The sequence below is a fragment of the Pseudomonas sp. PA-6-3C genome (assembly GCF_021605825.1).
Lineage (GTDB): Bacteria > Pseudomonadota > Gammaproteobacteria > Pseudomonadales > Pseudomonadaceae > Aquipseudomonas > Aquipseudomonas edaphica.
Genome location: NZ_WKDV01000009.1, coordinates 1 through 57,671, shown reverse-complemented (window position 1 = coordinate 57,671; position 57,671 = coordinate 1). Strand labels below are relative to the sequence as shown.

Genomic DNA, 57,671 nt, shown 5'->3' with positions numbered 1-57,671 from the left:
TGAGGGAGACTGATTCTTTACCAGTGAAGCTGTCTCAATCCTGTACGTAACGCTGCAAACCTTGCACCAGCGCGTCGAATGTCACCCGGCAGCGCGGGCTGTTGCGCAGGTCTTCGTGCATGGTCACCCAGGTGTCCAATTTGAGCGCAAAGTCATCGGGCAGTACCCGGCGCAAACGCGGGTCGCGCTTGGCCAGTTGCACCTGGCAGCCGCCGATACCGGCACCGGCGCGGATCAGCGCCAATTGCGCCAGGTCGCTGTCGCTGCTGATGGCGAAGGCGCTGCGTTCAAAGCCCTTGATCGCCAGGCTGCGGATAAACGCGTTTTCCTGGTCGAAGCCGATCACTGAATGGCCAGCCAGGTCTTGCATCTGCAAAGGGACGCCCTGCAGTTGCAGGTAATCGTCGCGGGCGTGCAGTCCCACTTCGATCAGGCCGACGCGCTGCGCCAGCAGTTGCTCCTGGCTGGGGCGGACCATCCGCACGGCGATGTCGGCCTCCAATTGCAGCAGGTCGCTGAGGCGGTTGGTCAGCACCAGTTCAACCCGCAAGTGCGGGTGCTCGCGGCGCAATTGGGTGATGATCGGCGGCAGTACTTCCACGCCGACCACCTCGCTGGCCGACACCCGCACCACCCCGCGCACTTCATCGCCGTGGGCAGACGCGGCGCGCTCCAGGGCGGCGGCGGTGCGTTCCATGGTTTCGGCATGGGCGCGCAAGGTGTGGGCCACCGCCGTCGGCAACAGCCCGGCAGGCGAACGGGTAAACAGCACCACGCCCAGTTCGGCTTCGAGCGCAGCAATGTGCCGGCCCACCGTAGGCTGTGTGATACCGAGCTGCCGCGCGGCACCCGATAACGATCCCTCCTTGAGTACGCCAAGGAACGACCGGTAAAGCTCCCATCCAATAGTCGATGCCATGCATAAATGTATAGCGGCAGGATGCTCTTCGGCAATTTATCTATAGCAAGGCTGCACACACAATGGCCTCACCAACGAATGTAGGAGAAGGTCATGAGCAAGGTTCTGGTGCTGGGGGCAACCGGCGGGATCGGCGGTGAAGTGGCGCGGCAACTGCACGCGGCAGGCTGGGAGGTGTGTGCACTGACGCGGGATGTGGGCAAGGCGCGCCGCGCGAATGCCGACTTTTCCTGGATCGAGGGCGATGCGCTCAACCGTGATGAGGTACGCGCCGCGGCCCGTGGTTGTGCGGTGATCGTACATGCCGTCAACCCACCGGGTTATCGCAATTGGGCTGAGCTGGTCATGCCGATGATCGACAACAGCATTGCGGCGGCCATCGCCGAGGGCGCGACGATTGTGTTGCCGGGCACGGTCTACAACTTCGGGCCGGATGTGTTTCCGGTGCTGTATGAAGATTCGCCGCAGCACCCGCAAACGCGCAAGGGGGCTATCCGCGTACAACTCGAGCAGCGTCTGGAACAGGCGTCCCGCCGTGGCGCCCGTGTGTTGATTGTGCGCGCCGGGGATTTTTTCGGCGCTCGGGTGGCCAACAACTGGTTTGCCCAAGGCTTGATCAAACCCGGTAAACCGGTACACGCCATCAGTTATCCGGGCGCACCGGGTGTGGCGCATCAATGGGCTTATTTGCCGGATGTGGCGCGCACCATGGTCGAGTTGCTTGAACGCCGGTCAACCCTGGAGGCTTTTGCGCGCTTTCATATGGCCGGGCATATGGACACGGATGGCACGCAGATGACCCAGGCGATCCAGCAGGTGGTGTTGCGCAGGACGGGCCAGCAACCACGCGTAGGTCGTTTCCCATGGTGGTTGCTGAAAGTGGCCGCGCCCTTTGTCGTCACCCTTCGCGAAATGCAGGAGATGCGTTACCTGTGGCAAACCCCATTGCGTCTGGATAACACGCGCTTGGTCGCGGCTTTGGGGCGCGAGCCGCACACGCCGCTGGAGCAGGCGGTGGAAGCTACGTTACTCGGTCTGGGGTGTTTGCCTGACGCTGTCTGATCAAGCGTACATACACTGCACTGTTGATCAGCAACACCACGGCGCCCAGCCCCAGTTGAATCTGTGGGGTCAGCCCGGCCGGGTAGATCAGCGTAAGAATGTAATGCTCGATAAAACCGCCGCCATAACCGTCCTGCCCGGCGAGGTGGCGCAGCAGGTTCTCCCAGCGGGTCAGCGGGCAGGGCAGGTGGAACACTTCCACTGCCACGCCCCAGGCCGCGGCGGGCAGGTGCAGCCACATCACCGGCCGCCACTTGAGGGCCAGCAACCCGCCAAACAGCACGAACAGGATAAAACACAGGTGGAACAGCACCAGGCTGTCGGCGGCAATGCGATAGAGCATGAAGAGGTTCGCTTTTATCAGGGCTGGCGTTGAGTTTGCAGGTAGTCGATAAACACGCGCAGCTTTTTCGGTGTGTTGCTGCGGTTGAAGTCATACAAGTACAGCGCATTGTGGGCACCTTGAATAGCGCCGCAGGGTGGAGGGCCGCCAAGGTTGCTTACCCACGCTGTAGGCCGCTATTGTGCTGAAACCTTTTAGTCCTTCCCCAAGGTGCTGTTGCGATGAATGTACCGCGTACTCCAGTCGGTCCGATCAAGGCCGTGATTTTCGATATGGACGGGTTGTTGCTGGACACTGAAGGTATCTACACCGAAGTTACACAGATTATCGCCGAACGCTACGGCCGCACCTACGACTGGGGCATCAAGCAGCACATCATCGGCCGGGGCGCTCAGGACCTGGCTGAATATGTGGTGAAGGCGCTGGACTTGCCGATCACCCCGGCAGAGTTTCTGCTGATTCGCGAACCGCTGATGAGCGAGCGTTTCCCCAAGGCCTTGGGCATGCCGGGTGCCGAAGCGCTGGTGCGACATTTGAAGGCGCACAACATCCCGATTGCCGTGGGCACCAGTTCGTCGCGCAATTCGTTTGGCCACAAGACCACCTTGCACCGTGAGTGGTTTGGCTTGTTCGGCACCATCGTCACGGCGGATGACCCAGAAGTGGGGGCCGCCAAACCCGCGCCGGATATCTTCCTCACCGCCGCCCGCCGCTTGGGTGTCGCGCCCGAGGATTGCCTGGTGTTCGAAGACTCGCCGTTTGGCGTGACCGCCGCCAAGGCCGCTAACATGACTGCCATCGCCGTGCCCGATGAAGCCATGGCCGACAGCAAGTACCAGCATGCCGACCAGATCATCCGCAAGCTGGCGGACTTCGACCTGGCGGCCTACGGCTTGCCACCAATGTCCTGACCCAACACGGTCAAAAAAATGTGGGAGCTGGCTTGCCTGCGATGGCGTCCTCAAGATCGCCATCGCAGGCAAGCCAGCTCCCACATTTGGTTATGCGCTGAAACCACCATCAATGGTCAAGCTCGCGCCCGTGATGTAACCCGCCTCCGGGCCAGCCAGATACGCCACGAAGCTGGCAATCTCCTCCACCTGCCCATACCGCCCAACCGCCATCAACCCCATCAAACTCGCTGCAAACTCACTGTCTGCCGGGTTCATATCGGTATCCACCGGCCCAGGCTGCACATTGTTAATGGTGATGCCACGCGGTCCCAGATCCCGTGCCAGGCCCTTGGTCAGCCCCACCAGCGCCGCCTTGCTCATCGCATACGGCCCGCCACCGCCAAAGGGCATGCGCTCGGCATTGGTGCTGCCGATATTGATCACGCGGCCGCCTTCACCCATGTGTTTGGCCGCTTCCTGAGTGGCGATAAATACACTGCGCACATTGATCGTCAGGGTCTGGTCGAAGTCTTCCAGCTTGAAATCTTCCAGTGGCGCGATGGCCAGCACACCGGCGTTGTTCACCAGGATATCCAGGCGCCCAAAGGCTTCGACGGTGGCGTTGACGGCGTTGCGAATCGCCGTGGCATCGGCACTGTCGGCCTGAATGGCCAAGGCTTTGCCGCCTGCGCTGATCACGCTGTTTTGCAGTGCCTCGGCCTTGGCGGCAGAGCTGACGTAGGTAAAAGCAACGGCTGCACCTTGCGCTGCCAGACGTTTGACGATGGCGGCGCCGATACCGCGGGAACCGCCCTGGATCAATGCAACTTTGCCGCTGAGATTGTGTGTGGTCATGTCGTTCTCCAAGTAGTTGATGGACCGAGTATCGGCCTCACCCACCCAAGCCGGTAGACCGTGATTGCTATAGTCTGTGTAAACCAAAAGTTTAGAGTGGTCGATATGGAGAGCTTTGGCAGTATCGAATGTTTTGTGCGCAGCGCCGAAGGTGGCAGCTTTGCCGAAGCCGCCCGGCATCTGAATTTGACCCCGGCGGCGGTCGGTAAAAGCGTCGCCAAGCTGGAAGCACGCCTGGGTGTTCGGCTGTTTCAGCGTAGCACCCGGCGGCTGACGCTGACGGAAGCCGGCAAGCTGTTCCTCGAAGAAGTCAGCGCCAGCCTCACCACTATCCAGAATGCGGTGGCTAACTTGGCCAGCGCCGAAGGGCGGCCGGTGGGCACCTTGAAAGTGAGCATGGGCACGGTGGTGGGGTGTTTGTACATCGTGCCGTTGCTGGGCGAGTTTCTGAAGCGCTTCCCGGGTATCAGCCCCGACTGGCATTTTGATAACCGTCAGGTCGATCTGATTGGGCAGGGTTTTGACGCCGCACTGGGCGGTGGGTTTGAGCTGCCTCAGGGGGTGGTCGCACGCAAGCTCGCGCCGGCGCATCGAGTGCTGGTGGCCTCGCCCGATTACCTGACGGCACATGCGGAGGTTGTGCAGCCGGCAGACCTTGAGCACTGCGATGGCATCCTGATTCGTTCGCCACAAACCGGCCGTGTGCGTTCCTGGCAACTGACCGGTCGCCACGGCGAGCACGGCCCGTTGAACCTCAAGGCGCGCATGACCATGAGCGATTCCCAGGCGGCCTGCGTCGCGGCAGACCAGGGGTTGGGCATTGCGCTGGTGAGCATGCCGTTTGCCGTGCCTTGGTTGTCGAGCGGTAAATTGGTACGCGTACTGCCCGATTGGTATGTCGACGACGGCAACATCTCTATCTATTACGCCGAACACAAACTGCTGCCCGGCAAGACCCGAGCATTTGTGGATTTCATCATCGAGCAGTTTACCGAGCAGAAGCTGGGGCAAGTGTTCAGCGCGATTTGATCACTACCATCTACCGAGTCGCGGCCATCGTCTGTAGTAAGGCGCCCGTTGTGGCGAGCAGGCTTGCCCTGCGTTGGGCTGCGAAGCAGCCCCAAATCCAGGCGCTGAGTACTTTCAGAAGGAACTTCAGTGTGTTTACTGGGGCCGCTGCGCAGCCCAACGCAGGGCAAGCCTGCTCGCCACAGGAGAATATGGATGCCTTCAGCGGTGGCCTGGCCAGCCGATCACCTTCTTCGGCCGTGGTGTTGCGTAAGTCCTGATCTTCGACGTCGACAACCCCAGGCGCACCAGCGATTCGGCAATGGTGACCGCCGCCGTGACGCCATCCACCACCGGCACGCCGGTACGCTGGCGAATCTGCTCATCCAGCCCGGCCATGCCGCCGCAGCCCAGGCAGATCACTTCGGCCTTGTCGTCGCGAATGGCCAGCTCCGCCTCGCGCACGATGGCTTCCATGGCGGCCAGCGGGTCTTCTTCCAGCTCCAGCACCGCCATGCCGCTGGCGCGCACCGAGGCGCAGCGTTGATAGAGACCTGCGAGTTTCAGGCGGTCTTCGATCAACGGCACGGTGCGGTCCAGGGTGGTGACCACCGAATAGGCATGGCCCAGAAACATCGCCGTGCTGGCCGCCGCTTCGGTGATGTCCACCACCGGCACGTTGAGCAACTCCTGCAAGCCTTCACGGCCGTGTTCGCCGTAGCCGGCCTGGATCACCGCATCAAACGGTTGGTCGTAGGCCATCACCCGGTCCATCACGGCGATGGCGGCCAGGTAGCTTTCAAAGTTGCCTTCCACCGATTCGGCGCCAAAGTACGGGGTGAGCCCGACAATTTCGGTGCCCGGTGAAGCCACAGCCCGCGCCTGTTGGGCGATGGTGTCGGTGATTGACGCGGTGGTGTTGACGTTGACCACGAGGATGCGCATGGAATGTCCTTGATTAATGACTGGCGTTATCGACTGCAATGCTTTCGCCGCTGACATCGGCGTAGAACGTTTGGCGCTTGGCGATCAGCAAGTACAACAGCCCTGCAATACCGGCGCCAAACAGCCAGGAAAACGGTGCGACGCTGGCAAAACCGGGCAACAGTGCCAGCAGAATGGCGATGATTGCCGCAGGAATAAACGCCGCGACCGCGCGTAAATTGACCCCACGGCTGTAGTAATAAACGCCATTCGGGTCTTCGCTATACAGCTGCAGTACATCCACCTGGCTTTTACGGATCAGCCAATAATCGACCATGATCACCCCATACAACGGCCCCAGCAGCGCACCCAGCCCGGAGAGGAAATACACGATCACCAGCGGGCTGTTGTAGAGGTTCCACGGCAGGATCAGCACCGCCACGGTGGCGCTGATCAGCCCGGCCCGCCGGAAGTTCAGGTACTTGGGCGCCAGGTTGCTGAGCACAAAGGCTGGCGCGACAAAGTTGGCCATGATGTTCACCGCCACGGTAACGATCAGGAACGCCAGGCAGCCGAGCACGAGGAAGAAGGTATTGGGGATGGCCGCAATGATTTCGGTCGGGCTTTCGATCACCCGGCCATTGAGCTGGAATTGCCCGCCGCAGAGCAACACGGTGATCGCGGCAAACACCAGGATATTTACCGGCAAACCCCAGAAGTTACCGACCAGGATGGTCTTGCGGCACGGCGAGGAGCGCGCGAAATCGCAAAAATTGAGGATCAGCGTGCCATAGATGCTCAGCCACAGCGCGCCACCGGCAAAGATGTTGCGCCACATCTCACCACCGCTCAAAGGCTCGCGGATCGACCAGGCAATATTGCCGCCGACCTGGAAGTACATCCAACCGGCCAGCGAAGCCACGGTCACCAGAATCACCGGCCCGGCGAAGGCTTCATAGCGGCGCACCATTTCCATGCCGTACGCCAGGATCGCCAGTTGCACAAACCAGATCGTGATGAAACACGCCCAACCCAAGGTCGACAGGCCGAGAATGGAGTTGTGGTCATAGTCGGCAAATCCTGGATGAATTGCCGACAGCAACACACGGAAAACCACCGAGGCCAGGTAGGTCTGGATACCAAACCAGGCGATCGCAATCACCGCACGGATCAGCGCCGGGATCTGCGCACCATGTATGCCGAAACTGATACGGCTGATCACCGGAAACGGCACGCCGGTTTTCTGGCCCATAAACCCCGACAAGTTCATGAAGAAATACACCAGCGCTGCGCCGATCCCCAGGGACAGCAGAATCTGCCAGCCGCCGAGGCCCAGCGCATACAAGCCGATGGCAAACGAATAGTTGGCGATGTTGTGCACGTCGTTGGTCCACAACGCGAAGATGCTGTAGCGCCCCCAGCGTCGGCCTTCGGCTTTGGTGGGAGCCAGGTCCTTGTTATGCAGGCGCGGGCTGAGCACCAATGGGCCGGGGCTTGCGGCCTCGAGATTCAGGGCGGAGGAGGGCAGATCCAGTGCGATGTCATTCGAGAGGCTTGTACGCATTCCGGCAGGCTCCGGCGCATCTGCAGGAACGCTGCAGATGGCAAAGTGTATGTATGTTTTGTATTTATTGTATACAAAGAGCAATTCACCTTAAGCCACATGCGTGCCAGTTTTGGGTCTATGAAAATCAGGGTTAATTTCGTTTTTATAGGTCTGTTGAATAAATTGCTGAATTAAAAGCAATATAAATTGACCGATTGAACAGGTATTTATTTTTTGTGGGGAGGCGCTTTATTTAAGAGGGAAGCAGCGTTAGGAAATGAGTGTTACGTTTTGGTGCGGGAGAATACGGATTGCACACATAAATGGCACTTATGGTTACATTAGTGTGTACATTTTTATGGGCTGCCCAAAACAAAATGTGGGAGCGGGCTTGCCCGCGAAGGCGGCTTCTCAGCCGACTTATAAGTGACTGATCCACCGCAATCGCGGGCAAGCCCGCTCCCACATTTTACCGCGTCAGCCCTCAAGCCTTGCTGATGATATTCCCGGCATGCAGCCCGCATTCCTTCTGCGTGGCTTCTTCCCACCACCAGCGGCCTTCGCGCTCATGCTGGTTAGGCAATACCGGGCGGGTGCAGGGCTCGCAGCCGATGCTGATAAAACCGCGCTCATGCAGGCTGTTGTAGGGCAGCTCCAGCATGCGGATATAGCCCCAGACTTCCTCGCTGGTCATCTGCGCCAGCGGGTTGAATTTGTACAGGGTGCGCTCCGGGGTGGAGAACGCTGTATCGATCTCCAGCGCCGCCACCTGGCTGCGGGTGCCGGGGCTCTGGTCGCGCCGTTGGCCGGTGGCCCAGGCGTTTACGCCGGACAGTTTGCGCCGCAGCGGTTCGATCTTGCGCACGCCGCAGCATTCACCATGGCCGTCTTTATAGAAGCTGAAAAGGCCCTTTTCCTTGACGAAGGGTTCCAGCTTGCTCTGGTCCGGCGAGATCAGCTCGATGTCGATTTTGTAGAAGTCGCGCACCTGCTCGATAAACCGGTAGGTCTCCGGGTGCAGACGGCCGGTGTCGAGGCTGAACACCTTGACGTTCTTGCTCAGCTTCCAAGCCATATCGACCAGCACCACATCCTCGGCACCGCTGAAGGAAATCCACAGGTCATCACCAAACTGGCTGAATGCCAGCTTGAGAATGTCCTGAGCGGATTTGTTGGCATAAGTCGCGGCGAGTTCAGCGACGTCGAAGGCTTGGTTCATCAGGACGGTTCCTACAGGTCAGTGGCGCTGAGCGCTCTATAGGGGAGTGATGGTATCAAAATCCGCTCTGCGTTGCGGCGCCGCGCTTGAATCGCTAGAGTTCGGCAGTCCTTTTGCTCGCTCAACTAACAACATCCAATAGGAGTGTCTTGTGGAAATTGCCTGTCTCGACCTGGAAGGGGTGCTGGTTCCGGAAATCTGGATCGCCTTCGCCGAAAAAACCGGTATTGAATCCCTGCGGGCCACCACCCGTGACATTCCCGACTACGACGTGTTGATGAAGCAGCGTCTGCGCATTCTTGACGAGCATGGCCTCAAACTCGCCGATATCCAGGAAGTAATCGCGACCCTCGAGCCGCTGGACGGCGCCATCGAGTTCGTCAACTGGTTGCGCGAACGCTTCCAGGTGGTGATTCTGTCGGACACCTTCTACGAATTCTCCCAGCCGTTGATGCGCCAGCTGGGTTTCCCGACCTTGTTGTGCCACCGCCTGATCACTGATGAAAATGATCGAGTGGTGAGCTATCAACTGCGTCAGAAAGACCCTAAGCGCCAATCCGTACTGGCGTTCAAGACCCTTTACTACCGCGTGATCGCCGCTGGCGATTCCTACAACGACACCACGATGCTGGGTGAAGCTGACCGTGGGATTCTGTTCCATGCGCCAGAAAACGTGATTCGCGAGTTCCCGCAGTTCCCGGCGGTGCATACCTTTGAGGACTTGAAGAAAGCGTTCATCAAGGCGTCGAATCGGCAGTTGAGCCTGTAAGTGACTCAGTGCTGTTGATGGCCCCATCGCAGGCAAGCCAGCTCCCACACTGAATGCGGTCAACCTGTGGGAGTTGGCTTGCCTGCGATGAGGCCCGTGCGGCCACTGCCTAAACCCCGGCCAGTAACCGCTCATATGGAATGCTCAAGCCTTCATGCAGCCGCTTGATCATCGACAGGCTCAGCTTGCGCTTGTGGTTCAGCACCTCTGACACCCGCCCACTGGTGCCGATAAAGGGCTCCAGATCACGGGCAGTCATGCCTAATTGCTCCATGCGAAATCTGATCGCCTCCACTGGGTCCGAAGGCGGCATGGGAAAGTGTTCCGCCTCGTATTTCTCAATAAGCACGGCAAGAATTTCCAGCTCGTCACCCTCTGGCGAGCCAATGTCCGCGCCCCAAAGCTGCTCCACACGCGCAAGCGCAGCGGTCAGGTCTTCCTGGGAATGAATAGGTTTGATGTTCATCACACGGTCTCCGCGTTGATCTGGTCGTACTGCATATGGGTTCCCACGAAACGCACGAACCCCAGCTGTCGTTGATAGTCGATCGCCATGATCACTCGATACTTGTTGCCGCCCACGTTGAAAACAACTCTGCCGCCCTTGAGAATGCTCGCCGTTCCAAGCTCTGCCTTGAGCGCCTGTGGCGTTGTGTAAGTGGTCCTCTCCATATGGCGATACAGTTCGACCAGCGGTGTCTTGGCATCGGTATAAGCGCGATGGCTTTCCCAGAATGTCCTTAAGGTAGAGAGGGCGATTATCCGCATCGCTGCTCCCTCCCAATTTGGGAGATGTTAGGTGGGGTTCGTGTGAGATGCAATCCCGGAAATAATTTCTGACGAGTAGGCATTCGCTTCATGTGATCCTTCACAGGTGGCGGGTGGACGGTCTGAGCCGGACGCTATCCGCCCGCTCATACTGCGTCCACAGCCGTTCTGATTCAGGTTTTTTCTGTCACTGGGCGCCGCGTACGAGCGCCAGGAAAGGCGGGGTGCTACAGGTTTTCCAAAGTGTGTAACAAGACCCGCACCTTGGTCAGTGACTCTTGATACTCCGCCTCCCACTCCGAATCCGCCACGATCCCGCCACCGCCCCAGCAGTTCACGTGCCCATCCTTGACCAGCAAACTGCGGATGGCGATGGAGCTGTCCATCTCGCCGCGTACATCCAGATACACCAGCGAGCCGCAGTACAACCCGCGTCGGGTCGGCTCCAGCTCATCGATGATCTGCATCGCGCGAATCTTTGGCGCGCCGGTGATGGAGCCGCCAGGGAAGCTGCCGGCGATCAGGTCGAGGGCGTCTTTGTCGTCGGCCAGCACCCCCGTCACGCTGCTCACCAAATGGTGCACATTGGGATAACTTTCCAGGCTGAACAACTCCGGCACTTTCACCGAGCCGGTGCGGCAAGTGCGGCCGAGATCGTTGCGCAGCAGGTCGACGATCATCAGGTTTTCGGCGCGATCCTTGGCGCTGGCCAGAAGTTCGGCGGCGTTGGCGGCGTCTTCTTCAGGCGTCAAACCCCGCGGGCGGGTGCCTTTGATTGGGCGGGTTTCGACCTGGCGTTTGCTGATCTGCACGAAGCGTTCCGGCGACAGACTGAGTACCGCGCCGTCATCGGGCAGGCTCTGAAACCCGGAAAACGGGGTAGGGCAGGCCTCGCGCAACGCGCAATACGCCACCCAGGGATCGCCGCTGCAGGGCGCGCGAAAACGTTGCGCAAAGTTGACCTGGTAGCAGTCGCCCGCCTGGATGTAGTCCTGAATACGCGCGATGGCCTCTCGGTAGGCCTCGGGCGTGAGCTCCGGTGCCATGGGACCGTTGAGCTTGAAGGTGTCAGATGATTCAGCTGCAGGTTGCCCGAACAGGTTGACCAACCGCAGCCGTTCGCTGTCGGCCAGCGTGGGGTGAAAGACCAACTGGCTGGTCTGTGCCTGGTGATCGCTGATCAGCGCCCAGGCATACAGCCCGAAGCGCGCATCCGGCAGGTGCAGGTCATCCACAGCCCAATCAGGCATTTGCTCCAAGTGCCGGCCAAAGTCATAACTCAAGTAGCCAATCAGGCCGCCAGCAAACGGCAGCGCATAACCTGCAGGCAGATCCGCTTCGCCCAACTGCGTCAGGTTGGTCCGCAAGCGTTGCAGGAAATCACCGCCACTTTCGTCAGGCGCAACCGTCAATGTCGCTCGCGGCCAGGCGCTGAGCAAGTCATAACGCCCGCGTTCGGCAGCCGGGCGGCCACTGTCGAGCAGCACTGCGCCGGGGGCATGACGAATCGCCGCAAAGTAGTCGGCGGGGTTGGCCCGGTAGGGCAGCGGGTGTACGGAGCAGGTCGACATTGCAGGGTGGATCAGCTGTTGGCGTGGGGGTGGCGATTGTAGTCCCCTGAAGGGTTTGGTCCTAGAGGGGATGTCGGTGATAGCTGGATAGAGGTGTTGCTTGTCAGAAAGCTATCGCAGGCAAGCCAGCGCCCACTGGTTGATCGCGTTCTCATGTGGGAGCTGGCTTGCCTGCGATGAGGCCATCAGCCTTCTACCGCAGGAATATGCCCAAACATTTCCTGCACAAACTTCACGCGTTCTTCCGCAGTTTCGGTCACGCCAGCCGCTTTGAGTTCGTCCAGTCGCGCTTCAACCGCATGGGTACGCAACGTCAAACCGCAGTCGTTAGCGATCTGGATATTCAGCCCCGGTCGCGCATTCAGCTCCAGGATCAACGGACCTTTTTCCTGGTCCAGCACCATGTCCACGCCGATATAGCCCAGCCCGCACAGCTCATAGCAGCCGGCCGCGAGCTTCATGAACCCGTCCCAGTTGGGCAGTTGCACGCCATCCACCGCGTTGGTGGTGTCGGGGTGTTTGGTGATGATGTTGTTCAGCCAGGTGCCGCGCAGTGTCAGGCCGGTGGCGAGGTCCACACCCACGCCAATCGCGCCCTGGTGCAGGTTGGCCTTGCCGCCGGACTGGCGGGTCGGCAGACGCAGCATGGCCATCACCGGGTAGCCCATCAGCACGATAATGCGGATATCCGGCACGCCTTCGTAGCTGATGCTCTTGAAGATCTGGTCGGGCACCACGCGGTATTCGATCAGTGCGCGGTCGCGGTGGCCGCCCAGGGAGTACAAACCGGTGAGGATGCTGGAGATCTGGTGCTCGATTTCTTCATGGCTGATGATCTTGCCGGACACCGTGCGGTAGCGCCCTTCAAACCGGTCGGCTACCACCAGGATGCCATCACCGCCGGCGCCCTGGGCCGGTTTGATCACGAAGTCGCTGCGCCCGCCGATGATCTCGTCGAGCTTGTCGATTTCCTTCTCGGTGGAAATGATCCCGTACATCTCGGGCACATGGATGCCCGCCGCAATCGCCCGTTCCTTGGTGATGATCTTGTCATCCACGATCGGGTACAGGCTGCGCTTGTTGTACTTGAGCACGTAGTCGGCGTTACGCCGGTTGATGCCCATGATCCCTCGCGCTTCGAGGGCCTTCCAGGTTTTCCAGAAGCCGAACATTACGAATCAGCCTTGAGGAAGGCCTTGAAACGCACCAGCTCGGTCAGGCGATAGCCGCGATAGCGACCCATGGCCAGCATGAAACCCACCAGGATCAACAGGATGGCCGGGAAGGTGAACACAAAGTAGACCAGCTCCGGCACGCTCATGATGATGTGCGCCAGGGCGGCGGCGAACAGTGTGCCCACGGCCACTTTCAACGCATGGTTGGCGCCACGTTCTTCCCAGGTGATCGACAGGCGCTCGATGGTCATGGTCAGAATCACCATCGGGAACAGTGCTACCGACAACCCGCGTTCCAGGCCCAGCTTGTGGCTGAACAGGCTGATGGCCGCAATCAGCACCACCACAAAGGTCAGCACCACCGAGAGCCTCGGCAGCATCTGCAGCTTCAAGTGTTCCAGGTACGATCTGAGCGACAGGCCCAGCGCGGTGATGATAGTAAACAGCGCAATGCCGAAGCCCAATTGCGTCTCGCGAAACGCCAGGGCGATCAGTACCGGGGTGAAGGTGCCCAGGGTTTGCAGGCCGATCAGATTGCGCAGGATCAGAATCACCAGCACGCCGATGGGGATCATTACCATGATCATGAAGGTTTGCTGGGTTTGCAGCGGCAGGCCGTACAACGAGTATTCGAGAAAATTGGCGTCGGTGTTTTCGTCCGTCAGCTTGGCCAGGCGAATCGCGTTCATCTCGCTGTTGTTGAGGCTGAAGGTCACTGCGGCCTTCTTGCCGCCATCCACCGTGATCAGGTTTTCATCGCCAGTCCACCACAGCAGCCGGTCGGACGGCAGGCCTTGCTCGCCGGTTTCCGGGTTGAAGTACAGCCAGTCATTGCCGTTGAAGCTGCGCAGCCACAGTTCCGGAGTTTGCGGCTGGTCGGCGACTAGCCGAATGGTGTGGACTTTTTCCACCGGCACATGGGCGATGGACAGCAACAGTTCGACGATCTTGGCTTTGTGTGGCGTGGACGGGTCGCCCGCCAGCAATAGCTTTACATTGTCGTCGTTGAGGTTGTTGGTGCGCTTGATCGCCTCGGTGATAAAGGTCTCGACGTCGGCCGAATGCTGGCGGATCGGCGCCAGCAGGGCTTCGGCGGCGATTTTTTCCGGGCCTTCGACGGCGATGCTGTCACGGAAGGTCGGGCCTTTGACCTTGACCTTTTCACCGCTGTAGCGCTTGGTCAGCACCAGGCGGTAATACAGGGTCTGCTTGCCTTTGGCCCGGCGCGCCGACCAGGTGACCTTGCGGTTGCCGTCGGTGCGGTTGACGCTCACGCCGTAGTTATTGGAAATAAAGCTTTCATTGAGACTGACGAAGTCGCGGCTCAGGGGCGGCACGAACATCGAGATCTTCACCGGGTCCTTGGGGTTGGCGACGAACTCGACCTTGGCGTCGATGTTCCACAGGTCGTCGGTGGCGTCTTCGGTGACGGGAATTCCCAGCACGAAAATCTGATAGGCGGTGACCGAAATACCCAACACCACCAGGATGGTGATCAGGATTCTCAGGTGCAGGGTCAGAGAGCGCATTCGGTTTACTCGGCGGTATGAGCGTCGGCGGCGCAGGCGGGTTTGCCCGCTGCGTATTTAAGACTGGGGTCGACCAGCGCATCAAAGCGTTTCAACGCTTCGGAGCCGATCAGCAGCGGGTATTGGAAGGCGCTGCGGTCAGTCAAGTTCACTTCGATGCTGCGTAAAGCGGTGCCCATGCAGATATCCAGGGAGATCACTGGGCGGGCGGTGTAGTTCTTGTCCTCATCGGGGTCGTAGTCACCGGCGCGGCGCTTGATCTTGCTGACGCGGGCCAGGGGGCGTTCGATGGGGTGGGAATGGGCGGTGTCGATGGCGAGATAAAAGCGTACCCAGGATTCGCCGTCGCGCTTGAAACGCTTGATATCGCGGGCGCTCAACGAGGCAGTCTTGGCGCCGGTGTCGAGTTTGGCGGCGACTTCCAGGTCGATGCCGGCCAATTTGGCGTATTCATTCAGGCCATACACGGTCTTCTCGGCGGCAACGCCAAGGCCAGGTATGCACAGTAGGCAAATAAGAAGGAAGGGCTTGAGTCTCATAGATCCTGACGCGGTGCAGTGCGATGTTTAATTCAAGGCGACTGGCATTGCTGCGCAAACTCCCTCGTGCGCCGTTTCATCAAGTGATGTCAGGCAAAAGCGGCGGGCATTCTAACATGATGCTTTTCTGGCGCCAGCGCTGGCAGGCGGCCATGCCCAGCGAAGGTGCGGCAAGGGTTATTAGATGATTGTCGACAATATGGATTTATTCTTTGACTAATAAGGCTTGATTGGCTAGTTTTTGCGACATTGCTTTTAAAGGTGTCGACAATATGCTGGATCAGCTGGAAACTCCGGTGGTGTCGCAAGACGATTCCCAGACCATGTCAGAGAACGTCTTCCGGCGTATCCAGGCCGCCATCGTCAAGGGTGAAATCGCTCCCGGCAGCAAGATCTCCGAACCGGAACTGGCGCGCACCTACGGCATCAGCCGTGGCCCGTTGCGTGAGGCTATCCACCGCCTCGAAGGTCAGCGCCTGCTGGTGCGTGTGCCTCATGTGGGCGCAAGAGTGGTGTCCTTGAGCCATGCCGAGCTGATCGAACTGTATGAAATCCGCGAGTCCCTGGAAGGCATGGCCTGCCGCCTGGCCGCCGAGCGCATGACCGACGCCGAAATCGAAGAGCTGCGCCAGGTGTTGCACACCCATGAGCGCGACGAAGCGTTTCAGGCGGGCCTGGGCTACTACCAGCAGGAGGGCGACTTCGATTTTCATTACCGGATAATTCAAGGCGCCGGTAACCGCACCCTTACCCAAATGCTCTGCGGCGAGCTGTACCAATTGGTGCGTATGTACCGCATCCAGTTCTCCGCCACCCCGAATCGTCCACGCCAGGCTTTTGCCGAGCATCACCGCATTCTTGACGCGATTGCCGATCGCGACGGTGAACTGGCCGAGTTGTTGATGCGCCGCCATATCGGCGCTTCCAAACGCAATATTGCCCGTCATTTCCCGGACGGCGCTCCTTCATCACGAGGTGAGTCATGAGTTCCAACAATAAAACCACTCCAGGCCAGCGTTTTCGTGACGCCGTTGCCAGCGAACAGCCCTTGCAGGTGGTTGGCGCAATCAATGCCAACCACGCGCTGCTGGCCAAGCGTGCCGGTTTCAAGGCGATTTATCTGTCAGGCGGCGGCGTAGCTGCCGGTTCCCTGGGCGTGCCGGACTTGGGCATCACCGGCCTGGACGACGTACTCACCGACGTACGCCGCATCACCGACGTGTGCGACCTGCCGCTGCTGGTCGACGTCGACACCGGTTTTGGCTCCTCGGCCTTTAACGTGGCGCGCACCGTCAAGTCGATGATCAAGTTCGGCGCCGCCGCCATCCATATCGAAGACCAGGTCGGCGCCAAGCGTTGCGGGCATCGCCCGAACAAAGAAATCGTGTCCCAGCAGGAAATGGTCGACCGCATCAAGGCCGCCGTAGACGCGCGCACCGATGACAGCTTCGTGATCATGGCGCGCACCGACGCGCTGGCGGTTGAAGGTTTGGAGTCGGCGCTGGAGCGTGCCGCCGCCTGCATCGAAGCCGGTGCCGACATGGTGTTCCCGGAAGCCATCACTGAGCTGGAGATGTACAAGCTCTTCGCCTCAAAGGTAAAGGCCCCGATCCTGGCCAACATCACCGAGTTCGGTGCAACCCCTCTCTACACAGTCGATCAACTGAAATCTGCCGATGTTTCCATCGTGCTGTACCCGCTCTCGGCTTTCCGCGCCATGAACAAGGCTGCCGAGAACGTCTACACCGCGATTCGTCGCGACGGTACGCAACAGAACGTCATCGACACCATGCAAACCCGCATGGAGCTTTACGATCGCATCGACTACCACACCTTCGAGCAGAAGCTCGACGCGCTGTTCGCCGCGAAAAAGTAACGAACGCGCCTCCCTGAATAACTACAAAATTGGAGAAGAACCATGGCTGAAGCAAAAGTACTGAGTGGTGCCGGTCTGCGTGGCCAGGTGGCCGGGCAGACTGCACTGTCCACCGTCGGCCAGGCCGGTGCCGGCTTGACCTATCGCGGTTATGACGTGCGTGAACTGGCCGCCGATGCGCAATTTGAAGAGGTCGCCTACCTGCTGCTCTACGGCGAGTTGCCGAGCAAAACCGAATTGGCTGCCTACAGCGCCAAACTCAGCAAACTGCGCGACCTGCCGCAAGCGCTTAAAGAAGTGCTGGAACGCATTCCTGCCGACGCCCACCCGATGGACGTGATGCGCACCGGTTGCTCGTTCCTGGGCAATATCGAACCCGAGAAAGACTTCAGCGCGCAGCACGATGTCACCGACCGCCTGCTCGCCGCTTTCCCGGCAATCATGTGCTACTGGTATCGCTTCAGCCACGACGGCAAGAAGATTGACTGCGTGACCGACGAGCCAAGCATCGGCGGCCACTTCCTGCACCTGCTGCATGGCAAGAAGCCCAGCGCGTTGCATGAAAAAGTCATGAACGTGTCGCTGATCCTCTACGCCGAGCACGAATTCAACGCCTCGACCTTCACCGCCCGCGTGTGTGCTTCAACCCTGTCCGACCTGTATTCCTGCGTGACTGCCGCCATCGGCTCGCTGCGCGGTCCGTTGCATGGCGGCGCCAACGAAGCCGCGATGGAGATGATCGAGCGTTTCGGTTCGGCCGAAGAAGCCGTCGAAGGCACCCTCGGCATGCTGGCGCGCAAAGACAAGATCATGGGCTTTGGCCACGCGATCTACAAAGACAGCGACCCGCGTAATGAAGTGATCAAGGGCTGGGCGAAAAAACTCGCGGATGAGGTCGGCGATAAAGTGTTGTTCCCGGTCTCCGAAGCCATCGACAAGACCATGTGGGAACAGAAAAAGCTGTTCCCCAATGCTGACTTCTACCATGCCTCGGCGTACCACTTCATGGGCATCCCGACCAAGCTGTTCACGCCGATCTTCGTGTGCTCGCGGCTGACCGGCTGGGCTGCGCATGTGTTCGAGCAGCGCGCCAACAACCGCATCATCCGTCCAAGTGCCGAGTACATCGGCGTTGAGCAGCGCAAGTTCGTGCCAATCGAACGTCGCTGAGTGGCATGAACCAGGCACATTGGCCTATGTGCTTTTCTGTGGGAGCTGGCTTGCCTGCGATCGCATCACCCTGGTGTACCTGTCACACCGCAGTGATGCCATCGCAGGCAAGCCAGCTCCCACAGAGAGCCAGGCCAGTGTCGACAGTTCGCCTTGTGAACCTACCGTGACCGAGTCCTGACGATGAACACTGAATTTCGCAAACCGCTGCCCGGCAGCCGCCTGGATTTCTTCGACGCCCGCGCGGCTGTCGAGGCAATCACGCCCGGCGCCTATGCCACCTTGCCGTACACCTCGCGCGTGCTCGCCGAAAACCTGGTACGCCGCTGCGACCCGGCCACCCTCAACGCTTCCCTGAGCCAACTGATCGAACGCAAACGCGACCTCGACTTCCCTTGGTTCCCGGCACGTGTGGTGTGCCATGACATCCTCGGCCAGACCGCGTTGGTGGATCTTGCTGGCCTGCGCGATGCGATCGCCCTGCAAGGCGGTGACCCGGCGCAGGTCAACCCGGTGGTGCCGACCCAACTGATCGTCGACCACTCCCTGGCCGTGGAAGCCGGTGGTTTTGACCCGGACGCATTCGAGAAAAACCGCGCCATCGAAGACCGTCGCAACGAAGACCGTTTTCACTTTATCGAGTGGACCAAAAAGGCCTTCAAGAACGTCGACGTGATCCCGCCGGGCAACGGCATCATGCACCAGATCAACCTGGAGAAAATGTCCCCGGTGATTCAGGTGCGTGACGGTGTGGCCTTCCCCGATACCTGCGTCGGCACCGACAGCCACACCCCGCACGTGGATGCCCTGGGCGTGATCGCCATCGGCGTCGGTGGCCTTGAAGCCGAGAGCGTGATGCTCGGCCGCGCCTCGTGGATGCGCCTGCCGGAAAGTGTCGGCGTGGAGCTGACGGGCAAGCTGCAACCGGGTATCACCGCCACCGACATGGTGCTGGCGCTGACCGAGTTCCTGCGTAAACAGAAAGTCGTGGGTGCGTGGCTGGAGTTCTTCGGCGAGGGTGCTTCGGCACTCACACTGGGCGACCGCGCGACCATCTCCAACATGGCCCCGGAATACGGCGCTACCGCCGCGATGTTCTACATCGACCAGCAAACCATCGCCTACCTGAAACTCACTGGCCGCGAAGACGAACAAGTCACGTTGGTCGAGCAATACGCCCGCCACACCGGCCTGTGGGCCGATGACCTCAAGGGCGCGCAATACGAGCGCGGCTTGACCTTCGACCTGTCCAGCGTCGTGCGTAACATGGCCGGCCCGAGCAACCCGCATGCGCGTGTTGCCACCAGCGATCTGGCGTCCCAAGGCATCTCCGGTCAGTGGGATGATGTGCCGGGGCAAATGCCCGACGGCGCGGTGATCATCGCCGCCATTACCAGTTGCACCAACACCAGCAACCCGCGCAACGTGATTGCCGCAGGCTTGCTGGCACGTAACGCCAACCAGCTGGGGCTGACGCGCAAACCGTGGGTCAAATCCTCGCTGGCGCCGGGCTCGAAAACCGTGGCCATGTACCTGGAAGAAGCCGGCCTTGGCCATGAGCTGGAAAAACTCGGCTTCGGCGTGGTGGCCTTTGCCTGCACCACTTGCAATGGCATGTCCGGCGCACTCGACCCGGTGATCCAGCAAGAAATCATCGACCGCGACCTGTACGCCACTGCCGTGCTGTCGGGTAACCGCAACTTCGACGGACGTATTCACCCGTATGCCAAGCAAGCGTTCCTGGCTTCGCCGCCGTTGGTGGTGGCCTATGCGATTGCCGGTACCATCCGCTTCGACATCGAAAAGGATGTGCTGGGCCTGGATGCCGACGGCAAGGAAATCCGCCTGAAAGACATCTGGCCAAGCGACGAAGAAATCGACGCTGTGGTCAAGGCGTCGGTCAAACCGGAGCAGTTCCGCGCCGTCTACATCCCGATGTTCGCGATCCACGAAGACACTGGCCCCAAAGTCGCGCCGCTGTACGACTGGCGCCCGCAGAGTACCTATATCCGTCGCCCACCGTACTGGGAAGGTGCGCTGGCGGGTGCGCGGCCGCTCAAGGGCATGCGCCCGCTGGCGGTACTGCCGGACAACATCACCACCGACCACCTGTCGCCGTCCAACGCGATCATGCTCGACAGCGCCGCCGGCGAATACCTGGCGAAAATGGGCCTGCCGGAAGTCGACTTCAACTCTTACGCGACCCATCGCGGCGACCACTTGACCGCGCAGCGCGCAACCTTCGCCAACCCGAAGCTGTTCAACGAAATGGTCGTGGAAAACGGCAAGGTCAAGCAGGGTTCCCTGGCGCGTATCGAGCCCGAAGGCCAGGTCACGCGGATGTGGGAAGCCATCGAAACCTACATGGAACGCAAGCAGCCGCTGATCATTATCGCCGGCGCCGACTACGGCCAGGGCTCGTCCCGCGACTGGGCGGCCAAGGGCGTACGCCTGGCCGGTGTGGAGGCGATTGCCGCCGAAGGGTTCGAGCGCATCCACCGTACCAACCTGGTGGGCATGGGCGTGTTGCCGCTGGAATTTTTGCCGGGCACCGACCGCCACACACTGAAGATCGACGGCAGCGAAACCTATGACGTGGTCGGCCAACGCACCCCGCGTGCGCAACTGACGCTGGTGATCAACCGCAAGAATGGCGAACGTGTCGAAGTGCCGGTGACGTGCCGCCTGGACACCGCCGAAGAAGTGTCGATCTACGAGGCGGGCGGCGTGTTGCAACGTTTTGCCCAGGACTTCCTGGAATCGGCGGCGACGGCTTAAGGGGATAACCATGGCACACGCAGCGCAAATCAAGATCCCCGCCACCTACATGCGTGGCGGCACCAGCAAGGGCGTGTTTTTCAGCCTCAAGGACCTGCCCGAGTCGGCGCAGGTGCCGGGTGCTGCTCGCGATGCCTTGCTGTTGCGGGTCATCGGCAGCCCCGATCCCTACGACAAGCAAATCGACGGCATGGGCGGTGCAACCTCCAGCACCAGCAAAACCGTGATCCTGGCCAAAAGCACCCGGGCCGATCACGACGTGGATTACCTGTTTGGCCAGGTCTCGATCGACAAGCCGTTTGTCGACTGGAGCGGCAACTGCGGCAACCTGTCGGCGGCGGTGGGTTCGTTTGCCATCAGCGCCGGCCTGTTTGACCCGGCCCGCGTGCCGCATAACGGTGTGGCGGTGGTGCGGGTGTGGCAGGCCAATATCGGCAAGACCATCATCGCTCACGTGCCGATCACCGACGGCGCGGTGCAGGAAACCGGCGACTTTGAGCTCGACGGCGTGACCTTCCCGGCTGCCGAAGTGCAGCTGGAGTTCATGGACCCGGCAGCGGAAGAAGAGGGCGGCGGTGGCTCGATGTTTCCCACCGGCAACCTGATCGACGACCTGGAAGTACCGGGTGTCGGCACCTTCAAGGCGACGTTGATCAACGCCGGTATCCCGACGATTTTCATCAACGCCCAAGACCTCGGCTACACCGGCACCGAGCTGCAAGGCGCGATCAACAGCGACCCAAAGGCCCTGGCAATGTTCGAGACCGTGCGGGCCTATGGCGCGTTGCGCATGGGCCTGATCCAACATCTGGACGAAGCCGCCCAGCGCCAGCACACGCCGAAGGTCGCGTTTGTGGCCAAACCTTTGGATTACGTGGCCTCCAGTGGCAAGGCAATCAAGGCCGGTGATGTGGATTTGCTGGTGCGCGCACTGTCCATGGGCAAGTTGCACCACGCGATGATGGGCACGGCGGCGGTGGCGATTGGCACGGCGGCGGCGATTTCCGGCACCCTGGTCAACCTCGCGGCCGGTGGTGTCGAGCGCAACGCGGTGCGGTTCGGGCACCCGTCCGGCACCTTGCGCGTCGGTGCCGAAGCCACCCAGGTGAACGGCGAATGGGTAGTAAAAAAAGCCATCATGAGCCGCAGCGCACGGGTGTTGATGGAAGGCTTCGTGCGCGTGCCCGGCGACGCGTTCTAACCCTTGCGGGAGCTGGCTTGTGTGGGAGCTGGCTTGCCTGCGATGGCATCACCTCTGTGTTTCAGATGAACCGAGGTGATGCCATCGCGGGCAAGCCCGGCTCCCACAGGTGATTCTCTATTTCAAGGCAGACACCCAAGATCTGCTTTCCAATAACCGTAAGCCCGAGGACTAACCCCAACCCACTTTGGAGTACTGCCATGAGCGTCAACGTCGACCAGAATAACCGCCCCGACTACGACCAGGTCCTGCAGGACATTGCCGACTACGTCCTCAATTACCGCATCGATTCCCGCGACGCGTTGGACACTGCACGCAATTGCCTGATGGACACCCTCGGTTGCGGCCTGCTGGCCCTGCGCTTCCCCGAGTGCACCAAGCACCTGGGGCCGCTGGTGGAAGGCACCGTCGTGCCGTTCGGCGCGCGTGTGCCGGGCACTTCATTGCGTCTGGACCCGGTCAAAGCCGCCTGGGACATCGGCTGCATCGTGCGCTGGCTCGACTACAACGACACTTGGCTCGCCGCCGAATGGGGCCACCCTTCGGATAACCTCGGCGGCATCCTCGCCGTGGCCGATCACCTGTCGCAAAAACGCGTGGCCAGCGGCGATGCGCCACTGACCGTGCGTGCGGTGCTGGAAGCGATGATCATGGCCCACGAAATCCAGGGCGTGATTGCCCTGGAAAATTCCTTCAACCGCGTCGGCCTCGACCATGTGTTACTGGTGAAAGTCGCCTCCACGGCGGTCACCGCGAAGCTGATGGGCGCCAACCGTGAACAGCTGCTGTCGGCGTTGTCCCACGCGTTTGTCGATGGACAGGCGCTGCGCACCTATCGCCATGCGCCGAATGCCGGCTCGCGCAAATCCTGGGCGGCCGGGGATGCATCGAGCCGTGGCGTACGCCTGGCGGATATCGCGCTGCGCGGCGAGATGGGCATCCCCGGTGTGCTGAGCGCGCCGCAATGGGGTTTTTATGACGTGCTGTTCAGCCACACCAATAAAGACCTGGCGCTTAAGCCTGAGGACAAGCGCGCGTTCAGCCTGTCCCAGCCTTATGGCACCTATGTGATGGAAAACGTGCTGTTCAAGATCAGCTTCCCGGCCGAGTTCCACGCGCAAACAGCCTGTGAAGCGGCCGTGACCTTGCACCCGTTGGTCAAGGATCGTCTGCATGAAATCGAACGCATTGTGATCACCACCCACGAGTCGGCGATTCGCATCATTTCCAAGGTCGGGAAACTGGCCAACGCTGCCGACCGCGACCACTGCCTGCAGTACATGACTGCGGTGCCGTTGGCGTTCGGTAATCTGGTGGCCGAGCAGTACGAGGATGAATTCCACGCGGCGCACCCGATCATCGATGAGCTGCGCGAAAAGATGGAGGTCGTTGAGGACTTGCGCTACAGCCGCGAATACCTGGAGGCCGACAAGCGCTCTATCGCCAATGCCGTGCAGGTGTTTTTCAAGGATGGCACCCACACTGAGCAGGTCGCGGTGGAATACCCGATTGGGCATCGCCGCCGTCGGGTGGATGGCATTCCATTGCTGGAGGACAAGTTTAAAGCCAACCTGGCCACGCGGTTTACCGCGCAGCGCAGTGGCGAGATTTTTGCGTTGTGCAAGGATCAGGCGCGGCTTGAGGCTACGCCGGCGAATCGGTTTGTGGACCTGTTTGTGATCTGACAAACACCAAAAAGCTAACGGGGGAGCTAGCTTGTGTGGGAGCTGGCTTGCCTGCGATAGCATCACCTCGGTACTTCAGAAACACCGAGTCGCCTGCATCGCAGGCAAGCCAGCTCCCACAAAAGCCAGCTCCCACAAAAAGCCCGCTCCCACTTGGTCCATTACATACTGCCTTCCACATCATCCAGGCTGAATGTCTCGGTATGGTCGTCATAGGAGAAAATCTCCGCATAACGCCCCCACGCCACCACGCTTTCCAGGGTTTTCTCCACAAAGGCTTCGGTCATCGAGTCTTCCAGCTCCTGCTCAAAACGCACCCGTGGCGCACGGTGCCCGCTGCGCTCAAGCAACACTTGATGAATCCGCGCGGCCAGGGGCACGTGTTTGATCAAGTGCTCGGCGAACAGGGTTTTGCGCTCTTGCGTGCCGTAGTCGGCGAACAGCTTGCCGGCCTCGGTGAGGGTGATGTCCGCGCCCTTGAGTTCAGCGAAACCCAAATGCTCGAGCATCTCGGCCACCGGGAACAGGTCATCGACTTCCAGCAAGCGCCGTTCGGCCACGGTCGGCAAGCCGGCGTGGCCGTTGTAAGGCTCGGCGGCCAGGGTTTCGATCAGGCCGGCCATCAGGTTGGTGGATACCTCCGGCAGCAGGCTGCCCATTTTCAGCTCGGGTATTCCACGGCTGGCATCGGCGCTGCGTCGGTCGGTCATCAGTGCGTAGATGTCGTCGACCATTTGCCGGAACGTCGGGTCCAGGCGGTTGCGCGGGTGCGCGAACGGCACCTTGATCTCGGCCACCACGCGGCCGGGGTTGGATGACAGCACCAGAATACGGTCGCACATCAGCACCGCTTCTTCGATGTTGTGGGTCACGATCAGGATCGACTTGATCGGCAGCTGTTTGCCGCTCCACAGGTCGAGCAAGTCAGTGCGCAACGTCTCGGCGGTGAGCACGTCAAGGGCCGAGAAGGGCTCGTCCATCAGCAACAGCGTCGGGTTGACCACCAGGCCACGGGCAAACCCCACGCGCTGGCGCATGCCGCCGGAGAGTTCGCGCGGGTAAGCGTTTTCAAACCCGTCGAGGCCGATCAAGTCGATGGCGGCCAAGGCGCGCCGGCGGGTTTCCTTGCGCTCGACTTGCAAGGCTTGCAGGCCGGCTTCGACGTTTTCCAGCACGGTAAGCCAGGGGAACAGGGCAAAGGTCTGGAACACCATGGCCACACCTTCGGCCGGGCCGTTGAGCGGCGCGCCGTTGTAGCGAACTTCGCCGGATGATGGCTGGATCAGCCCGGCGATGATGCGCAGCAAGGTGGATTTACCCGAGCCGGAACGGCCAAGCATGCCGACGATCTCACCCTCGTGCAGGCTCAGGTCGACGCCGCTGAGCACTTGCAGCTCGTCTTTACCTTTGCCGAACACCCGGTTGACGTTTTTCAGCGAGTAGATTTTCGGGGTATCGGCAGTGTTTTCGGTGTAGGTAGTCATCACGGCGAATCCCATCAATTCAGACGAAGTTTGTTTTCAGCGATGGCGTACATCGGCCGCCAGACTGCGCGGTTGAACGCCACCACGAAGATCGACATCACCACCACGCCCAGGGCAATTTTCGGGAAATCGCCGGCCGCGGTGGTTTGCGCGATGTAGGCGCCCAGCCCATGGGCGACCACATTGTCCTGGCCCCAGGACACGTACTCGGACACGATGCTGGCGTTCCAGGCACCGCCCGAGGCGGTAATGGCGCCGGTGACGTAATAGGGGAAGATCCCCGGCAGCATCACCTTGCGCCACCACAGCCAGCCACGGATGCGGAAGTTGGCGGCGGCTTCCTTGAAGTCATTGGGGAAGGCACTGGCGCCGGCAATCACGTTGAACAGGATGTACCACTGGGTGCCCAGCACGATCAGCGGGCTCAGCCAGATATCCGGGTTGAGGTTGTAGTGCAGGATCACGATCACAAACACCGGGAACAGCAGGTTCGCCGGGAAAGCCGCGAGAAACTGTGCCAGCGGCTGGATTTTTTCCGCCAGTGCAGGGCGCAAGCCGATCATTACGCCTAAAGGCACCCAGATCAGCGAGGCGATCAGAATCAGCCCGGCCACGCGTAGCAAGGTGATCAGGCCCAGTACAAACACGTGGCCGACTTCGGCGAAGGTCACTTCGGTGCCGACGTATTGCACGATGTGGTACAGCGCATACGCGGCCAGCAACGCAATCAACGTGCCCCACACCCAGTCGATCACTTTTGACGCCGCCGGTGTTTCTGCCGGCAACGCCTTGAGCGCACCGCCCGCCAGGCTGAAGCGTTTGTTGCCGATCCGGCTGAAGGTGCGGGTAATAGGGCGCAGACTGCGTTGCACGATGCGCGTGCGCTGGATCAGGTTCAGCAGCCAGGATTGTGGCGCAGCGCCCTGGGACGCGGTGGTTTCCATGCGGAACTTGTCAGCCCAGGCCACCAACGGGCGGAACAGCAACTGGTCGTACAGTAGGATCACCACAATCATCGCCAAAATCACGTAACCCACGGCGTGCAGGTCTTTCTGGGCGATCGCCAAGGCCAGGTACGAACCTACGCCCGGCAGGGTGATGGTCTTGTCGCCGACGGTGATGGCTTCGGAGGCAACCACGAAGAACCAGCCGCCGGACATGCTCATCATCATGTTCCACACCAGCCCCGGCATGGCGAACGGCACATCGAGCTTCCAGAACTTCTGCCAGCCGGAAAGCCGCAGGTTGGTCGACACCTCTACCAAATCGTGGGGCAGCATGCGCAGCGACTGATAGAAGCTGAACGTCATGTTCCAGGCCTGGCTGGTGAAGATCGCAAAGATCGCCGCGAGTTCGGCGCCGAGCACGCGCCCAGGGAACAGCAGCAGGAAGAACGTCACCGTGAATGAGATGTAGCCGAGCACTGGCACCGATTGCAGGATATCGAGCACCGGCACCAGCAGCTTTTCAGCACGTCGGCTTTTGGCGGCCAGGGTGCCGTACAGCAGGGTAAAAACCAGCGCCGCGACCATGGCCGCGAGCATGCGCATCGTGGTGCGCATCGCGTATTCCGGCAGGTTGGCCGGGTCGAGGGAGATGACTTCACTTTGCAACGTGGCGATGGGCGCCCAGGTTTCCCGCGCGGTAAGGGAGAAAAACAGCAGAAAGCCGATCACCAGCGGCAGCGCGACCAGGTCCCAGCGGTTGGGCAGTAAGCGCAGGGTGGATGCCGGCAGGTAATCGCGGAACACTTTGTTCATAGGCATTCAGTCCTGCAGCGTTCAGATTCAGGGGCGTAATGGGAGTGAGCTTAGCTGCTGCACGAATGCCCCACCGGGAGGGACGGGCGCTGTTTTCGTGAGTCAGGGGCAACGATGCATTGCTGGCGGGATTGTACGTTTCTGAATGTTACAAGCACATAAATTTGCTGTCAGTTTCCTGTACGAACTGCGGCTTGGGCACCGGTTTTGCCTGCGTTGATCAACCTTCAGGAAAAGACTGATTGAGCTGCCGACATAATTAGCTACCCACACATCCTGTATCCCGGGAACCGCTTTCAGATAAATGCCAATCAATGGGTCAGATCACTTGCCGCAGCAAGTCTCTGCCAACCCACAACTCAGCACTGTCTGGATTTGAGAAAGCACCCTATGAATAGCGTAAATACCCGGCCACAAACGAACTCCCCAACGGGCTACGAGGCGTCGCAATATTCGCAGCCCCTTCGTCAGAAAAACATGGCCGATACCTCAACGGGTGTCGACACACAGGGCGATGCTGCAGCTCCTCGGCCGCCCGTGACGGCAGAGCAACGCGGTCAGTTTTCGAGCCACAACACCCTCGTTAACCAGCCGCAATTGCATAAGGTCGGCCCACAGGCTGAGACCCTGGAGTTGTTGGGTAAAAATAACCAGCTCCTGATCGACTTCAAGGCGTTTATCACCGAGTGCCAGGAGAAAATCGTCAATCTTAAAAACGATATTGTCGAACTGCGTGAGCAACTGAGTGCTCCATGCAAAGACACCGACGAGGCCCCCGTAGAACTGCCTCAAACACCTCAAGAGTCGGTTAAGCAGGTTGTTCAAGACGCTCGGACAACTGAAGTTGCCCAGGATCAAGAGCTTGAGGAGGCGCTCAAGCTAAATACGCAGTTGCGCGATGATATCGGCGAGCTCATGCAGCAGATGAAAGAGGCCTTTGAAGCGTTGGGCAAGGAGCTTAAAAGTATGACTGAGCACGTCAAGACGATGACCAAACCTGAAACCCAGGCGCCAACGGCGCCAGCGGATAAGTCCATTATGACCACCAGCGATGAGCCGGCAGATCCGACCAACGAGTCACCCACGCAGGCACTGCCCACCGCTGATCAATTCAGGGTGGACAACGCTAATATCGAAGCGGGTATTGCTGAGATGAAGTCCTACTACAGCACACAAATTTCATTGCTTGAGGAACAGGTTCAAGTGTTGAAAAAGCACCTTGACGAGGCGAAGCAGTAAGGCTTGGCTTCACTTCGGCAAGCGTGGGTCTCCAGCGCCCACGCTTGGCCGACTCGCGTACTTTATCCCTCAAACCGCAGGATCACCCGGCGGTTATGCTTGCTCTTCTTCTCGATTTTTTCGCAGAACACCCGGCCGATTTCTTCGGTATTGATCACGTGGGTGCCACCGCACGGCTGGATATCGATCCCGGCGATTTCTATTACCCGCACCGAGCCCTGGATGACCGGTGGCGCCACCGCCTGGGTGCGGGTGATCTGCAGCAGGGTCGAGTATTCCGAGGCGGGCATCGACAGGGTCTTCACGGCATGGGCTTGTTCGATCAAGGCATTAAGGTCGCGGGTGATGCTGTCCTTGTCGAGGGTCATTTCCGGTAAATCGAAATCCAGGCGGCCTTTGTCTGCGCTGATGCTGCAGCCGGTGACGGGCGCATCAATGATCGAGCACAGCAGGTGCAGGCAGGTGTGCATCTTCATGTGCTGGTAGCGCCGTTCCCAATCCAGGCCGGCATCCACCTGCACGCCCGCCGCCAATTGCTCGGGGCAGTGTTCAACCTGGTGCCAGATGATCGAGCGCAACACCGGGTCGCGCACGGTGCCGGTCACGTTGACCCGCGTGCCGTCGGCCAGGGTCAGGTGCCCGGTGTCGCCCGGTTGCCCACCGCCGGTGGGGTAGAACAGCGTGTGTTCCAGGGCAATGCCTTGTTCACTGACGGCAATCACCCGGGCGCTGAAGGCGTTCTGGTAGGGCGCGCTGTCAAACAGCGCCAGGGTTTCCATGGTATGCACGGACATGTTCAACCTCCGACGATCAGTGGGCTGGCTTGCAGCAGGTGACGCACCATTGCGCTTAAGCCAGGCGGGGAGAGCAGGGTGATCTCAAATTCGGGGCCACAGACTTTCAGGTTCAGCGGCAAGCGTGGCAGATGGTCGCCGGTATCCAGGCGACGCAGACGAAACTGCAAATGATGGCGCTCCTTCACCGTGGGCTCCAGCAGCAGCCCCTGCAAAGGGTGAAAGTCGGCATCCAGCACCGTGACCTTGTGGCTGGCGCTGACTTCGCCAACCACGTGCAAACGCTCATCCAGCGCGAAAGCCCCCAGGTAATTGCTGTGATCCGATTCGGCATTCTTTTGTAATTGGATCTGGTTGACCACCTTGACCTTGGTGCCCGCCGGCACATCCTGGGTGATCACACACGAAGGGCTGATAAACACGTTGTCGCCAATCAGCACATAGCCCAGCACACGGGCGCCGGAGCCGACCTCGACGTTATTGCCCAGGCGCGGGTGGCGTTTGCCGTCCGGGTTGTTGGCAATGCCTCGGGCGCCGAGGGTCACGCCGCAGAGGATGTAGCAATCATTACCGATCTCGCAGGTTTCGCCGATCACGGTGCCGAAGCCGTGATCCAGCACAAAGCGCCGGCCAATGCGGGCTGCGGGGTGGATTTCGGCGCCGGAGAGGATTTTGCCCTGGTTGCTGAGCTTGAGAGCCATGCGTGAAAACACACCGTTGGCCGGGTCGGGAAAATTCCACACTAAGTGTGCCAGCCGGTAGAACAGCACTGCCTTGAACGACGCGTAGGATTCCAGGATCAGTTCGCCACGCCCACGGGACGCCGGGTCGCGATAGGCATAGGCAATCAAGTCCTCTGCCACGGCCTGGGCGGCGTTCTGGATCAATGGCGCCAAATGCGGCTCCAACTGCTTCATCTGCGCAGGCGTCAGGGTCTGGATGAGGTGAGTGAGCAACTCATCGTGCAGCTGTTGCATGTCGATAAAGCCCCCCATGGAGGCACCCCCACAGTCTGGATGGTTGAAAAACCGATTATTCGAAATTGGGCAGGTAGCTATCGGCATTGTCGTAGACCATGGTCAACACCACCGTTTCAGGCGGGAGTTCGGGAGCGAGTTGGGCAATGGCAACCATGTTGGCGGCCGAAGACAAACCCAAGCTGATGGCGTCGGTGCGCATGATGCGTTTCATCATGTCGAGGCACGCCAGGCGTGAGACCTTGAGCATGCCGTCCAGTACACCCACGTTAAGAATGCTCGGGATCAAGCCGATCGACAGGCCCTGAATATGGTGCGGCGCGTGCTGGTCCTTGAGCAGGTCGCACTCTTCCGGTTCCACACCCATGATGCGCATCGCGGGCCAGGCTGCCTTGAGGGTTTCGCCGATGCCGGTGATATGGCCACCGGTGCCGATGCCGCTGACGAAGTAGTCCACCCGCTGCTCGCCGAAGGCGCGGAGGATTTCCGGTGCGGTGGTGTCGCGGTGAGTCTGCGGGTTGGCGCCATTACGCTGCTGGTTGAGCATCACGAAGTTGGGGTTTTCCAACTGCAGTTCCATGCACTTTTCGCCGTGGGAGTTGTTGCCCAGACGGCTGTCCGACAGCACCACCTTGGCGCCGTATAAACGCAGCAGTTTCTGTTTTTCGGGGCTGTAGTTGTCAGGGATCACCAGCACCACTTTGTAGCCCAGCACATTGCCGGCCATCACCAGGCCAATGCCGGTATTGCCGCCGCTGGGCTCGATGATGGTTTGCCCGCAGTTGCGAATCAGCACGCCTCGGCGTTCTGCGTCGAGGATCATGCCCAGGGCAATACGCGCCTTGTGGCTGCCGCCAGGGTTGAGGGATTCGAGCTTGGCGTAGACCTCGATGCCGAGGTCTTCGGAAAACTGCGCCAGGCGCACGATCGGCGTATGGCCGATCACGTCGAGAATGGAGTTATGCAACATCGCTCAGCCCCCGGATCAGTACAAAGGCATGTCGGGTTCGACGTCGCGAACCCAATGTTTCATGCCGCCCTGCAGGACTTTGGTATTGGCGAAGCCGGCGGCCAGCAGGGTGCCGGCCGCTTGCTCGGCGCGGGTTCCGGCGTAGCAGATCAGGTAATGGGTATTGTCGCGGCTGAGGCTGTCCAACTGCCCATCCAGTTCGGCCAGGGGGATATGCACCACGCCCGGCAATTTGCACACCTCCAGCTCGCTGGCGTCGCGCACATCCAGCAGCACGTCGGCGCTGCGTGGGTGTTCGAGCAGTTGCTTGAGCACGCGTGGTTTGATGTAGCGCTCCTCGGCCAACGCGGGCTGGCTCGGGAGGGCGTCCGCGCAAACGGCTGGCGCGACGCTTTCGCTGTGGCGCAGGTCTGAGCAGCATGGGCAGTCGGCACGGCGTTTGAAGCGGATCTCGCTGAACTTCATGGCCAGCGCGTCGAAGCGCATCAGGCGGCCCGACAGCGGTTCGCCGATGCCGATGAGTAATTTAATCGCTTCGGTGGCCTGGATCATCCCGACCACACCCGGCAGCACACCGATCACGCCCCCGGCGCTGCAATTGGGTGCCAACTCGGCCGGCGGTGCTGAAGGAAACAGGCAGCGGTAGCACGGCCCGCCTTTGTAGTTGAGCACGCTGATCTGCCCATCGAAGCGGTAGATGGCGCCGTACACCAGTGGCTTGCTCAGCTGCACACAGGCATCGTTGACCAGGTAGCGGGTGTCGAAGTTGTCAGTGCCGTCGATCACCAGGTCATAAGCGCCGACCAGCTCCAACGCATTGTCGGCGTTGAGAGCGGTGTCGTGGGCATTGATCTGGATATGGCTGTTGAGGTCTTGCAGCCGCCGCTTGGCCGACTCGACCTTGGGCATGCCCAAGGTGCTGTTGCCGTGCACGATCTGGCGTTGCAGGTTGCTGCTCTCGACCACGTCGAAATCCACCAGGCCCAGGGTGCCGATGCCGGCTGCCGCGAGGTACAGGCTGATGGGCGAACCCAGGCCGCCGGTGCCGATGATCAGTACCTTGGCTTTTTTCAGGTTCAACTGGCCTTCCCGGCCGACGCCGGGCAGGGTGATGTGGCGTACGTAGCGCTGCACTTCTTCGTTGCTCAGTTGGTCGACGTCCATGCCACCGGAGGTGGCCAGCAGCACTTCGATTTTGGCTTTTTCCGGCAACTGCTCATCGGCGCCGATCAGTTCTTCCTCGGCGGTGAACAGGAAGTGTTCCTTGAGCTGGTTGTTCTTTTCATGAAACAGGTGCGTGCGCAGTTGTGGGTGGCTGCTGCAGAGGTTTTCAATGACTTCGCGCAATGTCGATCCAGTGCCCTCAAGGGTCGATTCCGGCAGCTTGGCCACGCGAACCAGAATATCGGGGAAAGAGACAGCGTTCATGGACAACTCCGTGTGCAGGTCGTTGAAGGGTTTAAGGGCGAATTGCTTGCCATCCCAGGCAAACAGCTTTGAGCCCAGGGCCTGGCCCTGGCGCACGTCCACCACCAGGTAGCTGACGGGGTGGATCGGCTCACCCAGGAACAGTGCCTTGTCCTGGTCTTCATCACTGAAATAGGCGCCGACGTCCGGGTGGGAGTGGTAGATCACCACCACCGGGTTGTCGCTGCGAAACGCCTTGTTCATCAGCAGGGTGTCGGCCACCGAAAAGGTATAGCCATTGGCCGCGCTGCGCGGGTACATCTCGGGGTTCTTGTGGTGCAGCTCATTCTGGATATTGTTGCCCAGGTACACACTGCCATCGGCGAAGACAAAACCGCAGCATTCTTCCGGGTAGCTGCGGCTGGCATGGGCATAGATCTGTTCCAGAGCGGTGGGGCGGAGGACTTCCATGTTTCTCTCGCGTTGTTGTAGTTGTGGTTTAAGGGTCAATTTTTCTTGGCCAGGAGTTTTTCAACTGGCAACTTGGTGATCGCAAAGCCGGCCAGCAGGATGGCCGAGTACAGCATCAGGTCACGGGAAATTTCCACGCCCTCGTACCAGGCGCCGATGATCACCGCGAACACCGGGAAGATGATGAACACGAATGACAAAATGATCGGGCTCAAACGTTTGAGCAACATGAAGTACACGATAAACCCGCCCACCGACGCGACCAATCCCAAGTAGAACAAGGCACTCCATGAACGCAGGGTGATGTTTTCGAACGTCGGTGTTTCAAACCACAGGCCGGCCACGAACAGCATCAACCCGGCGATGCCGATGGGCAATGTGTTGTAGGTAATCACGCTGATGGCGCTGCCTTTTTGCTTGGTGATGACGTAGCACAAGGCATGCATGATCGCGGCGGTCAGAATTGCCAGCACGCCGAAGAATTCGGCGTGGTCCAGGTGCAGGCCCTGGCTCTTGATGATCATGTAGAGGCTGCCGAAACCGATGCCGATGCCGACCACCTGGGAAAAGTAGATGCGCTCGCGCAAAAACAGCGCGGAAAAAATCAGGATGAACACCGGCATGCAGCTGAACAGCAGCGCGGTGAGGCCGGACGACACATGCATCTCGCCGTAGTTGAGCAAGTAATAGGGAACGCTGAAGTACGACAGGGTCACAAATACGAAGAACCAGCGGCTTTCGCGCGGGAACAGGATCGGCTCGCGGCGCACCAGGGCAAAACACAGGAACAGCGGGAATGCGATCAGAAAGCGCAGCCCGGCGGACGTCAGCGGCGGCACGCTTTCGACGGCGATTTTGATGCCCAGCCAGGTGGTGCCCCAACTCAGGCACACGATGAGAAACATCACGCTGGTGACCAGACCGGCCAACCACTGTTTCTGATTTTTTGTTTTTGTAGTGTTTTCAAGAACGGCGGACATTGGCATCGTTTATTGCTTCCCTGAGCCGGAATTGAACTCTATATTGACTGTGTATTAAGTTGTTTCATCCGGTGATTGAACCCGTAAAAGCACACTATTAGGGCGAATGATGGCTGTCAAAACAAATATTGACATGGTGTCAATTATGCGTGAGGGGTTGTCCAGCGGTCAGGGCGTCAAGTACAAACGCCTGTCCGATGTGATGGAGCGGGGCATCCTTGAAGGCTTGATTGAGCCGGGGCGCAAACTGCCGCCCCATCGGGTTCTTTCCGATAACCTTGGCGTGACCATCGGCACCATCAGCCGAGCCTACGGCGAGCTGGAACGCCTGGGGTTAGTGGTGGCGCGTGTCGGTGACGGCACCTTCGTGCGCAAGCGTGGGATGGAGCGCCAGCGTGATGAAGGCTTTCGTAACGTCAGCGAAGAGCCGCGCCAGTACTTCGACATGAGCCGCAACATGCACATTCCCGGGCAAGAGACGGTGTTTCTGGCCCAGAGCTTCCAAACCTTGTCGACCAACGCCAAATTCCTCCAGGACATCAGCGCCTATACGCCGGATGCCGGTTTGCCGCGCTACCGCGAGGCCGGTGCGCAATGGCTGGTGCAGCGCGATTTTCATCCGATTCCCGAGCAGGTCATCTGCGTCAACGGCGGCCAGCATGGCCTGCTCTGCGCCATGATGGCGTTGCTGCGGGCGGGGGATACGGTGGTCACTGAGCAACTGACTTACCCAGGGCTTATCACCGCCGCACGTATGCTCGGTGTACGGCTGATCGGCCTGGAGATGGATGACGAAGGCGTGCTGCCGGGTGCGCTGGATGAAGTCTGTCGTAATCACCGGGTTTCGGCGCTGTACTGCACCCCGACGATCCAGAACCCGACCACGGCCGTGCTGTCGGTCGCACGCCGGGAAGCGCTGGCCAAGGTGTGCCGCGAGCATAATCTGTTGATTCTGGAAGACGAAGCCCACGGCGTGTTGGTGGAAGATCGCCCGCCACCGCTGAGCTTTTTCGCGCCCGAGCGTACGATTTTGATCAGCAGCCTGAGCAAGGCGGTGTCTGCCGGGCTGCGGGTGGGGTATGTGCATGCGCCACCGGCATTGGTCAGCCGGATTTCGGCGGCCTTGCGCTCGACCTGCTGGATGGCTACGCCGGTGACGCTGGAGCTGGCGACGCAATGGATCGAAAACGGCACGGCGGAATACCTGCTGCGCCAGCAAATCAACGAAATCAGCCGGCGCAAGGCTCTGGTGCGCGACCTTTTGGTCGGTTTGGAATACCGCACTCACCTCAACAGCCCGCACTTCTGGATTGAAGTGCCGGAGCCTTGGCGTGCGTCGGAAATCGAGGCGGAGCTCAAGCAGAATAATTACCTGATCGCCACCGCAGAGGCGTTTGCCGTAGGGCAGACGGCGGTGCCGCAGTTTATTCGGGCGAGTATCTGTAATACGTCAGGCGATGATCAGTTGCTGCGTGAGGGCTTTGATGCGCTGGCCACCGCGTTGGGGCAGGGCGGTGACAGGTTTCAGCTGTAGGCAGGTTTACCGCGTTATCGTTCATCGCAGGCAAGCCAGCTCCCACATTTGGAATGCATTCCCCTGTGGGAGCTGGCTTGCTGGGGCCAGTTCAGGTCTCCACCAGAATCTCCCCCATTTGGAATGCATTCCCTTGTGGGAGCTGGCTTGCCTGCGATGGCGCCCGTGCAGGCACCCACTATTTGAAGCGGCGCTCCACACCTTTTTCCACCAGAATCTTCGCCGAAATCTCTTCCACCGAAAAATGCGTGGAATTGATGTGCGCAATATTCTCGCGACGGAACAGATTTTCCACTTCGCGCACCTCGAACTCGCACTGGGCATAGCTGGAGTAGCGGCTGTTGGGCTTGCGCTCGTTGCGGATGGCGGTAAGACGGTCCGGGTCGATGGTGAGGCCGAACAGCTTGTGCGAATGCGCACGCAGGGCGGCAGGCAGCGTCAGGTGCTCCATGTCGTCTTCGGTGAGCGGGTAGTTGGCTGCGCGGATACCGAATTGCATGGCCATGTACAGGCAGGTCGGGGTCTTGCCGCAGCGAGACACGCCCACCAGGATCAGGTCAGCCTTGTCATAGTAGTGGGTGCGGGCGCCGTCATCGTTGTCGAGGGCGAAGTTCACCGCCTCGATACGCTCCATATAGTTGGAGTTGTGGCCAATGGAATGGGACTTGCCCACGGAGTAGGAGGAATGTTCACTCAGCTCCTGTTCCAATGGCGCCAGGAACGTAGAGAAGATGTCGATCATGAAACCATTGGAGGTTGCCAGGATCTCACGAATGTCTTGATTGACGATGGTGTCGAAAATGATCGGGCGAAAACCGTCTTTTTCAGCCGCCAGATTGATTTGTTGTACCATGGCCCGCGCTTTATCCACGCTGTCTATATAAGGCCGCGTGAATTTGGCGAAGGTAATGTTTTCGAACTGCGCGAGCAGGCTCTGACCCAATGTTTCGGCTGTGATGCCGGTGCCGTCGGAGATAAAGAAAGCAGATCGTTTCATTTGAGCCCTGGGCCTTAAGCTGATGGCGAATCTTGGATATGATAGGCGCGATTTTGCCGTCCCGCAGTGGGCCGCATTCTCACTTATTTTCCAGGTCCAGGCCACAAGCGCTGGCGTTTGCTCCTACTGAGCCGCCGGCGTCCTGAGCTTTTCCAACACAGAAAGTGGAGAGATCACCTTGGTAGAGTACGTAGTTTCCCTCGATAAGCTCGGCGTCCATGATGTAGAGCATGTGGGGGGCAAGAACGCATCCCTCGGCGAGATGATCAGTAATCTTGCAGGCGCTGGTGTGTCGGTGCCCGGTGGTTTCGCCACCACGGCCCAGGCTTACCGCGATTTCCTCGAGCTGAGCGGCCTCAACGCCCAGATCCACGCCGCGCTGGACGCCCTGGACGTCGATGACGTCAATGCCCTGGCGAAAACCGGCAGCCAGATCCGCCAATGGATCATGGACGCCGAGTTCCCCGAGAAGCTCAACGAAGAAATCCGTACCGCCTTCGCAGTACTGTCGGCCGGCAACCCGGACATGGCAGTTGCCGTGCGCTCCTCGGCCACCGCCGAAGACTTGCCGGACGCCTCTTTTGCTGGCCAGCAGGAAACTTTCCTGAACATCCGCGGCGTTGAAAACGTGATCCGCGCCGCCAAGGAAGTGTTTGCCTCGCTGTTCAATGACCGCGCTATTTCCTACCGCGTACACCAGGGTTTCGACCACAAGCTGGTGGCCTTGTCTGCCGGTGTGCAGCGCATGGTGCGTTCGGAAACCGGCACCGCCGGCGTGATGTTCACCCTGGACACCGAATCCGGTTTCCGTGACGTGGTGTTTATCACCGGCGCCTACGGCCTGGGCGAAACCGTCGTACAAGGCGCGGTTAACCCGGACGAGTTCTACGTCCACAAACACACCCTTGAGGCCGGCCGCCCGGCCATCTTGCGCCGCAACCTGGGCAGCAAGGCCATCAAGATGATCTACGGCGACGAGGCCAAGGCCGGTCGCTCGGTGAAAACCGTTGAAGTCGACAAGGCCGAGCGCGCGCGTTTCTGCCTGACCGACGCTGAAGTCAGCGAATTGGCCAAACAAGCGATGATCATCGAAAAGCACTACAAGTGCCCGATGGACATCGAGTGGGCCAAGGACGGTGATGACGGCAAGCTGTACATCGTGCAAGCGCGTCCGGAAACCGTGAAGAGCCGCACTTCGGCCAATGTGATGGAACGCTACCTGTTGAAAGAAACCGGCACTGTGCTGGTGGAAGGCCGTGCCATTGGCCAGCGCATCGGCGCCGGCAAAGTGCGGATCATCAAGGACGTGTCTGAAATGGACAAAGTCCAGCCCGGTGACGTGCTGGTCTCCGACATGACCGACCCGGACTGGGAACCCGTGATGAAGCGCGCCAGCGCCATCGTCACCAACCGTGGCGGGCGTACCTGCCACGCGGCGATCATTGCCCGTGAGTTGGGGATTCCCGCAGTCGTCGGTTGCGGCAACGCCACCCAACTGTTGAAAGACGGCCAGGGTGTGACCGTGTCCTGTGCCGAAGGCGACACTGGCTTCATCTTTGAAGGTGAACTGGGCTTCGATATCAAGCAAAACTCCATCGATGCGATGCCGGACCTGCCGTTCAAGATCATGATGAACGTCGGCAACCCCGACCGTGCGTTCGATTTCGCGCAGTTGCCGAACGCCGGTGTGGGCTTGGCCCGCCTCGAGTTCATCATCAACCGCATGATCGGCGTACACCCTAAGGCGCTGTTGAATTACGACGGCCTGCCGCTGGAAATCAAGGAAAGCGTCGACAAGCGCATCGCCGGCTACAACGATCCAGTGGGTTTCTACGTCGAGAAGCTGGTGGAAGGCATCAGCACCCTGGCGGCGGCGTTCTACCCGAAAAAGGTCATCGTGCGCCTGTCGGACTTCAAGTCCAACGAGTACGCCAACCTGATCGGCGGCAAGCTCTACGAGCCCGAAGAAGAAAACCCGATGCTGGGCTTTCGTGGCGCTTCGCGTTACATCAGCGAAGCCTTCCGTGACTGCTTCGAACTCGAATGCCGTGCCCTCAAGCGCGTGCGCAACGAGATGGGCCTGACCAACGTCGAGATCATGGTGCCGTTTGTACGGACCCTGGGCGAAGCGAGCCAAGTCGTCGACCTGCTGGCTGAAAACGGCTTGTCCCGCGGCGAGAATGGCCTGCGCGTGATCATGATGTGCGAACTGCCGTCCAACGCCATCCTGGCCGAGGAGTTCCTGGAGTTCTTCGACGGCTTCTCCATCGGGTCCAACGACCTGACCCAGTTGACCCTGGGCCTGGACCGTGACTCGGGGATCATCGCGCACCTGTTTGATGAGCGTAACCCTGCGGTCAAGAAGCTGCTGGCCAACGCCATTCAGGCCTGCAACAAGGCCGGCAAGTACATCGGTATCTGCGGCCAAGGCCCTTCCGACCACCCGGACCTGGCCAAATGGCTGATGGAACAGGGTATCGAGAGCGTCTCGCTGAACCCCGACTCCGTGCTGGAAACCTGGTTCTTCCTGGCGGAAGGCCAAGCGTCCGCTTAAGGGCGTGACGTCAAAAGTGCCGGTCACCCAGCCTGGGTGACCGGCATTCTTATCTGTACAGGGCGGAATTCCATCCGGACGCCGCCCTTTTTTGTGCAAGAGCATTATGCAAAGCAGCAGCAACCTATTTCCCGTCGCCTTGATCAGCGCTGAACGTCGTGGCGACCTGAGTGAAGATGTGTACCGCCTCAAACCCGGCAACAGCCCCGACGGCACCGTTGAGCTGGCTGTGACCCGTTTGGGCCTGGCAGATGTCCCGGAAAACCGGGGCACGCCGGTAATTTTATTGCACGGCAGTTTTTCCAATCGGCGCTTCTGGTATTCGCCCAAAGGTATCGGCCTGGGCGCTTACCTGGCGCGTCAGGGGTTTGATGTGTGGATCCCGGAAATGCGCGGCCATGGCCTGTCCAAGCGCAATCAGGATTACGCCAGAAACCGCGTCGCCGATTACGCGCGTTACGATTTGCCGGCGATCGGCGCGTTTGTCCGTGAGCAAAGCGCACAAATCCCGCACTGGATCGGCCACTCCCTGGGCGGCACTGCCTTGGCAGCGGCTTTGGGCGGTCAGCACCTTGGCGCGCCAGCCGTGGCGTCGGTAGCCCTGTTTGGCTGCCAGGTCAGCCGCACCCACTGGCCGTTGAAGATTCCGCCGCTGGAGTGGACCGGCCGTTTGCTCTTGAAACGCTTTGGTGAAGTATCCGGTGTACGGCTCAAACGCGGCCCCGAGGACGAGCCGGCAGGCGTGATGATCGAAGCCATGCGCTGGAACGGCCTGTTCGGTCGTTTTGGCGATGGCAAGCAGGACTGGTGGAAAGGCCTGGCCGATGTCGACGTGCCGCTGCTGGCGGTCAGCGCTGCTGGCGATCAACAGGACCCGGACTGGGCTTGTCGCAAGTTGTTCGAACAAGTTGGCTCTGAACACCGCCAATACCTGTGCCTGGGGCGCAAGCAAGGCTTCAGCGGGGATTTCGGGCACGTCGAGATGCTGGTCAGCAAGGCCGCGCAGGCCGAAGTGTGGCCGTTGATGGCGCAATGGTTGAAAGATCCACTGACACCTTTATTCGCAGCAGAGCCCCAGGTAGCTGCAACGGTTTAGCATAACCGCTCTGCCAAGGGCGTTTCACTCCAGAGAGGTTGCGGCTAAGATATGACGCGTCAAACGCTTCTGGTCATATTCAGTCGCGCAGTCGCTATTGCGTTGCGATGGCGTGGGTCTGATCATGGCCGCCGCTGAGGGGTGAGCGCTTAAACTTCAGCCGTTGTGACGCGTTTTTCTGATGTACACCGTGGGATGTTCGACCTCTTCCTTGATGACAGGAGTTTCCCGATGATTCATTACGTGACGCCCGATCTGTGCGACGCCTACCCGGAGCTGGTGCAGGTAGTTGAGCCGATGTTCAGTAATTTCGGTGGCCGAGACTCCTTTGGCGGTGAAATCGTCACCATCAAGTGCTTCGAAGACAATTCGCTGGTCAAGGAACAGGCCGACCAACCAGGCGCCGGCAAAGTGCTGGTGGTCGACGGCGGCGGTTCCCTGCGTCGCGCGCTGCTGGGCGACATGATCGCCGAGAAAGCTGCAAAAAATGGTTGGGAAGGGTTGGTGATCTACGGTTGCGTGCGTGATGTCGACGTCCTCGCCCAGACAGACCTGGGGGTTCAGGCGCTGGCGCCTCACCCCATGAAGACCGACAAGCGCGGCATTGGCGACCTGAACGTGGTGGTGACGTTTGCCGGCGTGACATTCCGCCCTGGTGAGTACGTCTACGCCGACAATAATGGCGTGATCGTTTCGCCAAGCCCGCTGAAAATGCCTGAATAAACCGCAGTAGCCGAAAGGGGTGAGGATGTTCGAGGAAGAAAACGCGCAATGGGGGCTGGTGCATGCCCTGGTGCTGGACGGTAAAGGCGGTGCGCGTTCGATTGCCCGGACTGAGCTCGATGATTTGCAGCTGCAGCCTCAGGAAAGCCTGTGGCTGCATTGGGATCGCAGCCATCCACAAACCCAGACCTGGTTGCGTAAATCCAGCGGTTTGAGCGAATTTGCCTGCGACTTGTTGCTGGAGGAAAACACCCGACCGCGCCTGTTGCCGCTGCCGGACAGCGAATTGCTGTTGTTTCTGCGCGGAGTCAACCTCAACCCTGGCGCCGAGCCGGAAGACATGGTCTCGGTGCGTATTTTCGCGGCAGCCAGTCGCGTGATTTCCCTGCGCTTGCGCCCATTGCGGGCTACCGATGAGCTGCTGGTGCAACTGGCTGAGGGCAAAGGGCCAAAAACCGCCTCTGAACTCATCCTTTATATGGCGCAGTACCTGACCAATAAAGTGCAGGATCTGGTCACCGACCTGTCCGAAGTCGTCGATTTAGAGGAAGAAAAACTCGATGCCGACGAACGGTATACTCCGGAGCACGGCAACGTCTTGCAGATCCGTCGACGGGCTGCCGGATTGAAGCGTTTCCTGGCGCCGCAGCGGGATATTTTTGCGCAGCTGACGCGGATCAAATTAGCGTGGTTTTGTGATGACGATGCTGACTACTGGAACGAATTGAACAACAGCCTGACGCGCTACCTGGAAGAGCTCGAACTGACCCGGGAGCGCGTGGGGCTGGTACTTGAGGCCGAAGACCGGCGCTTGAGCGTACGCATGAATCGCACCATGTACCGCTTCGGGATCATCACCGGGATCTTCCTGCCGATGAGTTTTCTGACCGGTTTGCTGGGTATAAATGTGGGCGGGATTCCGTTCTCTGCCAGCCCCTATGGATTCGTGATTGCCTGCTTGTTGATGGTCTCGGTAGCACTGGGGCAATGGTGGCTATTTCGACGATTGCGCTGGGTTTGACCTGAATATGACCTGAACACAGGCAGGGGCACATGTGACCCAAAGAATTTAACCCTCGTCTTTTAACTCACTTGCGAGAGGTCTTTATGCACGATCCGTTCGAACAGTCTTTGCGTGACATGCTCAATGCGTCGCCATCCAACCGTGATGACGATGCATGCCTGGGCCGCGTGTTGAAAACCGCCAACCGTCAGGTAGGGGCGGGTGACCTGTTCGGTCTGCTGGGTCGTTGGTTGCCGGCGTTGATGATGGCCCTGAACAATGGTTCGGCCCACGTATCGCCGGTTTCGCGTCGTAAACCTCTTGCTCGCACTGCTGATAAGGCTGATTGAATATGGAACTTGATCTCTGGACCCAGAGCCTGGTCACCGCGATGACCGCATTGTGGACCAAGGTGGCGAATTTCATTCCCAACCTGTTTGGTGCTCTGGTTTTGGTGTTGCTGGGCTTTGTCGTGGCCAAGTTGCTCGACACCCTGCTGTCCAAATTGCTCGCAAAATTGGGGCTGGATCGCTTGATGGCGGGCACCGGCCTGACCAAGCTGCTAGGCCGTGCAGGGCTGCAAGTGCCGATCTCAACCCTCATCGGTAAGATCGTTTATTGGTTCGTTCTGCTTATTTTTCTGGTTTCTGCGGCTCAATCCCTTGGACTTGAGCGAGTTTCAGCTACGCTCGACATGCTGGCGCTGTATTTGCCGAAGGTTTTCGGCGGCGCGCTGGTGTTGCTGGTAGGTGTTTTACTGGCGCAACTGGCCAACGGGCTGGTGCGCGGTGCTGCTGAAGGCGTGGGGTTGGACTATGCTGCGGGCCTGGGGCGAATTGCCCAGGGGCTGGTGATCATCATCAGTATTTCCGTCGCGATCAGCCAGCTGGAGGTCAAAACTGACCTTCTAAACCACGTGATTGTGATTGTTTTGATTACCGTTGGTCTGGCAGTTGCGCTGGCCATGGGTTTGGGAAGCCGGGAAATTGCCGGTCAGATTCTTGCGGGAATCTATGTGCGTGAGCTGTATCAGGTTGGGCAACAGGTGCGTGTGGGCGAGGTCGAAGGGCAAATCGAGGAGATCGGCACGGTCAAGACGACGGTGCTGACCGATGACGGTGAGCTGGTATCGCTGTCCAATCGGATTCTCCTCGAGCAGCAGGTCAGTAGCCGCTAACCCGGCAAATCCTGCTAATGTACGCCGCCGCAAACCCGGGAGACCGGGCTGTAGCGGACATTGACCTGACTGTCGGCACGACTTGTTTTGAATAAAGCCCAAACGCTGTCCACGCGCTATGACCCCCGTGAGCTCTCTGATGAGGAGTTGGTCGCGCGCTCGCACACGGAGCTGTTTCACGTAACACGCGCGTACGAAGAATTGATGCGCAGGTATCAACGCACTCTGTTCAACGTTTGTTCAAGGTATTTAGGGAACGATAGAGATGCGGATGATGTCTGTCAGGAAGTGATGCTCAAGGTGCTGTACGGCCTGAAGAACTTCGAGGGCAAATCGAAGTTCAAGACATGGCTCTATAGCATCACGTACAACGAGTGCATCACGCAGTATCGTAAGGAACGGCGAAAGCGTCGCTTGATGGACGCTTTAAGTCTGGACCCCCTTGAGGAAGCGTCTGAAGAAAAGGCGCCGGTACCCGAGGAAAAGGCCGGACTTGATCGCTGGTTGGTGCATGTGAATCCGATTGACCGGGAAATTCTGGTGCTACGATTTGTCGCAGAGCTGGAGTTTCAGGAAATTGCTGACATCATGCACATGGGTTTGAGTGCTACAAAAATGCGTTACAAGCGTGCTCTTGATAAATTACGTGAGAAATTTGCGGGCGAGACTGAAACTTAGTGCGTGGCAAATATCTCTTACGTGTAGGCAAGTTCTGTTAGACTTGTCGCCGAGTTGTCCCCCGGTTTGTGGGACTGCTTTACAATCACCAGATGGGGATTTAACGGATGAAACTGAAAAACACCTTGGGCTTTGCCATTGGTTCTATTATTGCCGCTACTTCTTTCGGCGCACTGGCACAAGGCCAAGGCGCAGTTGAAGGCGAGCTGTTCTACAAGAAGCAGTACAACGATAGCGTTAAGCACATCGAAGACGGCTTCAACCCAGGCGCTCGCATTGGTTACTTCCTGACCGACGACCTGTCGTTGAACCTGTCCTACGACAAAACCAACCACACCCGTTCGAACGACGGTACTGGCAGCCAGAAGATCGGTGGCGACACTAGCAGCCTGACTGCTCAGTACCACTTCGGCCAGGCTGGCGTTGACAGCCTGCGTCCATACGTAGAAGGCGGTTTCGGCCACCAAAGCCGTGGCAACGTCAAAGCTGACGGCCACAGCGGTCGCGACCAGTCCACCCTGGCTATCGCCGGCGCTGGCGTGAAGTACTACTTCACCAACAACGTGTACGCTCGTGCCGGTGTTGAAGCTGACTACGCACTGGACAACGGCAAGTGGGACTACTCCGCACTGGTCGGCCTGGGTGTGAACTTCGGCGGTAACGCTGGCGCAGCTGCTCCAGCTCCTACCCCAGCACCAGCTCCAGAGCCAACTCCAGAGCCAGAAGCTCCAGTTGCTCAGGTTGTTCGTGTTGAGCTGGACGTTAAGTTCGACTTCGACAAGTCGGTTGTTAAGCCTAACAGCTACGGCGACGTGAAAAACCTGGCCGACTTCATGGCTCAGTACCCAGCTACCAACGTAGAAGTTGCTGGTCACACTGACTCCATCGGTCCAGACGCCTACAACCAGAAGCTGTCCCAGCGTCGTGCTGACGCTGTTAAGCAAGTCCTGGTTAAAGACGGCGTTGCTCCTAGCCGCATCACCGCGGTAGGTTACGGCGAATCCCGCCCAGTTGCTGACAACGCAACTGAAGCTGGTCGCGCTGTTAACCGTCGCGTAGAAGCGTCGGTTGAAGCTCAAGCTCAGTAATTACTGAGTGGTAGAAAAAAGCCCGGCTTAGGCCGGGCTTTTTTTTGCCTGAAATTTACCTCAGGCGCTGGCTGACACAGTAATAGAGGCGGCTTGCCCTGCGCCAGCAACACTGCCGATCACCAGGATTGCAGGGCTTTTCAGAGCAAACACCTGTGCATCGGTATGCATGTGCGCCAGAGTGCTGCGGCACTCGCGTTGCTGAGGCAATGATGCGTTCTCGATCATCGCCACCGGCGTATCCGCTGCCATTGCGCCCTCCAGCAATTGCTGACGAATCTCCTCCAGCTTCGCCACGCCCATATACACCACCAATGTCGTACCGCCCTCGGCCAAGGCACGCCAGTTCAGGCTGCTGTCGTCCTGGGTATGCGCCGTGACCAGCGTCACACCGCGGCTGACCCCGCGCAGCGTCAGGGGAATATCGCAGTTCGTTGCACCTGCCAGGCCCGCGGTAATCCCGTTGACCAATTCCACCTCAACCCCGCGTTCACGCAACCACAGCGCTTCTTCGCCGCCCCGGCCGAAAATACACGGGTCGCCGCCTTTAAGTCGCACCACGCATTTGCCTTGGCGCGCATAGCGCAGCATCAGGCGGTGGATAAAATCCTGGGGTGTCGAGCGGCAGCCGCCGCGCTTGCCCACGGTTATCACCCGAGCATCCGGGCAGTGCTCCAGCACCCTCGGGTTGACCAAATCATCGATCAGCACCACATCGGCTGCGTGCAGGGCGCGTACCGCCTTGAGGGTTAACAGCTCCGGATCACCGGGGCCTGCGCCTACCAGCCAGACTTTTGCGCTCATGTTTATCCCCTCACACACTGATTGCGATTGGCAGCGACGTGCTGGCCAAAAGACGTTTGATTTCCGGTACACAAGAGCCGCACTGCGTGCCGCAACCCAGTTCCTGCTTAAGCCCGTCCAGGTCCAGGCCACGGCCGATACCGGCACATACCGCGCTTTCACTGACGTTCTTGCAGTTGCACAAAATTTTACTGCTGGCTGCCGCGCCGCCCGGTGGTGCACTGAGTGGCGCCAGCAGCCAGCGCCGTAGTTGATCGTCGGCACGGCCTTCCAGCCACAAACTCTGCAACCAATGCCGTGCCAGGGTTTCGCCGGCCAGGCGCAGTGCGGTGATGCGGCCTTTTTCGATTTTTACCCGCTTGCCAATCGAACGCCGCGGATCGTCATAGGCCATGACCGGGCCGTCATTGAGGCCCAGCAGTTCGTCGATACGGGTTAACAGTTGCAAGTCGGGCGCCTCGGTATGGGCTGCGCGCACCAGAAGAGCCGGCCGTTCACGCCCGGCCAGGCTCAAGCTGACGTAGGCAAAGCCCTCACACAGCGGGCGTAGGGCGTCAAAGTGTTGCTGCACATTTCCCTCGATCAGCGCGAACAGCTGCCACGGCAGTTGCACTGGCTCCAGGCGCACGCCGCTGTGTTTGAGTTCGGGCTGTTTTGACAAGGGGTCGAACGCCGGCTGGGTCAGGGCATTAACACCGCCCTTGAGAAAGCGATCACCCCAATGCATCGGCAGGAATGCCTGGCCCGGGCGCACGCTGTCATCGCTGCTGACGGCGATAATCACGCTGCCACGACGGCTTTTCAGGCTGACCAGATCGCCCTCTTTGAAACGGTGCCGACGCAGCTCATCCGGGTGCAGGCTCAGCAGTGCTTCATTGACGTGCCCGAACAACTGCGCGGCTGTGCCGGTGCGGCTCATGCCGTGCCATTGATCGCGCAGGCGCCCGGTGATCAGGGTCAGTGGGAAGCGCGCGTCACGTTGTTCTTTGGCGGCGCGGTAAGGGTCGGCGATAAAGTGCGCGCGGCCGCTGTCTGTCGGGAACACACCCTCGGTGTACAGGCGCGGCGTGCCCGCTTGTGCGCCCGCGGGAAATGGCCATTGCTGCGGGCCGAGCTGATCGAGCAGAGCATGGCTGATTCCCGACAGGTCAAGGTCGCGGTTACGGGTCAACATCTTGTACTCATCAAAGATCTGCGCCGGTTGCTCGAAGGCGAACAAACTCGGCAACCCCGGACGCAAGCGTTGCTCAAGGCGCTGTGCGAAATCCACGGTAATCGCCCAGTCCGGCCGTGCTTCCCCGGGTGGGTCGATGGCGCGGCGTACGTGGGAAATCCGCCGTTCGGAATTGGTCACCGTGCCTTCTTTCTCGCCCCAACTGGCGGCGGGTAACAGCAGGTCGGCGTAGGCGGCGGTTTCGGTGGTGCGAAAAGCCTCCTGCAACACCACGAACGGGCAGGCCGCTAATGCCGCACGCACGCTGTTCTGGTCCGGCAAGGATTGCGCGGGGTTGGTACAGGCAATCCACACGGCCTTGATCTTGCCGGCCTGGATCTGTTCGAACAGTTCGATAGCCGTCAGCCCGGTAGGCGCCGGCAACGATTCAACGCCCCAATAGGCCGCGACTTCAGCCCTGTGCTCAGGGTTGGCCGCCTCGCGATGCCCCGGCAACAGGTTCGACAAACTGCCGGTTTCGCGCCCGCCCATGGCATTTGGCTGGCCGGTCAGGGAAAACGGCCCGCAACCCGGCCGACCGATAGTGCCGGTGGCCAGGTGCAGGTTGATCAGCGCACTGTTTTTGGCGCTGCCGGCGGTGGACTGGTTGAGCCCCATGCACCACAGCGAGAGAAAACTGCCGGAGGTGCCGACCCACTCTGCACACACGCGCAACTGCTCGACGCTGATGCCGCACAACTGCGTGACCATCTGCGGCGTGTAGTCATGCACCAGTCGTTTCAACTCGAGCAACCCATCGGTATGCGCTTGGATAAAGTCGCGGTCGATCCAGTCTTCCCACAGCAACAGGTGCAAGATCCCATGGAACAGCGCCACATCGGTGCCCGGCAGGATCGCCAGGTGCAGGTCGGCCAAATCGCAAGTGTCTGTGCGCCGTGGGTCGATCACCAGCACTTTCATCTGCGGGCGCCGCGCCTTGGCTTCCTCAAGACGTCGGAACAATACCGGATGGGCGTAGGCCATGTTGCTGCCGACGATCATCACGCAATCACTTGCCTCCAGGTCTTCATAGCTGCACGGCGGCGCATCGGCGCCCAGGCTGCGCTTGTAGCCGACCACTGCCGAAGACATGCACAGCCGCGAATTGCTATCGATATTGTTGGTGCCCACCAGCGCGCGGGCCAGCTTGTTGAAGCTGTAGTAGTCCTCGGTCAGCAACTGGCCAGAGATGTAAAACGCCACGCTGTCCGGTCCATGTTCGGCAAGGGTGTCGGCGAACACGTTGGCCGCGTGGTCCAGGGCGGTGTCCCAGTCGGTGCGGGCGCGGGACAGGCCTTTGCCCAGGCGCAGTTCCGGGTACAAGGCACGGGCGGTCAGGTCGCCGGTCAGGTGCAGGCTCGAACCCTTGCTGCACAACTTGCCGAAGTTGGCCGGGTGGTTCGGGTCGCCTTGCATACCCAGGATCTGCACCCCGTCATGCTCGATCAGCACGCCGCAACCCACGCCGCAGTAACAGCAGGTGGACGCGGTGGTCTGGCGGTTCATCAACCGGCGTCCCGCAGGGCCAGCATCACCCGGCCGTTTTCTACGCGGGCGGGGTGATGATGGGCGCAGCCGATGTCCGGCGCCTGGGCTTCACCCGACGCCAGGTCGATCTGCCAATTGTGCAGCGGGCAGGCCACGCGCTTGCCGTAGATCAAGCCTTGGGACAGCGGCCCGCCTTTGTGTGGGCAGCGGTCATCAAGAGCGAAAACCTCATCGTCACTGGTACGAAAAATCGCAATATCGCCTTTTGGCCCATTGATGATGCGCGAGCCCAGGGCGTTGATTTCATCGAGGGCGCAGATATCCAGCCAGTTCATGCCGACACCTCCAGCTGTTTGACGGGGATGACCTCGAATTCCTTTTTCAGCAGCGGCTGTTCCAGGCGTTCTTTCCACGGGTCTTGTTCGAATGACAGCGAGAATTGCAGGCGCTCGTTGAGGGCCTGGCGCCGGGCCGGGTCTTCCAGAACGGCTTTCTTGATGTGCTCCATGCCTACCCGTTGCAGGTAATGCACGGTGCGCTCGAGGTAGAAAGCCTCTTCGCGATACAGCTGCAGGAACGCGCCGTTGTATTCACGCACCTCTTCGGCAGTTTTCAGCTTGACGAAAAACTCCGCGACTTCGGTCTTGATCCCGCCGTTGCCGCCGATGTACATCTCCCAGCCGGAGTCGACGCCGATAATGCCGACGTCCTTGATGCCCGCTTCCGAGCAGTTGCGTGGGCAACCGGACACCGCCAGCTTGACCTTGTGCGGCGACCACATATTGAACAGGTCGTGCTCCAACTCGATACCCAACTGCGTGGAGTTCTGCGTGCCGAAGCGGCAGAACTCGCTGCCCACGCAAGTCTTCACGGTGCGGATGGATTTGCCGTAAGCGTGGCCGGAGGGCATGTCGAGGTCCTTCCACACACCGGGCAAATCCTGTTTCTTGATGCCCAGCAGGTCGATACGCTGGCCACCGGTGACCTTGACCATTGGCACGTTGTACTTGTCGGCCACATCGGCAATGCGCCGCAACTCCGACGGATTGGTCACGCCGCCCCACATCCGTGGGACTACGGAGTAGGTGCCGTCTTTCTGAATATTGGCGTGGGCGCGTTCGTTGATCAGGCGCGATTGCGGGTCGTCCTTGGCCTCGCCGGGCCAGGTGGAGATCAGGTAATAGTTCAGGGCCGGGCGGCAGGTCGCGCAGCCGTTGGGGGTGCGCCAGTTCAGGTAGCTCATGGTGCCGGCGATGGTCAGCAGGTGCTGGTCGCGGATCGCCTGGCGGATTTGCCCATGGTTGAGGTCGCTGCAGCCGCAGATGGCTTTTTCGCTTTTGGGTTTGACGTCGGCGGCGCCGCCCACGGTGTTGATCAGGATCTGTTCCACCAGCCCGGCGCAGGATCCGCAGGAGCTGGCGGCTTTGGTGTGCTTCTTCACATCGTCAACGCTGAACAGCCCGTGTTCCTGAATCGCCTTGACGATGGTGCCTTTGCACACGCCGTTGCAGCCGCAGACTTCAGCGTTGTCTGCCATGCTCATGGCTTTGTCCTGGCCTTGGTGGCCGACATCGCCTAAAGCATTTTCGCCAAACATCAGGTGATCACGAATCTCGCCAATCGCGTGGTTCTCACGGATCTGGCGGAAATACCAACCACCGTCGGCGGTATCGCCGTACAGGCACGCGCCAACCAGGATGTCGTCCTTGATCACCAGCTTCTTGTACACGCCGCCAATCGGGTCGGAGAGGGTGATGGTCTCAGTGCCTTCGCCACCCATGAAATCCCCGGCGGAAAACAGGTCGATACCGGTGACCTTCAGCTTGGTCGAGGTCACCGAGCCTTTGTAAGTGGCAAAGCCCAACTGGGCCAGGTGATTGGCGCAGACCTTGGCCTGTTCGAACAGCGGCGCCACCAGGCCGTAGGCGATCCCACGGTGGCTGGCGCACTCGCCGATGGCATAGATGCGCGGGTCGTAGGTTTGCAGAGTGTCATTGACCAGAATCCCTCGGTTGCAGGGGATGCCGGATTTCTCTGCCAGTTCGGTGTTGGGGCGGATGCCGGCGGCCATCACCACCAAGTCGGCGGGGATGATGTCGCCATTCTTGAACTGCACCGAGCCGACACGACCATTGCCGGCGTCGTGCAGGGCTTGGGTTTGCTCGCACAGGCGAAACACCAGGCCACGGCTTTCCAGTTCGGTTTGCAGCAACTGGCCGCTGGTCTTGTCCAGCTGGCGTTCCAGCAGCCATTCGCCGATGTGCACCACGGTCACGTGCATGCCGCGCAACATCAGGCCGTTGGCGGCTTCCAGGCCGAGTAGGCCGCCGCCGATGACCACCGCGTGCTTGTGGGTCCTGGCGGTGTCGATCATGGCCTGGGTGTCGGCGATGTCGCGGTAGCCGATCACACCCTGCAAGGTATTGCCGGGGATTGGCAGGATAAAAGGCGTCGAGCCGGTGGCAATCAACAGACGATCGTACTCGGCCTCGCTGCCGTCCTCAGCGATGACGATGCGTCTTACACGGTCGATCTGCACCACTTTGCGGTTGAGCAACAGCTTGATGTGGTTGTCCAGGTACCAGTCGAGGTCGTTGAGCACGATCTCTTCGAAGGTCTGCTCGCCGGCCAGCACCGGTGACAGCAGGATGCGGTTGTAGTTGGTGTGGGGCTCGGCGCCGAACACCGTGATGTCGTACAGGTCGCTGCTCAGCTTGAGCAATTCTTCAAGGGTGCGAACCCCGGCCATGCCGTTGCCGATCATCACCAGTTTGAGTTTCTTCATGTCGTTCTCCGCAATGGCTCGACAAATCGTGCGCAAACAAAAAAAGGCGCCCCCACCAGTTACCTGGCGAGGACACCTTTGTCCGGTCCCGTTCTCTCGGGAAGCTCGACCCTTCGACGTTGAAGGGGCGGCTATATGTGAGTTGTTGATGAAGCTAATGCAGCGGTTGTGCCAAGTCGCCGGACGCCCGTTTTATTGGGATTCCCATCGATATTGCGTGGGAATTCGCCCCCTAGTGGTGCAGCAGCCAGTACAGCAGCACCAGATTGACCAGCAGCGAGACGGTCGCCAGGGTTTGCCAGACCTTGAGCGGCTCGCGCTCCAGCAACGGTTTGGGTCGTACGCTCAATTCACGGCGGTCGGCCTGTTCCAGCACCAGCAACCATTCCTCGGCGGTTTCATAACGTTCTGCGGGCTGTGCGGCCACAGCGCGTTCCAGGCTCAACGGCAACCAGTCCGGTAAATCGGGGCGGTAACGACTGGCGCTGACGGGCTGGGTGAAACGTGGCCGCTGGAAAGCTTCGATTTCACCGTAGGGGTAATGCCCGGTCAGCAGGTAATAGAGCGTGACACCGATACTGTATAAATCCTGTTGCGGCGTAGGACGTTCGCCACTGAAGGCTTCGGGCGCGATAAAACTTGGGGTGCCGGGCAGCAAATGGGCGCGGTCCTCGGAAAGCCCCGGGCAGTAGGCCAGGCCGAAATCCAGCACGCGTAATTCGCCATCATCGCCCAGCAGCAGGTTTTCCGGCTTGATGTCACGGTGCAGGATCTGCCGTCGATGCAGAAGGCCCACTGCCCGCAGCAAACGCTCGGCAATGGACTGCCATTGCGCCAAGGGCAGCGGGCCTTGTTGCTGGAACAGCTGCGCGAGGGTCTGCCCCGAATATTCACGCATCACGTAGTACAAATGCTGACGCCCACTGGCCGCATGCACTTCAGGAAACGCGCGCCCGGCCACTCGTCGCAGAAACCATTCTTCCGACAGCAAGGCTTGGCCGGCGTCGTTGTCATCGTCGCGGTTGAGCGGCAAGGTTTTCAACAGCCAAGCTTGTTGCTGGGCATCGCGCACGCGGTACAGCAATGACTGTCGGCTTTGCGCCAGCAGGCTTTCAACCTGCCAGCCTTCAAAGCGTTGCCCGGCCTTCAGGGGCGGTGGCAGCGGCCATTGCTGCAACTGCACCAGCGCATCGCCCAGGGTCGCGGCGCCTAGCTGGTCGATACGCACCAGCAGCGCGCTGGCATTGTCCTGGCTGGCGGCCAGGTGTGCGGCACTGACGAGCGTGTTCACCGCCACATCGAGATTGGTTTGTTCGCGCAGGATCGCGCTGATGCTGTGGTCGCCCAACGTGGCCCACACGCCATCGCTGAGCAGCAGGAAGCACTCGCCTTCGCGCAGTTCACCGTCGAGAAAGTCCAGCACCAGGTGCTGATCCAGGCCGAGGGCGCGCTTGAGCACATGCTGCATGCCCGGTTGTTCCCACACATGGTCTTGCGTGATGCGCTGCAACTCGCCGTCCAGCCAGCGATACACCCGGCAATCCCCCACATGCGCCAGGGTGAAGCGCTGGCCGCGAAATACCAGGGCGCTGAGGGTGGTCAGCAGCGGCTGGCCACCGCCGTTGGCCTGCAACCAGCGGTTCTGTGCCAGTAACAGTCGCTCCAGTGCCTGGGCCACGCCCCAGGTTTGCGGCGTGGCGTAGTAGTCCAGGGCCAGCGCCTGCAAGGTTGAACGGGCGGCCAGGCCACCGTCGGCGCATTGGCTGACGCCATCGGCGATGGCGCACAGGTAACCCTTGCTTGCGGCCAGTTCCGGCATGGGCGTGACCACCCGCAGGGCGTCCTGGTTTTCTGCCCGCGGGCCGATGGCGCTGGCCTGGGCGACGCTCAGTTGCAGGCTCATCAGACGCGTGCGGCGGTCACGGCGGCCGAGCCCCACGTGGTTCTCCAGCGACGCTTGACGCCGTGCAGGCCGAACCAGGCCAACACGCCAAGGCTGGCAAATAACCACAAGGCCAGCTGATAACTGCCGGTGCTCTGTTTGATCGCGCCCATGCCTGCCGCCAGAGCAAAGCCGCCAATGCCGCCCGCCATGCCGATCAGGCCGGTCATCACGCCTATTTCGCGGCGAAAACGCTGGGGCACCAGTTGGAACACCGCGCCATTACCTGCACCGAGGCCGAGCATGGTGCAGACGAAAAGCGCCAGTGCGGCGTAGGAACTTGGCAGGTTGAAACCCACGGCGGCGATGCAAATCGCTGCCACGCCGTACATGCCGAGCAGGGTGCGAATCCCACCGAAGCGGTCGGCCAGCGCGCCGCCCAATGGGCGCATCAAGCTGCCGCCAAACACACAGGCGGCGGTGTAGTAGCCGGCGGTCACCGGGCTCAGGCCGTACTGGTCGTTGAAGTAGCCGGGCAGGGCGCTGGCCAGGCCGATAAAGCCGCCGAACGTCACGCTGTAGAAGAACATGAACCACCAGCTGTCGCGGTCGCCCAGGGCTTTGAAATAGTCGGCCATGGACTTGGCTTTCGGGCGCTCGGGCGCATTACGCGCGAGCCACGCGAACACGATCAGTGTCAGCACCAGCGGGATCAGCGCGAAGCCGAACACATTGCTCCAGCCAAATGCGGCGGCCAGTACCGGCGCCAGCAAGGCGGCAAACACGGTGCCGGAGTTGCCGGCGCCGGCGATACCCATGGCCTTGCCTTGGTGCTCAGCCGGATACCACTGGGAGGCCAAGGGCAGGGCGACTGCAAAGGATGCACCGGCCATGCCCAGGAACACGCCCAGCAACAGCGCTTGCTCGTAGGTATGGATGCCGAGTTTCCAGGCGCCGAACAGGGCGGCGATCACAATCACCTGGCCGATCAGCCCGGCGGTCTTGGGTGACAGCTTGTCGGCCAGCATGCCCATCAAAAAGCGCAGCACCGCGCCTGCCAGGATTGGCGTGGCCACCACCAGGCCGCGTTGCTGGGTGGTCAGGTGCAGGTCGGCGGCAATCTGCACCGCCAGTGGCCCCAGCAGGTACCAGACCATGAAGCTCAGGTCGAAATACAGGAACGCGGCAAACAGGGTCGGGGTGTGCCCGGATTTCCAGAAGCTTGATTTCATCACGCACCTCAACGGTTGGGGGTCTTGTCAGAAGGCCTGTTGGCCCCAATCGCCGGGGCCAAAACGAAAAAAAACGCCGCCATCGAGTTCGCGAGTGCAAACCGGATGAGCGACGTCTTTGTCGTAGAAGGGGCAACCGCCGTTGGCTACCTGTAATAAGTGCTTAGCAAGAGCTGCGCCAGTTCAGCCGAGCAGCTCACTCATGGCGATGATCTGCTCGGCCACCTGGATCAATTTCTGCTGGCGGCTCATGGCCTGGCGGCGCATCAGGGTGTAGGCCTCTTCCTCATTGCAGTGCTTCATTTTCATCAGCATGCCCTTGGCCAACTCGATGCGCTTGCGCTCGGCCAACTGTTGGTCACGGGCCTGGAGCTGGGCGCGCAAGGCCTGGTCGCTTTCAAAGCGGGCCATGGCCACATCGAGAATCGGCTGCAGGCGCTGGGCCTGAATGCCTTCGACGATGTAGGCGCTGACCCCGGACTTGATCGCCTGGCGCATCACGTTCGGGTCGTGCTCATCGGTGAACATCACGATTGGTCGCGGCTGGTCGCGGCTGACCAGCACCACTTGCTCCATCACATCGCGTCCGGGTGACTCGGTATCGATCAGGATCACGTCCGGGCGCACCGTTTCGACGCGCGCCGGCAAGTCGATGGTCAAGCCGGACTCATCGATCACCTCGAAACCGGCCTCGGTCAAAGCGGCTTTGAGGCGCCCGACCTTGCGCGGGGTGTCGTTGATCAACAGGATTCGTAACATAGTCGTGGTCCTGTCAGCGCAGTGCCTGGCGGCTGGTAAGGTCCGCCAGGGCATGCAGGCGGAAGCTGCGGGCGTAGGCGGCGGGGTCGGAGCCGTCCCAGATCTTGCCGTCGATCAATAGGCTGCTGCGCATGTCTTGGGCGTTGGCCGGGACGCCAACGGCAGTCGCGGCCTGGCGATACAGGTCCAGTTGCTGCACCTGGCGAGCCACGCCCAGGTAGTCCGGGTCTTCGCGCAGCAGGCCCCAACGTCGAAACTGGGTCATGAACCACATGCCATCGCAGAGGTACGGCAGGTTCACCTCGCCATCAGCAAAAAAGCGCAGGGCGTGCGGGTCTTGCCACTGGTTGCCGAGGCCGTCGTCATAAGCCCCCAGCAAGCGGGGTTCGATGCAGTCGAGCGGGGCATCGAGGTACTCGCGAGCGCTGAGCAGTTGTGCGGTGGAGCGGCGGTTTTCCTGGCTTTGTTCGATAAAACGGCTGGCCTCGAGGATCGCCATAACCAGTACGCGGGCGGTGTTTGGGTAGTGATCGACGAACGCCTGGGTGCAGCCGAGCACTTTTTCTGGGTGGTTTGGCCAGATCGACTGGGTAGTGGCCAGGGTGAACCCCTGGTTTTGCTTGACCGCGCTGGCGCACCAAGGCTCACCGACACAAAAACCGTCGATGCGCCCGGCTTGCAGGTGCGCGATCATCTGCGGTGGCGGCACCACCACACTGTCTACATCTTGCAACGGGTGAATGCCTTGGCTCGCCAGCCAGTAATACAGCCACATGGCGTGGGTGCCTGTGGGAAATGTCTGGGCGAACGTCAGCTTTGTTCGGCTTTGGTGCACGTGGCGGTCGAGTGCCTCAGGAGTGGTCACGCCCTGCTGTTGCAGGCCGTGGGACAGGTTGATGCTCTGGCCGTTCTGGTTGAGCCCCATCAGTACCGCCATGTCGGTGGGCGCCACGCCGCCAATGCCCAGGTGTACGGCATAGATCAACCCGTACAGGCTGTGGGCGGCGTCCAGTTCACCGCTGACCAGTTTGTCGCGCAGGCTGGCCCAGGAGGATTGGCGCTTGAGGTTCAGCGTCAGGCCGTAGGGTTGGGCAAATCCCTGGGTGGCGGCGACCACCAATGAAGCGCAGTCGGTGAGTGCCATGAAACCCAGGTCCAGGCTGCTCTTTTCCGGGGCGTCACTGCCGTTGACCCACGCCAGTGGGGTGTTCACCGGGCTGTTGCCGACCGAGTCGTTCATCAACACCTACCTTTTCTGTCAAAAAAAAAGCATCGCTCCTTCGCATGGCAGTACAAGCCATTGCCGGGTAACGACGCCTTTGTCTGTAAGCCTGCTCCGACGTTGGCGCGGGCTCTGATGCAGAGTCCGTAGCAAGGCACATGCCACGGGCAGGCGGATGGAGCCTGCCGTCACCTTTCCATCAAGATTGAAACTCGAGTGCCTTTCAGTATGGCCGCTTCTTTGCGCCCGACTGCCAGGAACACCCAAGTTGCCTATCGATTCACCGACCCTGATGAGCTACCACCGATGAGCTCTCCCTGGCTATGCCGCTGGCTGCTGTGCGTTGCATTGCTGTGGGCCAATGCCTGCGCCTGGGGCGCAAGCTACGAAGCCCGGGATGAAAGCCTGCACACATTTTTCAGTGCGTTGTCGCATTCTTTGGGGGTGCCCGTCGTTGTCAGCCGCGAAGCGGCGCGTAAACGCATTTGCGGCACCTTCGATCTGGAGGCTGCGCAGCAGACCCTCGCAACCGTCGCCGAGCAGCAGGGCCTGATCTGGTACAGCGACGGGCAGGTGCTTTACCTGTATGACGCCAGCGAAGCAAAAAGCTCGGCGGTTGCGCTGCGGCACATTCCGGTCGACAGGTTGCGCGGGTTCATGCGCCGTTCGGGGCTTGATGAATCACGTTATCCGCTCAGAGAGAGCGGCGCGCGCACGTTCTATGTGTCCGGGCCACCTAATTATGTGAACCAGGTGTTGCACCTGGCCCAACTGATGGACAGGCCGCGCACCGAAGTGCGTGTCGGTAAACAGGCCTTCGGTGTGGTGCAGGTGTTCAACACCCATGTGGCAGACCGTCAGTACGTCATGGGTGACGACAAGGTCAATGTACCGGGCATGGCCACGATGATCGAGAACCTGCTGGCTATCGAGCAGAAGGATGCCAGGCAGCGCCCTCCGGGTTTGCTGGCTGACAAGAGCCTGTTGGTGATGGCCTACCCGGACTCCAACAGCTTGCTGATCAAGGGCAAGCCTGATCAGGTCAAGGTGATAGAGGAACTGGTGGCGGAGTTGGACAAGCCCAAGCGACCAATCGAAGTGTCGCTGTGGCAGATCGATGTAGACCGTAGAGAACTCGACAAGATGGGCGTGGCCTGGGCTCAGGAAACCGGCACCGGAGCCTCCGTGACGCGGGTGCTGGAGCCCTTGGATGACAGCCGTTTGATGGCACAGCTCGGTGTTCTTGAGCGGCGACGCAAAGCCAGGATCACCGCGTTCCCCGTGCTGCTTACCCAAGAGAATGTTCCAGCGGTTTTCCAGGACAACCATACTTTTTACCTGCCCAAGCCTGGTGCTGACAGCGGCAAGTGGGAGCCCGTTGGGTATGGCACCGAAGCCAGCGTGCTACCACGCTTTGCGGCAGCGAATCAGATTGAAATGCAGCTGACCCTTGAGGATGGCCGTCAACTGGACAGCAAACTCGAGCCAGGCTCGGTCGGGGCAGTAGGGCGGGTGGGAATCAAC

General features: G+C 60.1%; 49 protein-coding genes. 21 read left to right on the top strand and 28 right to left on the bottom strand.

All coding sequences use genetic code 11. From position 1 onward, the window contains the following. Positions 1 to 34: 34 nt before the first annotated feature. On the bottom strand, positions 35 to 919 hold the full coding sequence (locus tag GIW48_RS08480) for a LysR family transcriptional regulator (RefSeq protein ID WP_236460256.1): 885 nt from the start codon (positions 917 to 919) through the stop codon (positions 35 to 37). Positions 920 to 1,012: 93 nt separating this feature from the next. Between GIW48_RS08480 and GIW48_RS08475 the strand changes: the two genes are divergently transcribed. After that, positions 1,013 to 1,981, top strand: a complete 969-nt coding sequence (locus GIW48_RS08475) for an NAD-dependent epimerase/dehydratase family protein (protein ID WP_236460257.1) — start codon at positions 1,013 to 1,015, stop codon at positions 1,979 to 1,981. Here the strand turns inward: GIW48_RS08475 and GIW48_RS08470 are convergent. Continuing rightward, the gene (locus tag GIW48_RS08470; RefSeq protein WP_236460258.1) at positions 1,941 to 2,324 is read right to left on the bottom strand and encodes a DUF2784 domain-containing protein; all 384 of its coding nucleotides are present in this window, start codon (positions 2,322 to 2,324) and stop codon (positions 1,941 to 1,943) included. The genes GIW48_RS08475 and GIW48_RS08470 overlap by 41 nt on opposite strands. Before the next feature lie 221 nt (positions 2,325 to 2,545). On the opposite strand from GIW48_RS08470, the gene GIW48_RS08465 reads away from it, so the two are divergent. Beyond that, positions 2,546 to 3,235 carry an HAD-IA family hydrolase gene (locus GIW48_RS08465; protein ID WP_017134640.1) on the top strand — a complete coding sequence of 230 codons (690 nt, stop codon included), beginning with the start codon at positions 2,546 to 2,548 and terminating at the stop codon, positions 3,233 to 3,235. A 90-nt stretch (positions 3,236 to 3,325) separates the two neighbouring features. On the opposite strand, the gene GIW48_RS08460 is transcribed toward GIW48_RS08465, so the two are convergent. Then, positions 3,326 to 4,072 carry a 3-oxoacyl-ACP reductase family protein gene (locus tag GIW48_RS08460; protein ID WP_099548784.1) on the bottom strand — a complete coding sequence of 249 codons (747 nt, stop codon included), beginning with the start codon at positions 4,070 to 4,072 and terminating at the stop codon, positions 3,326 to 3,328. A 105-nt stretch (positions 4,073 to 4,177) separates the two neighbouring features. On the opposite strand from GIW48_RS08460, the gene GIW48_RS08455 reads away from it, so the two are divergent. Then, positions 4,178 to 5,101, top strand: coding sequence for a LysR family transcriptional regulator (locus GIW48_RS08455; protein ID WP_236460259.1), 924 nt, complete (start codon positions 4,178 to 4,180; stop codon positions 5,099 to 5,101). Positions 5,102 to 5,302: 201 nt separating this feature from the next. On the opposite strand, the gene GIW48_RS08450 is transcribed toward GIW48_RS08455, so the two are convergent. The 3 genes from GIW48_RS08450 to GIW48_RS08440 form a co-directional block, all read right to left on the bottom strand. Continuing rightward, entirely contained in the window at positions 5,303 to 6,025 is a 723-nt protein-coding gene (locus GIW48_RS08450) for an aspartate/glutamate racemase family protein (RefSeq protein ID WP_099548786.1), read from the bottom strand. Between the two features lie 13 nt (positions 6,026 to 6,038). Then, the gene (locus GIW48_RS08445; RefSeq protein WP_017134732.1) at positions 6,039 to 7,568 is read right to left on the bottom strand and encodes an NCS1 family nucleobase:cation symporter-1; all 1,530 of its coding nucleotides are present in this window, start codon (positions 7,566 to 7,568) and stop codon (positions 6,039 to 6,041) included. Between the two features lie 466 nt (positions 7,569 to 8,034). Further along, entirely contained in the window at positions 8,035 to 8,769 is a 735-nt protein-coding gene (locus tag GIW48_RS08440) for a phosphoadenylyl-sulfate reductase (protein WP_236460260.1), read from the bottom strand. Between the two features lie 151 nt (positions 8,770 to 8,920). On the opposite strand from GIW48_RS08440, the gene thrH reads away from it, so the two are divergent. Next, entirely contained in the window at positions 8,921 to 9,538 is a 618-nt protein-coding gene (gene thrH, locus GIW48_RS08435; protein WP_236460261.1) for a bifunctional phosphoserine phosphatase/homoserine phosphotransferase ThrH, read from the top strand. A 109-nt stretch (positions 9,539 to 9,647) separates the two neighbouring features. Here thrH and GIW48_RS08430 read toward each other — a convergent pair whose 3' ends face one another. The 6 genes from GIW48_RS08430 to rloA form a co-directional block, all read right to left on the bottom strand. Then, positions 9,648 to 10,004 (bottom strand): helix-turn-helix domain-containing protein, encoded by a 357-nt coding sequence (locus GIW48_RS08430; protein WP_099548788.1) that lies wholly within the window; start codon positions 10,002 to 10,004, stop codon positions 9,648 to 9,650. Beyond that, entirely contained in the window at positions 10,004 to 10,306 is a 303-nt protein-coding gene (locus GIW48_RS08425; protein WP_099548789.1) for a type II toxin-antitoxin system HigB family toxin, read from the bottom strand. Before GIW48_RS08425 ends, GIW48_RS08430 begins: the two co-directional genes overlap by 1 nt. A 227-nt stretch (positions 10,307 to 10,533) precedes the next feature. After that, on the bottom strand, positions 10,534 to 11,877 hold the full coding sequence (gene pabB, locus GIW48_RS08420) for an aminodeoxychorismate synthase component I (protein ID WP_236460262.1): 1,344 nt from the start codon (positions 11,875 to 11,877) through the stop codon (positions 10,534 to 10,536). 185 nt (positions 11,878 to 12,062) lie between these two features. Beyond that, a complete protein-coding gene (locus GIW48_RS08415; RefSeq protein WP_017134738.1) occupies positions 12,063 to 13,049 on the bottom strand; it encodes an alpha-L-glutamate ligase-like protein in 987 nt (328 codons plus the stop codon). Next, positions 13,049 to 14,581, bottom strand: a complete 1,533-nt coding sequence (rloB, locus tag GIW48_RS08410) for an osmotic stress tolerance membrane protein RloB (RefSeq protein ID WP_017134739.1) — start codon at positions 14,579 to 14,581, stop codon at positions 13,049 to 13,051. Before rloB ends, GIW48_RS08415 begins: the two co-directional genes overlap by 1 nt. A 5-nt stretch (positions 14,582 to 14,586) precedes the next feature. Beyond that, entirely contained in the window at positions 14,587 to 15,120 is a 534-nt protein-coding gene (rloA, locus tag GIW48_RS08405) for a retropepsin-like aspartic peptidase RloA (RefSeq protein ID WP_017134740.1), read from the bottom strand. A 272-nt stretch (positions 15,121 to 15,392) separates the two neighbouring features. Here rloA and GIW48_RS08400 point away from each other — a divergent pair, with 272 nt between their 5' ends. The 6 genes from GIW48_RS08400 (at position 15,393) to prpD (ending at position 23,830) form a co-directional block, all read left to right on the top strand. Beyond that, positions 15,393 to 16,106, top strand: a complete 714-nt coding sequence (locus GIW48_RS08400; RefSeq protein WP_017134741.1) for a GntR family transcriptional regulator — start codon at positions 15,393 to 15,395, stop codon at positions 16,104 to 16,106. Beyond that, positions 16,103 to 16,996 carry a methylisocitrate lyase gene (gene prpB, locus GIW48_RS08395; RefSeq protein WP_017134742.1) on the top strand — a complete coding sequence of 298 codons (894 nt, stop codon included), beginning with the start codon at positions 16,103 to 16,105 and terminating at the stop codon, positions 16,994 to 16,996. Before GIW48_RS08400 ends, prpB begins: the two co-directional genes overlap by 4 nt. 42 nt (positions 16,997 to 17,038) lie before the next feature. Beyond that, the gene (gene prpC / locus GIW48_RS08390) at positions 17,039 to 18,166 is read left to right on the top strand and encodes a bifunctional 2-methylcitrate synthase/citrate synthase (protein WP_017134743.1); all 1,128 of its coding nucleotides are present in this window, start codon (positions 17,039 to 17,041) and stop codon (positions 18,164 to 18,166) included. Positions 18,167 to 18,349: 183 nt separating this feature from the next. Continuing rightward, entirely contained in the window at positions 18,350 to 20,944 is a 2,595-nt protein-coding gene (gene acnD, locus GIW48_RS08385) for a Fe/S-dependent 2-methylisocitrate dehydratase AcnD (protein ID WP_170039301.1), read from the top strand. A gap of 10 nt (positions 20,945 to 20,954) precedes the next feature. Continuing rightward, positions 20,955 to 22,145, top strand: a complete 1,191-nt coding sequence (prpF, locus tag GIW48_RS08380; RefSeq protein ID WP_236460263.1) for a 2-methylaconitate cis-trans isomerase PrpF — start codon at positions 20,955 to 20,957, stop codon at positions 22,143 to 22,145. Positions 22,146 to 22,345: 200 nt separating this feature from the next. Next, positions 22,346 to 23,830, top strand: coding sequence for a 2-methylcitrate dehydratase (prpD, locus tag GIW48_RS08375; protein WP_236460264.1), 1,485 nt, complete (start codon positions 22,346 to 22,348; stop codon positions 23,828 to 23,830). Positions 23,831 to 23,991: 161 nt separating this feature from the next. Here the strand turns inward: prpD and GIW48_RS08370 are convergent, their stop codons facing one another. Together GIW48_RS08370 and GIW48_RS08365 are read right to left on the bottom strand one after the other, a co-directional pair. After that, the gene (locus tag GIW48_RS08370) at positions 23,992 to 25,314 is read right to left on the bottom strand and encodes an ABC transporter ATP-binding protein (protein WP_236460265.1); all 1,323 of its coding nucleotides are present in this window, start codon (positions 25,312 to 25,314) and stop codon (positions 23,992 to 23,994) included. Between the two features lie 14 nt (positions 25,315 to 25,328). Beyond that, entirely contained in the window at positions 25,329 to 27,074 is a 1,746-nt protein-coding gene (locus GIW48_RS08365; RefSeq protein ID WP_099548794.1) for an ABC transporter permease, read from the bottom strand. 390 nt (positions 27,075 to 27,464) lie between these two features. On the opposite strand from GIW48_RS08365, the gene GIW48_RS08360 reads away from it, so the two are divergent. Continuing rightward, complete coding sequence (locus GIW48_RS08360) at positions 27,465 to 28,313, top strand: hypothetical protein (RefSeq protein ID WP_138449327.1); 849 nt, start codon at positions 27,465 to 27,467, stop codon at positions 28,311 to 28,313. Positions 28,314 to 28,375: 62 nt separating this feature from the next. Here GIW48_RS08360 and GIW48_RS08355 read toward each other — a convergent pair whose 3' ends face one another. Genes GIW48_RS08355 through GIW48_RS08335 form a run of 5 tightly spaced genes read right to left on the bottom strand, consistent with a single transcriptional unit; the run spans position 28,376 to position 33,861 of the window. Next, positions 28,376 to 29,107: an alanyl-tRNA editing protein gene (locus tag GIW48_RS08355; protein WP_099548796.1), complete on the bottom strand. Its 732-nt coding sequence runs from the start codon at positions 29,105 to 29,107 to the stop codon at positions 28,376 to 28,378. A gap of 2 nt (positions 29,108 to 29,109) precedes the next feature. Then, complete coding sequence (locus tag GIW48_RS08350) at positions 29,110 to 30,102, bottom strand: serine O-acetyltransferase (RefSeq protein WP_017134751.1); 993 nt, start codon at positions 30,100 to 30,102, stop codon at positions 29,110 to 29,112. Between the two features lie 37 nt (positions 30,103 to 30,139). Further along, positions 30,140 to 31,054, bottom strand: a complete 915-nt coding sequence (locus tag GIW48_RS08345) for a PLP-dependent cysteine synthase family protein (RefSeq protein WP_017134752.1) — start codon at positions 31,052 to 31,054, stop codon at positions 30,140 to 30,142. Between the two features lie 15 nt (positions 31,055 to 31,069). Continuing rightward, complete coding sequence (moeB, locus tag GIW48_RS08340; RefSeq protein WP_236460266.1) at positions 31,070 to 32,932, bottom strand: molybdopterin-synthase adenylyltransferase MoeB; 1,863 nt, start codon at positions 32,930 to 32,932, stop codon at positions 31,070 to 31,072. Positions 32,933 to 32,967: 35 nt separating this feature from the next. Then, entirely contained in the window at positions 32,968 to 33,861 is an 894-nt protein-coding gene (locus tag GIW48_RS08335; protein WP_017134754.1) for a DMT family transporter, read from the bottom strand. 160 nt (positions 33,862 to 34,021) lie between these two features. On the opposite strand from GIW48_RS08335, the gene GIW48_RS08330 reads away from it, so the two are divergent. Further along, positions 34,022 to 35,446, top strand: coding sequence for an aminotransferase-like domain-containing protein (locus GIW48_RS08330; RefSeq protein ID WP_099548997.1), 1,425 nt, complete (start codon positions 34,022 to 34,024; stop codon positions 35,444 to 35,446). Positions 35,447 to 35,624: 178 nt separating this feature from the next. Here GIW48_RS08330 and ppsR read toward each other — a convergent pair whose 3' ends face one another. Next, complete coding sequence (gene ppsR / locus GIW48_RS08325) at positions 35,625 to 36,443, bottom strand: posphoenolpyruvate synthetase regulatory kinase/phosphorylase PpsR (RefSeq protein WP_003193298.1); 819 nt, start codon at positions 36,441 to 36,443, stop codon at positions 35,625 to 35,627. A gap of 178 nt (positions 36,444 to 36,621) precedes the next feature. On the opposite strand from ppsR, the gene ppsA reads away from it, so the two are divergent. The 8 genes from ppsA (at position 36,622) to GIW48_RS08285 (ending at position 44,762) form a co-directional block, all read left to right on the top strand. Beyond that, the gene (gene ppsA / locus GIW48_RS08320; RefSeq protein WP_017134756.1) at positions 36,622 to 38,997 is read left to right on the top strand and encodes a phosphoenolpyruvate synthase; all 2,376 of its coding nucleotides are present in this window, start codon (positions 36,622 to 36,624) and stop codon (positions 38,995 to 38,997) included. Positions 38,998 to 39,103: 106 nt separating this feature from the next. After that, the gene (locus GIW48_RS08315) at positions 39,104 to 40,093 is read left to right on the top strand and encodes an alpha/beta fold hydrolase (protein ID WP_017134757.1); all 990 of its coding nucleotides are present in this window, start codon (positions 39,104 to 39,106) and stop codon (positions 40,091 to 40,093) included. 234 nt (positions 40,094 to 40,327) lie between these two features. Continuing rightward, on the top strand, positions 40,328 to 40,816 hold the full coding sequence (rraA, locus tag GIW48_RS08310; protein WP_169985266.1) for a ribonuclease E activity regulator RraA: 489 nt from the start codon (positions 40,328 to 40,330) through the stop codon (positions 40,814 to 40,816). Between the two features lie 25 nt (positions 40,817 to 40,841). Further along, a complete protein-coding gene (locus GIW48_RS08305) occupies positions 40,842 to 41,837 on the top strand; it encodes a zinc transporter ZntB (RefSeq protein WP_138814349.1) in 996 nt (331 codons plus the stop codon). A gap of 86 nt (positions 41,838 to 41,923) precedes the next feature. Then, complete coding sequence (locus tag GIW48_RS08300; protein ID WP_005790375.1) at positions 41,924 to 42,169, top strand: hypothetical protein; 246 nt, start codon at positions 41,924 to 41,926, stop codon at positions 42,167 to 42,169. A gap of 2 nt (positions 42,170 to 42,171) precedes the next feature. Beyond that, positions 42,172 to 42,996, top strand: a complete 825-nt coding sequence (locus GIW48_RS08295) for a mechanosensitive ion channel family protein (RefSeq protein WP_003193288.1) — start codon at positions 42,172 to 42,174, stop codon at positions 42,994 to 42,996. A gap of 87 nt (positions 42,997 to 43,083) precedes the next feature. Next, complete coding sequence (sigX, locus tag GIW48_RS08290) at positions 43,084 to 43,674, top strand: RNA polymerase sigma factor SigX (protein WP_017134760.1); 591 nt, start codon at positions 43,084 to 43,086, stop codon at positions 43,672 to 43,674. Between the two features lie 107 nt (positions 43,675 to 43,781). Beyond that, entirely contained in the window at positions 43,782 to 44,762 is a 981-nt protein-coding gene (locus GIW48_RS08285) for an OmpA family protein (RefSeq protein ID WP_017134761.1), read from the top strand. A gap of 60 nt (positions 44,763 to 44,822) precedes the next feature. Here the strand turns inward: GIW48_RS08285 and cobA are convergent, their stop codons facing one another. From cobA to GIW48_RS08245, 8 genes are all read right to left on the bottom strand, one after another. Next, positions 44,823 to 45,566, bottom strand: a complete 744-nt coding sequence (cobA, locus tag GIW48_RS08280; RefSeq protein WP_099548799.1) for a uroporphyrinogen-III C-methyltransferase — start codon at positions 45,564 to 45,566, stop codon at positions 44,823 to 44,825. A gap of 10 nt (positions 45,567 to 45,576) precedes the next feature. Then, a complete protein-coding gene (locus GIW48_RS08275; protein WP_236460267.1) occupies positions 45,577 to 48,285 on the bottom strand; it encodes a nitrate reductase in 2,709 nt (902 codons plus the stop codon). After that, positions 48,285 to 48,602 carry a nitrite reductase small subunit NirD gene (gene nirD / locus GIW48_RS08270; protein ID WP_017134764.1) on the bottom strand — a complete coding sequence of 106 codons (318 nt, stop codon included), beginning with the start codon at positions 48,600 to 48,602 and terminating at the stop codon, positions 48,285 to 48,287. The genes GIW48_RS08275 and nirD overlap by 1 nt, the downstream gene beginning before the upstream one ends. Then, a complete protein-coding gene (gene nirB / locus GIW48_RS08265) occupies positions 48,599 to 51,052 on the bottom strand; it encodes a nitrite reductase large subunit NirB (RefSeq protein ID WP_017134765.1) in 2,454 nt (817 codons plus the stop codon). Before nirB ends, nirD begins: the two co-directional genes overlap by 4 nt. Before the next feature lie 232 nt (positions 51,053 to 51,284). After that, positions 51,285 to 52,955 (bottom strand): bifunctional protein-serine/threonine kinase/phosphatase, encoded by a 1,671-nt coding sequence (locus tag GIW48_RS08260; protein ID WP_138451665.1) that lies wholly within the window; start codon positions 52,953 to 52,955, stop codon positions 51,285 to 51,287. Beyond that, positions 52,955 to 54,166 (bottom strand): nitrate/nitrite transporter, encoded by a 1,212-nt coding sequence (locus GIW48_RS08255; RefSeq protein ID WP_170039289.1) that lies wholly within the window; start codon positions 54,164 to 54,166, stop codon positions 52,955 to 52,957. The genes GIW48_RS08260 and GIW48_RS08255 overlap by 1 nt, the downstream gene beginning before the upstream one ends. A gap of 183 nt (positions 54,167 to 54,349) precedes the next feature. Then, positions 54,350 to 54,925: an ANTAR domain-containing response regulator gene (locus tag GIW48_RS08250; RefSeq protein ID WP_053257467.1), complete on the bottom strand. Its 576-nt coding sequence runs from the start codon at positions 54,923 to 54,925 to the stop codon at positions 54,350 to 54,352. A 13-nt stretch (positions 54,926 to 54,938) separates the two neighbouring features. Further along, a complete protein-coding gene (locus tag GIW48_RS08245; protein ID WP_099548803.1) occupies positions 54,939 to 56,165 on the bottom strand; it encodes a CmpA/NrtA family ABC transporter substrate-binding protein in 1,227 nt (408 codons plus the stop codon). A 288-nt stretch (positions 56,166 to 56,453) separates the two neighbouring features. Here GIW48_RS08245 and sctC point away from each other — a divergent pair. Next, on the top strand, positions 56,454 to 57,671 hold a 1,218-nt coding region (gene sctC, locus GIW48_RS08240; protein ID WP_236490667.1), incomplete at its 3' end, for a type III secretion system outer membrane ring subunit SctC.

What these genes read in the sequence shown, in the direction of transcription:
- GIW48_RS08250 (WP_053257467.1), bottom strand. Translation starts at nt 54,925, where the DNA reads ATGTTACGAATCCTGTTGATCAACGACACCCCGCGCAAGGTCGGGCGC.
- GIW48_RS08465 (WP_017134640.1), top strand. Translation starts at nt 2,546, where the DNA reads ATGAATGTACCGCGTACTCCAGTCGGTCCGATCAAGGCCGTGATTTTC.
- GIW48_RS08245 (WP_099548803.1), bottom strand. Translation starts at nt 56,165, where the DNA reads ATGAACGACTCGGTCGGCAACAGCCCGGTGAACACCCCACTGGCGTGG.
- prpD (WP_236460264.1), top strand. Translation starts at nt 22,346, where the DNA reads ATGAGCGTCAACGTCGACCAGAATAACCGCCCCGACTACGACCAGGTC.
- GIW48_RS08260 (WP_138451665.1), bottom strand. Translation starts at nt 52,955, where the DNA reads ATGAGCCTGCAACTGAGCGTCGCCCAGGCCAGCGCCATCGGCCCGCGG.
- GIW48_RS08455 (WP_236460259.1), top strand. Translation starts at nt 4,178, where the DNA reads ATGGAGAGCTTTGGCAGTATCGAATGTTTTGTGCGCAGCGCCGAAGGT.
- GIW48_RS08255 (WP_170039289.1), bottom strand. Translation starts at nt 54,166, where the DNA reads ATGAAATCAAGCTTCTGGAAATCCGGGCACACCCCGACCCTGTTTGCC.
- GIW48_RS08275 (WP_236460267.1), bottom strand. Translation starts at nt 48,285, where the DNA reads ATGAACCGCCAGACCACCGCGTCCACCTGCTGTTACTGCGGCGTGGGT.
- GIW48_RS08400 (WP_017134741.1), top strand. Translation starts at nt 15,393, where the DNA reads ATGCTGGATCAGCTGGAAACTCCGGTGGTGTCGCAAGACGATTCCCAG.
- GIW48_RS08355 (WP_099548796.1), bottom strand. Translation starts at nt 29,107, where the DNA reads ATGTCCGTGCATACCATGGAAACCCTGGCGCTGTTTGACAGCGCGCCC.
- GIW48_RS08365 (WP_099548794.1), bottom strand. Translation starts at nt 27,074, where the DNA reads ATGAACAAAGTGTTCCGCGATTACCTGCCGGCATCCACCCTGCGCTTA.
- prpC (WP_017134743.1), top strand. Translation starts at nt 17,039, where the DNA reads ATGGCTGAAGCAAAAGTACTGAGTGGTGCCGGTCTGCGTGGCCAGGTG.
- GIW48_RS08345 (WP_017134752.1), bottom strand. Translation starts at nt 31,054, where the DNA reads ATGTTGCATAACTCCATTCTCGACGTGATCGGCCATACGCCGATCGTG.
- GIW48_RS08445 (WP_017134732.1), bottom strand. Translation starts at nt 7,568, where the DNA reads ATGCGTACAAGCCTCTCGAATGACATCGCACTGGATCTGCCCTCCTCC.
- prpF (WP_236460263.1), top strand. Translation starts at nt 20,955, where the DNA reads ATGGCACACGCAGCGCAAATCAAGATCCCCGCCACCTACATGCGTGGC.
- GIW48_RS08330 (WP_099548997.1), top strand. Translation starts at nt 34,022, where the DNA reads ATGGCTGTCAAAACAAATATTGACATGGTGTCAATTATGCGTGAGGGG.
- pabB (WP_236460262.1), bottom strand. Translation starts at nt 11,877, where the DNA reads ATGTCGACCTGCTCCGTACACCCGCTGCCCTACCGGGCCAACCCCGCC.
- GIW48_RS08305 (WP_138814349.1), top strand. Translation starts at nt 40,842, where the DNA reads ATGTTCGAGGAAGAAAACGCGCAATGGGGGCTGGTGCATGCCCTGGTG.
- GIW48_RS08350 (WP_017134751.1), bottom strand. Translation starts at nt 30,102, where the DNA reads ATGGGGGGCTTTATCGACATGCAACAGCTGCACGATGAGTTGCTCACT.
- prpB (WP_017134742.1), top strand. Translation starts at nt 16,103, where the DNA reads ATGAGTTCCAACAATAAAACCACTCCAGGCCAGCGTTTTCGTGACGCC.
- rloB (WP_017134739.1), bottom strand. Translation starts at nt 14,581, where the DNA reads ATGCGCTCTCTGACCCTGCACCTGAGAATCCTGATCACCATCCTGGTG.
- GIW48_RS08470 (WP_236460258.1), bottom strand. Translation starts at nt 2,324, where the DNA reads ATGCTCTATCGCATTGCCGCCGACAGCCTGGTGCTGTTCCACCTGTGT.
- moeB (WP_236460266.1), bottom strand. Translation starts at nt 32,932, where the DNA reads ATGGAAGTCCTCCGCCCCACCGCTCTGGAACAGATCTATGCCCATGCC.
- GIW48_RS08295 (WP_003193288.1), top strand. Translation starts at nt 42,172, where the DNA reads ATGGAACTTGATCTCTGGACCCAGAGCCTGGTCACCGCGATGACCGCA.
- GIW48_RS08475 (WP_236460257.1), top strand. Translation starts at nt 1,013, where the DNA reads ATGAGCAAGGTTCTGGTGCTGGGGGCAACCGGCGGGATCGGCGGTGAA.
- nirB (WP_017134765.1), bottom strand. Translation starts at nt 51,052, where the DNA reads ATGAAGAAACTCAAACTGGTGATGATCGGCAACGGCATGGCCGGGGTT.
- GIW48_RS08440 (WP_236460260.1), bottom strand. Translation starts at nt 8,769, where the DNA reads ATGAACCAAGCCTTCGACGTCGCTGAACTCGCCGCGACTTATGCCAAC.
- nirD (WP_017134764.1), bottom strand. Translation starts at nt 48,602, where the DNA reads ATGAACTGGCTGGATATCTGCGCCCTCGATGAAATCAACGCCCTGGGC.
- GIW48_RS08460 (WP_099548784.1), bottom strand. Translation starts at nt 4,072, where the DNA reads ATGACCACACACAATCTCAGCGGCAAAGTTGCATTGATCCAGGGCGGT.
- GIW48_RS08430 (WP_099548788.1), bottom strand. Translation starts at nt 10,004, where the DNA reads ATGAACATCAAACCTATTCATTCCCAGGAAGACCTGACCGCTGCGCTT.
- rloA (WP_017134740.1), bottom strand. Translation starts at nt 15,120, where the DNA reads ATGAGACTCAAGCCCTTCCTTCTTATTTGCCTACTGTGCATACCTGGC.
- GIW48_RS08285 (WP_017134761.1), top strand. Translation starts at nt 43,782, where the DNA reads ATGAAACTGAAAAACACCTTGGGCTTTGCCATTGGTTCTATTATTGCC.
- GIW48_RS08370 (WP_236460265.1), bottom strand. Translation starts at nt 25,314, where the DNA reads ATGACTACCTACACCGAAAACACTGCCGATACCCCGAAAATCTACTCG.
- cobA (WP_099548799.1), bottom strand. Translation starts at nt 45,566, where the DNA reads ATGAGCGCAAAAGTCTGGCTGGTAGGCGCAGGCCCCGGTGATCCGGAG.
- GIW48_RS08360 (WP_138449327.1), top strand. Translation starts at nt 27,465, where the DNA reads ATGAATAGCGTAAATACCCGGCCACAAACGAACTCCCCAACGGGCTAC.
- GIW48_RS08315 (WP_017134757.1), top strand. Translation starts at nt 39,104, where the DNA reads ATGCAAAGCAGCAGCAACCTATTTCCCGTCGCCTTGATCAGCGCTGAA.
- GIW48_RS08425 (WP_099548789.1), bottom strand. Translation starts at nt 10,306, where the DNA reads ATGCGGATAATCGCCCTCTCTACCTTAAGGACATTCTGGGAAAGCCAT.
- GIW48_RS08450 (WP_099548786.1), bottom strand. Translation starts at nt 6,025, where the DNA reads ATGCGCATCCTCGTGGTCAACGTCAACACCACCGCGTCAATCACCGAC.
- GIW48_RS08300 (WP_005790375.1), top strand. Translation starts at nt 41,924, where the DNA reads ATGCACGATCCGTTCGAACAGTCTTTGCGTGACATGCTCAATGCGTCG.
- acnD (WP_170039301.1), top strand. Translation starts at nt 18,350, where the DNA reads ATGAACACTGAATTTCGCAAACCGCTGCCCGGCAGCCGCCTGGATTTC.
- GIW48_RS08480 (WP_236460256.1), bottom strand. Translation starts at nt 919, where the DNA reads ATGGCATCGACTATTGGATGGGAGCTTTACCGGTCGTTCCTTGGCGTA.
- GIW48_RS08415 (WP_017134738.1), bottom strand. Translation starts at nt 13,049, where the DNA reads ATGTTCGGCTTCTGGAAAACCTGGAAGGCCCTCGAAGCGCGAGGGATC.
- ppsR (WP_003193298.1), bottom strand. Translation starts at nt 36,443, where the DNA reads ATGAAACGATCTGCTTTCTTTATCTCCGACGGCACCGGCATCACAGCC.